Origin of the sequence: Stenotrophomonas sp. TWI587 (assembly GCF_039674145.1) — a bacterium.
Taxonomy (GTDB): domain Bacteria; phylum Pseudomonadota; class Gammaproteobacteria; order Xanthomonadales; family Xanthomonadaceae; genus Stenotrophomonas; species Stenotrophomonas maltophilia_AY.
Genome location: NZ_JBDJMW010000006.1, coordinates 55,795 through 111,759 on the forward strand (window position 1 = coordinate 55,795; position 55,965 = coordinate 111,759).

54 protein-coding genes and 1 riboswitch (2 of these 55 cut by a window edge) are annotated in these 55,965 nt (G+C 67.4%); of the genes, 25 read left to right on the forward strand and 29 right to left on the reverse strand.

The features are described 5' to 3' along the window. The 7 genes from ABE464_RS11540 to ABE464_RS11570 all read left to right on the forward strand — a co-directional run. A protein-coding gene (locus ABE464_RS11540) for a histone deacetylase family protein (protein ID WP_346472064.1) crosses the window boundary here: on the forward strand, nt 1-349 show its 3' portion. 563 nt of this gene lie to the left of the window's left edge; the window shows 349 of its 912 coding nt (coding positions 564-912); its start codon lies beyond the left edge, outside the window; its stop codon occupies nt 347-349. 116 nt (nt 350-465) lie between these two features. Beyond that, nucleotides 466-2,919, forward strand: coding sequence for an LPS-assembly protein LptD (gene lptD / locus ABE464_RS11545; protein WP_346472065.1), 2,454 nt, complete (start codon nt 466-468; stop codon nt 2,917-2,919). Next, a complete protein-coding gene (locus tag ABE464_RS11550) occupies nt 2,916-4,265 on the forward strand; it encodes a peptidylprolyl isomerase (RefSeq protein ID WP_346472066.1) in 1,350 nt (449 codons plus the stop codon). Before lptD ends, ABE464_RS11550 begins: the two co-directional genes overlap by 4 nt. A gap of 3 nt (nt 4,266-4,268) precedes the next feature. After that, nucleotides 4,269-5,249, forward strand: a complete 981-nt coding sequence (gene pdxA / locus ABE464_RS11555) for a 4-hydroxythreonine-4-phosphate dehydrogenase PdxA (RefSeq protein ID WP_346472067.1) — start codon at nt 4,269-4,271, stop codon at nt 5,247-5,249. Continuing rightward, nucleotides 5,246-6,076, forward strand: a complete 831-nt coding sequence (gene rsmA, locus ABE464_RS11560; RefSeq protein WP_152154483.1) for a 16S rRNA (adenine(1518)-N(6)/adenine(1519)-N(6))-dimethyltransferase RsmA — start codon at nt 5,246-5,248, stop codon at nt 6,074-6,076. The genes pdxA and rsmA overlap by 4 nt, the downstream gene beginning before the upstream one ends. A gap of 123 nt (nt 6,077-6,199) precedes the next feature. After that, on the forward strand, nt 6,200-6,583 hold the full coding sequence (apaG, locus tag ABE464_RS11565; protein WP_121042792.1) for a Co2+/Mg2+ efflux protein ApaG: 384 nt from the start codon (nt 6,200-6,202) through the stop codon (nt 6,581-6,583). Between the two features lie 13 nt (nt 6,584-6,596). Further along, nucleotides 6,597-7,625, forward strand: a complete 1,029-nt coding sequence (locus ABE464_RS11570; RefSeq protein ID WP_346472068.1) for a symmetrical bis(5'-nucleosyl)-tetraphosphatase — start codon at nt 6,597-6,599, stop codon at nt 7,623-7,625. A gap of 43 nt (nt 7,626-7,668) precedes the next feature. On the opposite strand, the gene ABE464_RS11575 is transcribed toward ABE464_RS11570, so the two are convergent. From ABE464_RS11575 to ABE464_RS11610, 8 genes are all read right to left on the reverse strand, one after another. Continuing rightward, on the reverse strand, nt 7,669-8,160 hold the full coding sequence (locus ABE464_RS11575; protein ID WP_346472069.1) for a dihydrofolate reductase: 492 nt from the start codon (nt 8,158-8,160) through the stop codon (nt 7,669-7,671). Between the two features lie 11 nt (nt 8,161-8,171). Beyond that, nucleotides 8,172-8,966 carry a thymidylate synthase gene (locus ABE464_RS11580; RefSeq protein ID WP_346472070.1) on the reverse strand — a complete coding sequence of 265 codons (795 nt, stop codon included), beginning with the start codon at nt 8,964-8,966 and terminating at the stop codon, nt 8,172-8,174. Beyond that, a complete protein-coding gene (gene lgt, locus ABE464_RS11585) occupies nt 8,963-9,853 on the reverse strand; it encodes a prolipoprotein diacylglyceryl transferase (RefSeq protein WP_346472071.1) in 891 nt (296 codons plus the stop codon). The genes ABE464_RS11580 and lgt overlap by 4 nt, the downstream gene beginning before the upstream one ends. 84 nt (nt 9,854-9,937) lie before the next feature. Further along, nucleotides 9,938-10,426 carry a TPM domain-containing protein gene (locus ABE464_RS11590; protein ID WP_346472072.1) on the reverse strand — a complete coding sequence of 163 codons (489 nt, stop codon included), beginning with the start codon at nt 10,424-10,426 and terminating at the stop codon, nt 9,938-9,940. After that, nucleotides 10,426-11,310, reverse strand: a complete 885-nt coding sequence (locus ABE464_RS11595) for a TPM domain-containing protein (RefSeq protein WP_346472073.1) — start codon at nt 11,308-11,310, stop codon at nt 10,426-10,428. Before ABE464_RS11595 ends, ABE464_RS11590 begins: the two co-directional genes overlap by 1 nt. Nucleotides 11,311-11,320: 10 nt before the next feature. Then, complete coding sequence (locus tag ABE464_RS11600; protein WP_346472074.1) at nt 11,321-11,962, reverse strand: LemA family protein; 642 nt, start codon at nt 11,960-11,962, stop codon at nt 11,321-11,323. A 111-nt stretch (nt 11,963-12,073) separates the two neighbouring features. Beyond that, nucleotides 12,074-12,823 carry a TerC family protein gene (locus tag ABE464_RS11605; protein WP_123728386.1) on the reverse strand — a complete coding sequence of 250 codons (750 nt, stop codon included), beginning with the start codon at nt 12,821-12,823 and terminating at the stop codon, nt 12,074-12,076. Between the two features lie 54 nt (nt 12,824-12,877). Beyond that, entirely contained in the window at nt 12,878-13,258 is a 381-nt protein-coding gene (locus tag ABE464_RS11610; RefSeq protein WP_019182439.1) for a diacylglycerol kinase, read from the reverse strand. A gap of 232 nt (nt 13,259-13,490) precedes the next feature. Between ABE464_RS11610 and ABE464_RS11615 the strand changes: the two genes are divergently transcribed. Next, nucleotides 13,491-14,198, forward strand: a complete 708-nt coding sequence (locus ABE464_RS11615; RefSeq protein ID WP_346472075.1) for an SGNH/GDSL hydrolase family protein — start codon at nt 13,491-13,493, stop codon at nt 14,196-14,198. Nucleotides 14,199-14,229: 31 nt separating this feature from the next. Here the strand turns inward: ABE464_RS11615 and ABE464_RS11620 are convergent, their stop codons facing one another. The 3 genes from ABE464_RS11620 to ABE464_RS11630 form a co-directional block, all read right to left on the reverse strand. Continuing rightward, complete coding sequence (locus ABE464_RS11620) at nt 14,230-15,501, reverse strand: HAMP domain-containing sensor histidine kinase (RefSeq protein ID WP_346472076.1); 1,272 nt, start codon at nt 15,499-15,501, stop codon at nt 14,230-14,232. A 166-nt stretch (nt 15,502-15,667) separates the two neighbouring features. Next, nucleotides 15,668-16,381: a response regulator transcription factor gene (locus tag ABE464_RS11625; RefSeq protein WP_019182442.1), complete on the reverse strand. Its 714-nt coding sequence runs from the start codon at nt 16,379-16,381 to the stop codon at nt 15,668-15,670. Nucleotides 16,382-16,458: 77 nt separating this feature from the next. Then, entirely contained in the window at nt 16,459-17,109 is a 651-nt protein-coding gene (locus ABE464_RS11630; RefSeq protein WP_346472077.1) for an arylesterase, read from the reverse strand. Nucleotides 17,110-17,229: 120 nt separating this feature from the next. On the opposite strand from ABE464_RS11630, the gene ABE464_RS11635 reads away from it, so the two are divergent. Continuing rightward, nucleotides 17,230-17,832 (forward strand): ATP-binding cassette domain-containing protein, encoded by a 603-nt coding sequence (locus tag ABE464_RS11635; RefSeq protein WP_346472078.1) that lies wholly within the window; start codon nt 17,230-17,232, stop codon nt 17,830-17,832. Further along, complete coding sequence (locus ABE464_RS11640; RefSeq protein ID WP_346472079.1) at nt 17,829-20,315, forward strand: FtsX-like permease family protein; 2,487 nt, start codon at nt 17,829-17,831, stop codon at nt 20,313-20,315. The genes ABE464_RS11635 and ABE464_RS11640 overlap by 4 nt, the downstream gene beginning before the upstream one ends. Before the next feature lie 227 nt (nt 20,316-20,542). Here the strand turns inward: ABE464_RS11640 and ABE464_RS11645 are convergent, their stop codons facing one another. The 4 genes from ABE464_RS11645 to ABE464_RS11660 all read right to left on the reverse strand — a co-directional run bounded on the left by ABE464_RS11645 (nt 20,543) and on the right by ABE464_RS11660 (nt 23,517). Then, complete coding sequence (locus ABE464_RS11645) at nt 20,543-21,484, reverse strand: DUF6607 family protein (RefSeq protein ID WP_346472080.1); 942 nt, start codon at nt 21,482-21,484, stop codon at nt 20,543-20,545. Continuing rightward, nucleotides 21,481-22,074 carry a Hemin transport protein gene (locus tag ABE464_RS11650; RefSeq protein WP_346472081.1) on the reverse strand — a complete coding sequence of 198 codons (594 nt, stop codon included), beginning with the start codon at nt 22,072-22,074 and terminating at the stop codon, nt 21,481-21,483. The genes ABE464_RS11645 and ABE464_RS11650 overlap by 4 nt, the downstream gene beginning before the upstream one ends. 108 nt (nt 22,075-22,182) lie before the next feature. Next, nucleotides 22,183-22,380 carry a hemin uptake protein HemP gene (locus tag ABE464_RS11655; protein ID WP_019182448.1) on the reverse strand — a complete coding sequence of 66 codons (198 nt, stop codon included), beginning with the start codon at nt 22,378-22,380 and terminating at the stop codon, nt 22,183-22,185. Nucleotides 22,381-22,548: 168 nt separating this feature from the next. Further along, entirely contained in the window at nt 22,549-23,517 is a 969-nt protein-coding gene (locus ABE464_RS11660; RefSeq protein ID WP_346472082.1) for an aldo/keto reductase, read from the reverse strand. Nucleotides 23,518-23,758: 241 nt separating this feature from the next. Here ABE464_RS11660 and ABE464_RS11665 point away from each other — a divergent pair, with 241 nt between their 5' ends. After that, nucleotides 23,759-25,057, forward strand: coding sequence for a nucleoside transporter C-terminal domain-containing protein (locus ABE464_RS11665; RefSeq protein WP_346472083.1), 1,299 nt, complete (start codon nt 23,759-23,761; stop codon nt 25,055-25,057). 26 nt (nt 25,058-25,083) lie between these two features. Continuing rightward, entirely contained in the window at nt 25,084-26,049 is a 966-nt protein-coding gene (locus tag ABE464_RS11670) for a ribokinase (RefSeq protein ID WP_346472084.1), read from the forward strand. 452 nt (nt 26,050-26,501) lie between these two features. On the opposite strand, the gene ABE464_RS11675 is transcribed toward ABE464_RS11670, so the two are convergent. Continuing rightward, nucleotides 26,502-27,101 (reverse strand): hypothetical protein, encoded by a 600-nt coding sequence (locus ABE464_RS11675; RefSeq protein WP_346472085.1) that lies wholly within the window; start codon nt 27,099-27,101, stop codon nt 26,502-26,504. Nucleotides 27,102-27,234: 133 nt separating this feature from the next. Between ABE464_RS11675 and ABE464_RS11680 the strand changes: the two genes are divergently transcribed. From ABE464_RS11680 to ABE464_RS11705, 6 genes are all read left to right on the forward strand, one after another. After that, a complete protein-coding gene (locus ABE464_RS11680; protein WP_346472086.1) occupies nt 27,235-28,092 on the forward strand; it encodes a hypothetical protein in 858 nt (285 codons plus the stop codon). 51 nt (nt 28,093-28,143) lie between these two features. Then, complete coding sequence (locus ABE464_RS11685) at nt 28,144-28,719, forward strand: hypothetical protein (protein ID WP_346472087.1); 576 nt, start codon at nt 28,144-28,146, stop codon at nt 28,717-28,719. Continuing rightward, complete coding sequence (locus ABE464_RS11690; protein ID WP_346472088.1) at nt 28,716-30,053, forward strand: YcaO-like family protein; 1,338 nt, start codon at nt 28,716-28,718, stop codon at nt 30,051-30,053. Before ABE464_RS11685 ends, ABE464_RS11690 begins: the two co-directional genes overlap by 4 nt. 14 nt (nt 30,054-30,067) lie before the next feature. Next, entirely contained in the window at nt 30,068-30,814 is a 747-nt protein-coding gene (locus tag ABE464_RS11695) for a SagB/ThcOx family dehydrogenase (protein ID WP_346472089.1), read from the forward strand. Nucleotides 30,815-31,003: 189 nt separating this feature from the next. Beyond that, entirely contained in the window at nt 31,004-31,996 is a 993-nt protein-coding gene (gene dusB, locus ABE464_RS11700) for a tRNA dihydrouridine synthase DusB (RefSeq protein ID WP_346472090.1), read from the forward strand. A 9-nt stretch (nt 31,997-32,005) separates the two neighbouring features. Beyond that, complete coding sequence (locus ABE464_RS11705; protein ID WP_346472091.1) at nt 32,006-32,833, forward strand: methyltransferase domain-containing protein; 828 nt, start codon at nt 32,006-32,008, stop codon at nt 32,831-32,833. 13 nt (nt 32,834-32,846) lie between these two features. On the opposite strand, the gene ABE464_RS11710 is transcribed toward ABE464_RS11705, so the two are convergent. Genes ABE464_RS11710 through ABE464_RS11720 form a run of 3 tightly spaced genes read right to left on the reverse strand, consistent with a single transcriptional unit; the run spans nt 32,847 to nt 35,250 of the window. Next, nucleotides 32,847-33,287, reverse strand: a complete 441-nt coding sequence (locus ABE464_RS11710) for a hypothetical protein (protein WP_346472092.1) — start codon at nt 33,285-33,287, stop codon at nt 32,847-32,849. Continuing rightward, nucleotides 33,284-34,360 (reverse strand): metal-dependent hydrolase, encoded by a 1,077-nt coding sequence (locus tag ABE464_RS11715; RefSeq protein WP_346472093.1) that lies wholly within the window; start codon nt 34,358-34,360, stop codon nt 33,284-33,286. The genes ABE464_RS11710 and ABE464_RS11715 overlap by 4 nt, the downstream gene beginning before the upstream one ends. Nucleotides 34,361-34,407: 47 nt before the next feature. Next, nucleotides 34,408-35,250 carry a UDP-2,3-diacylglucosamine diphosphatase gene (locus ABE464_RS11720; RefSeq protein ID WP_346472094.1) on the reverse strand — a complete coding sequence of 281 codons (843 nt, stop codon included), beginning with the start codon at nt 35,248-35,250 and terminating at the stop codon, nt 34,408-34,410. Between the two features lie 359 nt (nt 35,251-35,609). Here ABE464_RS11720 and metK point away from each other — a divergent pair, with 359 nt between their 5' ends. Further along, complete coding sequence (metK, locus tag ABE464_RS11725; protein ID WP_019182462.1) at nt 35,610-36,821, forward strand: methionine adenosyltransferase; 1,212 nt, start codon at nt 35,610-35,612, stop codon at nt 36,819-36,821. Nucleotides 36,822-36,895: 74 nt separating this feature from the next. Further along, entirely contained in the window at nt 36,896-37,414 is a 519-nt protein-coding gene (locus tag ABE464_RS11730; protein WP_070471768.1) for an acyl-CoA thioesterase, read from the forward strand. An 86-nt stretch (nt 37,415-37,500) separates the two neighbouring features. On the opposite strand, the gene ppc is transcribed toward ABE464_RS11730, so the two are convergent. Continuing rightward, the gene (gene ppc, locus ABE464_RS11735; protein ID WP_346472095.1) at nt 37,501-40,212 is read right to left on the reverse strand and encodes a phosphoenolpyruvate carboxylase; all 2,712 of its coding nucleotides are present in this window, start codon (nt 40,210-40,212) and stop codon (nt 37,501-37,503) included. 157 nt (nt 40,213-40,369) lie between these two features. Then, the gene (locus ABE464_RS11740; protein WP_346472096.1) at nt 40,370-42,910 is read right to left on the reverse strand and encodes a prolyl oligopeptidase family serine peptidase; all 2,541 of its coding nucleotides are present in this window, start codon (nt 42,908-42,910) and stop codon (nt 40,370-40,372) included. 126 nt (nt 42,911-43,036) lie between these two features. Beyond that, nucleotides 43,037-43,126, forward strand: a riboswitch (S-adenosyl-L-homocysteine riboswitch). Between the two features lie 35 nt (nt 43,127-43,161). Between ABE464_RS11740 and ahcY the strand changes: the two genes are divergently transcribed. Next, nucleotides 43,162-44,607: an adenosylhomocysteinase gene (gene ahcY / locus ABE464_RS11745; protein ID WP_346472097.1), complete on the forward strand. Its 1,446-nt coding sequence runs from the start codon at nt 43,162-43,164 to the stop codon at nt 44,605-44,607. Nucleotides 44,608-44,680: 73 nt separating this feature from the next. On the opposite strand, the gene ABE464_RS11750 is transcribed toward ahcY, so the two are convergent. Beyond that, nucleotides 44,681-45,508: a hypothetical protein gene (locus ABE464_RS11750; protein WP_070471736.1), complete on the reverse strand. Its 828-nt coding sequence runs from the start codon at nt 45,506-45,508 to the stop codon at nt 44,681-44,683. Nucleotides 45,509-45,600: 92 nt separating this feature from the next. Between ABE464_RS11750 and ybaK the strand changes: the two genes are divergently transcribed. Both ybaK and ABE464_RS11760 read left to right on the forward strand, forming a co-directional pair. Beyond that, nucleotides 45,601-46,074: a Cys-tRNA(Pro) deacylase gene (gene ybaK, locus ABE464_RS11755; protein ID WP_346472098.1), complete on the forward strand. Its 474-nt coding sequence runs from the start codon at nt 45,601-45,603 to the stop codon at nt 46,072-46,074. Beyond that, entirely contained in the window at nt 46,074-46,589 is a 516-nt protein-coding gene (locus tag ABE464_RS11760; RefSeq protein ID WP_346472099.1) for a hypothetical protein, read from the forward strand. The genes ybaK and ABE464_RS11760 overlap by 1 nt, the downstream gene beginning before the upstream one ends. 19 nt (nt 46,590-46,608) lie before the next feature. Here the strand turns inward: ABE464_RS11760 and ABE464_RS11765 are convergent, their stop codons facing one another. The 5 genes from ABE464_RS11765 to ABE464_RS11785 form a co-directional block, all read right to left on the reverse strand. Continuing rightward, entirely contained in the window at nt 46,609-47,166 is a 558-nt protein-coding gene (locus ABE464_RS11765) for a DUF3228 family protein (RefSeq protein ID WP_346472100.1), read from the reverse strand. Between the two features lie 54 nt (nt 47,167-47,220). Next, a complete protein-coding gene (locus ABE464_RS11770; RefSeq protein WP_346472101.1) occupies nt 47,221-47,970 on the reverse strand; it encodes a response regulator in 750 nt (249 codons plus the stop codon). Beyond that, nucleotides 47,967-49,037, reverse strand: coding sequence for a histidine kinase (locus ABE464_RS11775; protein WP_346472102.1), 1,071 nt, complete (start codon nt 49,035-49,037; stop codon nt 47,967-47,969). Before ABE464_RS11775 ends, ABE464_RS11770 begins: the two co-directional genes overlap by 4 nt. Nucleotides 49,038-49,057: 20 nt before the next feature. Continuing rightward, nucleotides 49,058-49,978: an alpha/beta hydrolase gene (locus ABE464_RS11780; protein ID WP_346472103.1), complete on the reverse strand. Its 921-nt coding sequence runs from the start codon at nt 49,976-49,978 to the stop codon at nt 49,058-49,060. 121 nt (nt 49,979-50,099) lie between these two features. Continuing rightward, a complete protein-coding gene (locus ABE464_RS11785) occupies nt 50,100-50,990 on the reverse strand; it encodes a TIGR01777 family oxidoreductase (RefSeq protein ID WP_346472104.1) in 891 nt (296 codons plus the stop codon). Nucleotides 50,991-51,114: 124 nt separating this feature from the next. On the opposite strand from ABE464_RS11785, the gene metF reads away from it, so the two are divergent. Together metF and ABE464_RS11795 are read left to right on the forward strand one after the other, a co-directional pair. Further along, nucleotides 51,115-51,942 carry a methylenetetrahydrofolate reductase [NAD(P)H] gene (gene metF, locus ABE464_RS11790; protein WP_346472105.1) on the forward strand — a complete coding sequence of 276 codons (828 nt, stop codon included), beginning with the start codon at nt 51,115-51,117 and terminating at the stop codon, nt 51,940-51,942. A gap of 50 nt (nt 51,943-51,992) precedes the next feature. Further along, nucleotides 51,993-52,559 carry a hypothetical protein gene (locus ABE464_RS11795; RefSeq protein WP_346472106.1) on the forward strand — a complete coding sequence of 189 codons (567 nt, stop codon included), beginning with the start codon at nt 51,993-51,995 and terminating at the stop codon, nt 52,557-52,559. Here ABE464_RS11795 and ABE464_RS11800 read toward each other — a convergent pair. Next, nucleotides 52,549-53,508: a Nudix family hydrolase gene (locus ABE464_RS11800; protein WP_346472107.1), complete on the reverse strand. Its 960-nt coding sequence runs from the start codon at nt 53,506-53,508 to the stop codon at nt 52,549-52,551. The two genes, ABE464_RS11795 and ABE464_RS11800, sit on opposite strands and share 11 nt — an antisense overlap. A 502-nt stretch (nt 53,509-54,010) precedes the next feature. Then, nucleotides 54,011-55,965, reverse strand: the 3' portion of a protein-coding gene (gene secA, locus ABE464_RS11805; protein ID WP_346472108.1) for a preprotein translocase subunit SecA. 778 nt of this gene lie beyond the right edge of the window; the window shows 1,955 of its 2,733 coding nt (coding positions 779-2,733); its start codon lies off the right edge, out of view; the stop codon is at nt 54,011-54,013.

The following is a 55,965-nucleotide window of genomic DNA, read 5'->3' on the forward strand; positions in this document are numbered from 1 at the left end:
GAATTCGGGCCTGCGCCGCGACCGCGGGGCCGGCAACCTGATGAACATCCTGCTGCCGCCGGGCAGTGGCGGCTTCCGCTTCCGCAACACCTGGGCCGACGAGATGCTGCCGGCCATCGACGATTTCCGGCCCCAGCTGCTGCTGATCTCGGCCGGTTTCGACGCGCACATGCGCGACCCGCAGGCCGACCTCATGCTGGAAACCGAGGATTTCGCCTGGATCACCGCCGAGCTGCGCGGCCTGGCCCGGCGCCACGGCGCCGGCCGGATCGTCTCCATGCTCGAGGGCGGATACGACCTGCAGGCCTTGGCCGAGTGCAGTGTGGCCCACGTCGGGCAGCTGCGCTGAGGCCGCCCGGTCCGGGTGGCGAATGAACCCGGCCCCCTGCATCGGCGCGACCTTCATTGCCCCTATGCAAGGGATGGGGCAAGCTACGATCCGTTTTCGCCCGAATCCGATACCGCGTGCGCCGAGCCCTCCGCCTGCTGCCCCTCCCCCTCAGTATCGCCATCTGCCTGCCGGCCCTGGCCGACGACAAGCCGGTGAACTGGGGCCTGTGCCCGGTTACCGACGTGCTGCCCGTGTTCGACGATGCGCCCAAGGCCGACAAAGCCGCGGCCGCCACGCGTGACCAGCAGCCGACCGATATCGAGGGTGACCAACTCACCGGTACCTCCGTGGTGCCCAACTACCAGGGCAACGTCGCGCTCAAGCGCGGCGACCAGTTCCTGGGGACCGACAACCTGAGCTTTGATACCGAGAGCGGCAATTACGTCGCCGAGGGCAATGTCCGCTACCAGGACTCCTCGATCCGGATGAAGGCCCGTCGCGCCGAGGGCAACCAGGAAAGCGACACCCACAAGATCAGCGACATCCAGTACCAGCTGGTGTCCCGCCGCGGCAATGGCGGGGCCGAGTCGATCGACCTGCAGGGTGCAGTCGGCCAGATGCATCGCTCCACCTACACCACCTGCGACCCCTCGCAGCCGGTGTGGAAGCTCTCGGCGCCGCAGATCGAGGTCGATAACGACGCCGGTTTCGGTACCGCGCGCAACGCGGTGCTGCGCATCGGCAAGGTGCCGGTGCTGTGGGCGCCGTACTTCAAGTTCCCGATCGATGATCGCCGCCAGACCGGCCTGCTCTACCCGCAGATCGGCCTGTCCGGCCGCAACGGCTTCGACTACACCCAGCCGATCTATCTGAACCTGGCGCCGAACTTCGACGACACCCTGATGCCGCGCTACATGAGCAAGCGCGGTTTCATGCTCGACAACGAGTTCCGCTATCTCTACGACGGTGGCCGCGGCGAGCTGCTCACCGCCTACCTGCCCAACGACAAGCTGCGCGACAAGGATCGCGGCCGCGTGGAGTTTGGCGGGTACCACAACATCAATGCCAACTGGCAGGCCCGTGCCAGCCTGGCCTGGGTCAGCGACGAGCGCTATCTGGAGGATTTCTCCAACAAGCTGCTCGGCGTGACCACCTCCAACCTGCAGAGCCAGATCGGCATCTACGGCACCGGCGAGAACTGGACGGGCGGCCTGATGGCCGACTACTGGCAGCTCACCGATTACACGCTGACCGAAACGTCCCTGCCGTATGCCCGCCAGCCGCGCCTGTTCGTCAACTGGGACAAGCCGCTGCTGCCCTGGCTGGAAACCGGCGTGTATGCCGAGGCGGTGAACTTCACCCATCTGGATGTGCACGAGAAGTTCGGCGTGGAACAGGAATACGAGCGCACCGGCGTGTCACGCGCCGTGGATGGCGGCTCACGCCTGGACGTCAAGCCGTATGTCTCGATGCCATTCAGCGGCGCGGCTTGGTATGTCACCCCGACCTTGGCCTACCGCTACACCGGCTATGACCTGGAGCGCGGGCTGGCCGATGACATCCGTCGGCAGAACCTGGTCGCAGCCGGCATCGATCCGGCGACGGCGACACCGGAGCAGCTGCGTGGCAACACCTCGCCGAGCCGCAGCCTGCCGATCGGCACGATCGACGCGGGCCTGTTCTTCGACCGCGAGACGACCATCGGCGACACCCGCTTCCTGCATACGCTGGAACCGCGCCTGTTCTACCTGCGTACGCCGTACCGCGACCAGAGCGAGCTGCCGGTCTTCGATACGCGCGACTTCACCTTCAGCTGGGGCCAGCTGTTCCGCGACTCGCGCTATTCCGGCGCCGATCGGCAGAACGACGCCAACCAGCTGACCATGGCGCTGAGCACCCGCTTCATCGACCAGGACACCGGCAAAGAGCGCTTCTCCGGCAGCATCGGTCAGATCCTGTATTTCGATGATTCGCGGGTCACGCTCAACCGCGGCGAGACGCCGGTCGAGCAGGGCAAGTCGGCGTGGATCGCCGATACGAACTACATGATCAACGACCGCTGGACCTTGGGTGCCACCTATCAGTGGGATCCCAAGTACAAGCGTGAGGACCTGGCCAGCGTACGCGCGCGCTACCTGATGTCCAACGACGGCATCGTCAACCTGACCTACCGCAGCCGCTTGAATCCGCAGGCGTCGGCCACCGCCGCCCGTCGCGACCGCACCCTGCTGGAACAGGCCGACCTGTCCTTCCTCTATCCGCTCAACGAGCGCTGGAGCCTGGTCGGCCGCTACTACTACTCCATCCAGGACCGCGCGCCGCTGGAAATCATCGGCGGCGTGCAGTGGGACAGCTGCTGCCTGGCCGTTCGCGCCATCGCCCGCCGCTACGTGCGCAACCGCGAAGGCGAGCTCAACAACTCCTTCCAGATCGAGTTCGTGCTCAAGGGCCTGAGCTCCATCGGCCAGAACACGGACCGCACCTTGCGCCGTGCTATTCTCGGCTACTACCGAGACGACCTCTATCTGGTGCCGCCCAGCAACACCGGTGCGGCCCGCGATGACTACGATCCGAATCTGATCCCATGACCAAGACCCTTCCCGTACTCCTTGCCTCCCTGCTGGCGGTCTCCTCCGCGACGGCCCCGTTGCAGGTAATGGCACAGCAGAGCCAGCGTCTGGACCGCATCGCGGCGATCGTCGATGAGGACGTCGTGCTGCAGAGCGAACTGGACCGTGCCGTCCAGAACATCAAAGCGCAGTACGCCGGTCGCGAAAACCAGCTGCCGCCCGATGACGTGCTCAACCGCCAGGTGCTCGAGCGTCTGGTGCTGGTCAAGCTGCAGGTCGCCCGCGCCGAGAGCAGCGGTATCAAGGTCAGCGATCAGGAACTGAACCAGGCGATCAACGCCATCGCCCAGCAGAACGGCTCCACCCTGGATGCCCTGCGCCAGCGGTTGGCCAGCGACGGCCTGGATTTCAACGATTTCCGCAACTCGGTCCGGGACGAGATCACCGTCCAGCGCCTGCGCCAGAGCTTCGCGCAGAGCCGCATCTCGGTCAGCGAAGGCGAAGTGGACGGCGCGCTCAAGCAGCAGGCCACGGTCGGCACCCAGTACCACCTGGCGCACATCCTGATCGGCCTGCCTGAAGGGGCCACCGCCGAGCAGATCACCACCGGCCAGAAGAAGGCCGATGGCGTGAAGGCGCTGCTGGACAAGGGTGAGATCGACTTCAACGCCGCCGCGGTCCGTTATTCGGACAGCCCCAACGCGCTGGAAGGTGGCGATCTGGGCTGGCGTTCGCTGGATGAAATCCCGAATGCGTTCGCGCAGATGATGAAAGACATGAAGACCGGCGACGTGGTCGGTCCGCTGCGTGGCCCGAGCGGCTTCCAGCTGCTGAAGCTGGTCGAGGTGCGTGACGCCAATGCCACCGCCGGCGGTGGTCAGAGCATCACCGAGTACCACGCCCGCCACATCCTGGTCCGCATCACCGACCAGCAGGACAATGCCGCGGCCAAGGCCAAGATCGATACCCTGCGCGCCCGCATCGCCGGCGGCGCCGAGTTCGATGCGGTAGCCAAGGAATCCTCGGAAGACAACAACAGCAAGGGCCAGGGCGGCGATCTGGGCTGGTTCCCGGTCGATGCGTTCGGTCCGGACTTCGGCAAGCAGGTTGAAGGCGTCGCCGACGGTGGCGTCAGCCAGCCGTTCCGCACCGATGCCGGCTGGCACATCGTCCAGCGCGTCGCCACGCGCCAGACCGATGCCACCACTGACAACCAGCGCGCCCAGATCCGTGAAACGATCGGCCGCCGCAAGCTGGAGGAAGAGTACAACCGCTTCCTGCAGGAACTGCGTGGCGAAGCCTACGTGGACATGCGCGGCAACACGCCTGGTGGCGCCGCAGCCCCCACCCCGCCCCAGTCCTGATCGATGCTCCCGCAGCTCGCTCTGGTCCCGGGCGAGCCGGCGGGGGTCGGCCCGGAGCTCTGCCTCCGCCTGATCCAGCAGCCGCGCACGGACTGCCGGCTGCTGGCCTTCGCCGACCCGGATACCCTGCACGCCGCCGCCGCGGCGCTGTCGCTGCCTCTGCAGCTCCTGCCTGAAGACGCCATCGCCCGCCAGCCGGGCGATCTGCCGTTGCGGGCGGTGCCCAATGCGGTGCCCTCGCGCTTCGGCACGCCGGACCCGGCCAACGCCGGGGCGGTGATCGGCGCACTGCGCCAGGCAGGTCAGGCCTGCCTGTCGGGTGAGCTGGCCGGCGTGGTCACCGGCCCGGTACACAAAGCGGTCATCAACGAGGGCGGGATCGCCTACAGCGGCACCACCGAACTGCTGGCCGACCAGGCCCGCACCCCGGTGGTGATGATGCTGGCCAACGAGATTGTGCGGGTGGCGCTGGCGACCACCCACCTGCCGCTGCGGGCGGTCGCCGATGCGATCACCGCCGATGGCCTGGCGCTGACCCTGCAGATCGTCCACAACGCCCTGCAGCGGGATTTCGGTCTGGCCTCGCCGCGCATCGCCGTGCTCGGGCTCAACCCCCATGCCGGCGAAGATGGCCATCTGGGCCGGGAAGAACTCGATCTGATCATTCCGCTGCTGGAGCGCCTGCGCGCCCAGGGCATGGATCTGGTCGGACCGCTGCCGGCCGATACGGCCTTCCTGCCGGGCAAGCTGGCCGGGTTCGACACCGTCCTTGCCATGTATCACGACCAGGGCCTGCCGGTGCTGAAGTACAGCGGCTTCGAACAGGCCGTCAACATCACCCTGGGCCTGCCCTACCCGCGCGTCGCGGTCGACCATGGCACCGCCCTGGATCTGGCCAGCCGTGGCGTGGCCGACCCGTCCAGCCTCCTCGCTGCCACCGCGCTGTGTGCCCGGCTGGCGCGCCAACGTACACTGGTGCCATGACTTCTTCGTATTCCTCCTCCGGCGCGCCCGGTTTCTCCGGCCCCGCCAAGAAGCAGCTCGGCCAGCACTTCCTCGCCGACCGCAGCTACATCGACAAGATCGTCCTGGCGGTCAGCCCGAAAGACGGCGACCGCCTGGTCGAGATCGGCCCGGGCCAGGGCGCGATCACCCTGCCGCTGCTGCGCCGCCACCCGAAGCTGACCGTGATCGAGTTCGATCGGGATCTGGTCGGCCCGCTGGCCGCCGCCGCCGAACCGCTGGGCGAGATGACCATCATCCACCGCGACGTGCTGCAGGTGGACTTCACCGAGCTGGCCGCCGGCAGCCCCATCCGTCTGGTCGGCAACCTGCCCTACAACATCTCCTCGCCGATCCTGTTCCATGCGCTGGACCACGCCGCGGTGATCACCGACATGCACTTCATGCTGCAGAAGGAAGTGGTCGACCGCATGGCCGCCGATCCGGGCAGCAAGGTCTATGGTCGGCTGAGCGTGATGCTGCAGGCATTCTGCAAGGTCACCTCGCTGTTCGTGGTGCCGCCAGGTGCGTTCCGTCCGCCGCCGAAGGTCGATTCAGCGGTCGTGCGGCTGGTGCCGCGGGATCCGGCCACGGTCGGCATCCTGGACCGCAAGCGCTTTGCCCATGTGGTCAAGGCCGCCTTCGGGCAGCGTCGCAAGACCCTGCGCAACGCGCTGCAGAACGTGTGCACACCCGAACAGTTCGAGGCGGCCGGCGTGCGCAGCGATGCCCGCGCCGAGCAGCTGGACGTGGCCCAGTTCATCGCACTGGCCAACGTCCCGTACGAGGCGGACGCGCCGCAAGGATGAGCGCGTCACCTCGCGGCCCTCTCCGGCCGCGCGCACGTAGAACCGCCTGACATCCATGACGGGGGCGCTGCCAGCTTGGGCAGCACTCATCTCACCGTGCACAACATTCACTAAACTGCCTGCATGAACGACGCTGCAAACTACGCGATCTCCGTCGAGGTCGCCCCCCGCTTCCTCGATGACCAGTCCACCCCGGAGGACGGCCGCTACGCGTTCGCCTATACGATCCGCATCCTCAACCGCGGCCGCGTCGCGGCACGGCTGGTGGCCCGCCACTGGCGGATCACCGATGCCAATGGCCGCATCGAGCATGTCGACGGCGATGGGGTGATCGGCGAGCAGCCACGCCTGCGCCCCGGTGAAGACTTCCGTTACACCTCCGGTGTCATGCTGGAGACCGAGCACGGCACGATGCAGGGGCACTACGACATGGTGGCCGACGACGGCACCGAGTTCGCCGCCCCCATCGCGCCGTTCGTCCTGACCGTTCCGCGCACACTGCACTGATGGAGGCGCACGCATGAGTGTCTGGGCCATCGGCGACCTGCAGGGCTGCTACGACGTCACCCAGCGGTTGCTGGAAAAAATCAAGTTCGACCCCGCGGTCGACACGCTGTGGTTCTGCGGCGACCTGGTCAACCGGGGCGGGCAGTCGCTGGAAACCCTGCGCCTGGTCCATTCGCTGCGCGAGAGCAGCGTGATCGTGCTGGGCAACCATGACCTGTCCCTGCTCGCTGTCGGTGCCCGCACCGAGGAGGAGCAGCGCAAGGTCAACCCGGACCTGCTGCGCATCGTGCAGGCCGAGGACCGCGACGAGCTGCTGGAATGGCTGCGGATGCAGAAACTGGCCCATGTGGACCGCGAGCTGGGCTGGATGATGATCCACGCCGGGCTGGCCCCGAAGTGGACCACCCAGCTGGCCGAGAAGCATGCGCGCGAGGTCGAGCAGCAGCTGCACGGCAGCGGCTACCGCAAGCTGTTCCGCAACATGTACGGCGACAAGCCCAGCTGGTCTCCCGGACTGGCCGGCTACGACCGCTCCCGCGCGATCATCAACCTGTTCACCCGCATGCGTTACTGCACGCCGCGGGGCCGGATCGGGATCGAAGACAAGGGCACGCCGGGTACGCAGGAACAGGGCTTGTACCCCTGGTTCGAAGTGCCGGGCCGTGCCGAGCGCGATCTGAAGATCGTCTGCGGGCACTGGTCCGCCCTCGGGCTGACCATCACCCAGGGCGTGCACGCGATCGATACCGGCGCGGTGTGGGGTGGCAAGCTCACCGCGCTGCAGCTGGATACCGAGGAACTGCGCGTGGTGCAGGTGCCGGGCCGCGATGTGCCCAAGCCGGTCTCCGCGCCGCGCCCGCCGGCACGGCGGCCGGCCGCCGCCGAGGGTGCCCAGCCAAACGGGCGTCCTCCGCGCCAGGGGCAAGGTCAGGGACGCGACCGTGGCCGTGGCGGCCAGGGCCGTCAGGGCGGGGGTGCGAAGCCCGCGCAGAACGCCCATCCGCAGCCGCAGAACACCGACGTCACCAGCGACGCAGAATGATCCGCAGGCCGGTCAGCACGACCGGCCTGCGTGCACCGCCGGCTCAGGCGCGGCGGTAATCCACGAAATCGAACGCGAACGCGTGCCGCTCGTCGGCCGCGTGGTGTTCGCGCGCCACCTCTACCCACAGCGCCGGATCGACCGGCGGGAAATGGGTATCGGCCGGCACGGTGGTCTGCACCCGGGTCAGGTGCAGATCGGTAGCCTCGGCCATGGCCAGGCGATAGATCTCGCCGCCACCGATCACGCACAGCTCTTCCGCATCAGCCTGCGCCGCTGCCTGCAGCGCCTGCTCGATCGAGGCCACCGCCTGCATGCCCTCGAAGGGCACCTGGCCACTGCGGGTCAGCACCAGATTCAACCGGCCGGGCAAGGCACGGCCGAGCGACTGCGCGGTCTTGCGCCCCATCAGGATCGGCTTGCCGACGGTCAGCGCCTTGAAGCGCTTGAGATCGTCGGGCAGCTTCCATGGCAGGTCGTTGTCACGGCCGATGCCGTGGTCAGTGTCCAGCGCGGCGATCAGGGAGAGCTTCATGCGCGTGCTGCTCACACCGCCACCGGGGCCTTGATCGCCGGGTGCGGGTCGTAGCCATCGATGCGGATGTCATCGAACCGGAAACCGAACAGATCGGTCACCTCGGGGTTCAACCACAGTGTCGGCAGCGCGCGCGGCTCACGGGCGAGCTGTTCGCGCGCCTGTTCGAAATGGTTCGAGTACAGGTGCGCATCGCCCAGGGTGTGTACGAAATCGCCGACGCCCAGCCCGGTCGCCTGCGCCACCATATGGGTCAGCAGCGCGTAGCTGGCGATGTTGAACGGCACGCCGAGGAAGATGTCGCCGCTGCGCTGGTAGAGCTGGCAGCTGAGCTTGCCGTCCACCACATAGAACTGGAACAGGTTGTGGCACGGCATCAACGCCATCTGCGACAGCTCGCCCACGTTCCAGGCGCTGACCACGAGGCGGCGCGAATCCGGATTGCGCTTGATCTCGTCCACCAGCCACTGCATCTGGTCGATCGCCCCGCCATCGGCGGTGGCCCAGCTGCGCCACTGCTTGCCGTAGATCGGGCCGAGGTCGCCGTTGGCATCGGCCCACTCGTCCCAGATCCGTACCTGGTTGTCCTTCAGATACCCGATGTTGGTGTCGCCCTTCAGGAACCACAGCAGCTCATGGATGATCGAGCGCAGGTGCAGTTTCTTGGTGGTCACCAGCGGGAAGCCGTCGGCCAGGTTGAAACGCATCTGCCAGCCGAACACGCTGCGTGTGCCGGTGCCGGTGCGATCGGACTTTTCCGCGCCGTGCTCCAGCACATGCTCGAGCAACGCCAGGTAGGCCTTCATGCCTTGGCACCTTCAGAGGCGGCCGGCAGCACCGGCTGCAGGACCGGCGCGCGGCGCGACAGCGCCAGCAGCACCAGACCAAAGGCCACCAGCGGCAGGCTCAGCAGCTGGCCACGGGTGAACCAGTCGAAGGCGAGGTAGACGCCGTTGTCGGGCATGCGCACGAACTCCACCGCGAAGCGGAAGATGCCGTACATCAGCGCGAACAGGCCGGCGATCACATAGCGATGGCGTGGCTTGGCCGACACCGCCCACAGCACCACGAACATCACCAGACCTTCCAGCAGCGCTTCATACAGCTGCGAGGGATGGCGGGCGTACTGGTTCAACGCGCCGGTGGCGAACTCGGCCCTGAGCGTGGCCACGTCCAGCCCGTTCAACGGTGCCGGCAGGCCGCTCGGGAACACCACGCCCCAGGTGCCATCGGTGTACTTGCCCCACAGCTCGGCGCCGATGAAGTTGCCGATGCGCCCGAAGCCCAGTCCCAGCGGGACCAGCGGGGCGACGAAATCCAGGGTGTCGAACAGGTGCAGACGGTGCTTGCGCGACCACCACCATGCGGCGAACAGGACGCCAAGCAGGCCGCCATGGAAGCTCATTCCGCCGTCCCACACCTTGAACAGCAGCAGCGGGTTGTGCAGGAATTCAGAGGTGGCATAGAACAGCATGTAGCCCACACGGCCACCGACGACCACGCCGAGCATCGCGTAGAACAGCAGGTCGGAGAAGCCATTGGCATCCACCCCCGGCAGGCGCCCGGCCGCGATCCGCTTGCGCCCCAGCCACCAGGCGGCGGTGAAGCCGAGCAGGTACATGATGCCGTACCAGTGCACCTTGATCGGCCCAAGCGAGATGGCGATGGGGTCGATATCGTGGAAATAGATCATGAAGGGCGCCTTGCAGGGATGCCGATATTCTAGCGCCGCGCGGGAGCGGCCTCACGGCGGCCCCGATCGCGCGATTGCCGGGCTTCAGCCCAGCATCTGCGGCGTGTCCGGCAGGCCGTCATCGTGTGACCCCGGAACCGGCGGATAGTGCCCGGCCAGCAGGTCCGAGACCTCCTCGATCGCCAGCAGAACGGCATCCTGCAGAGCGCCCTCACGCAGCCGCTGCTGCATGTGCGCGCAGATTCCCTGCCACTGCGCCTCGCCGATGTGCCCGCGCAGGCCGCGGTCGGCGACCAGCTCGATGGCGTGGTCGGCCAGCAGCAGGTAGATCAGCACGCCGTTGTTGTGTTCGGTATCCCAGGTGCGCAGCTGGGCGAAGGCCTGCTCTGCACGCTGGCGGGGACTCACGCCCTGCCACAACGCGAGCAGTGGCAGGTCCGCCTCGACCGCGAACATCACCTGCCCGCCATGCCGGCGCTCACCGGCGGTGATCGCCTCGGTGATGGCCTGCAACCGCGCCGGCGGGAAGGCGCGCGCCATCGACGGCGAGAAAAGGTGTCGCCACCAACGCATCACCAGCCTCCCGAGGCGCCACCGCCCCCTGATCGTCCACCGCCACCGCCCCAGCCGCCTCCACCGCCGCCGAAGCCACCGCCTCCGCCAAAGCCACCGCCGCCCCATCCGCCCCCGCCCCACCCGCTGTTGCGGGCGAACCGGCCGACCTTGCCCGAAGACAGGCCGACGAACAGGCCGATCAGCCCGGCCAGACCGCTGGCCAGCCACAGCGAGGTGAACAGGAAGGCGACCGCCGCCGCGCCACCGCCGCCCAGCAGCGCACGCACCGGCCGCGGCAACCAGCCGAGGATGGCGCGCAGGAAACTGCCGACGAAGAAGCCGATCACCAGGGCGAACGTCCAGCCGTCGCCATCGGGGTTGCGGGTGGCGCGGTGGGTGCTGACCGGGGCGGGCAACGCTTCGCCGTCGATCAGCTTGACCAGCGCGGCGCTGGCGTCGGTGAGGCCACCGGCGTAGTCATTGGTGCGGAACCGCGGGGCCAGGTATTCCTGGATCACCCGATTGGCGATCGCATCCGGGATCGCGCCTTCCAGGCCGTAGCCCGGCTCGATGCGAACCCGCCGATCGTCCTTGGCCACCACCAGCAGCACGCCGTCATCCACGCCCTTGCGGCCGATGGACCACTGCTCGAACACGCGCTGGGTGTATTGCTCGATGGTTTCCGGCGCGGTGGTCGGCACCATCAGGATCTGCAGTTGGCTGCCCTTGCGCTGCTGCAACGCCAAGGCCTGCGCCTCCAGCGCCTGGATCTGCGCCGCATCCAGGGTGCTGGTGGTATCCACCACCGGCGAGGACATCGCCGGGATCGCCGCCTGGGTCTGCGCCCAGACAGGCAACGCCAGCGCCAGGCAGAGCAGCAACAGGCAGCGCAGCAGGCGCATGGTCACCGGCTCAGTTCGCCGGCTGCGGCTGCGGCTGCGGCGGCGCCTGCGGTGCAGGTGCCGGTTGCTGCGAACCGAACTTGACCGCCGGCGGCTGCGAGATCTGCGCTTCGTTTTCCACGGTGAAGTTCGGCTTGGTCGCATAGCCGAACAGCTTGGCGGTGATCACCTGCGGGAACTGGCGGATGTAGGTGTTGTAGTCCTGCACCATCTGGATATAGCGGCCGCGCGCCACGGTGATGCGGTTCTCGGTGCCTTCCAGCTGCGCCTGCAGATCGCGGAAGCCCTGGTCGGACTTCAGGTTCGGGTAGTTCTCGGTGACCACCAGCAGGCGTGACAGCGCACCGCTCAGCTCGCCCTGGGCCTGCTGGAACTGCTTGAGGGAGTCGGCATCGTCGGCGTTGACGTTGACCTGCCCCACGCGTGCACGGGCGTTGGTGACATCGGTCAGGACCTGGCGTTCCTGGTTGGCATAGCCTTCCACGGTCTGCACCAGGTTGGGGATCAGATCGGCGCGGCGCTTGTACTGGTTGAGCACCTCGGCCCAACCGGCCTTGACCTGCTCATCCTTCTGCTGGATGGCGTTGTAGCCACAACCGGACAACAGGGAGGCCAGCACGGCCAGGCACAACAAACGGGAGAACGATCGCATGGCCGGCTCCGGATCTCGATGAACGGGATCCGGAGCATGCCACGTCTGCAGTAAAGCCGGCGTAACCAGCCACGCCCCCTGAGTCAGGGGGCTGCCGCTTCCCCCACCTTCTTACCAGTTGCCGGCACCCGGCACGTGGTGGGCCACGGCGCGGCGGCGCATCAGCAGGTTCAACCATTCCACCAGCACCGAGAAGCCCATCGCGGCGTAGATATAGGGCTTGGGCACATGCACGTCCAGGCCATCGAGGATCAGCACCGCGCCGATCAGCAGGATGAAGGCCAGGGCCAGCATCTTCACGGTCGGGTTGGCGTCGATGAAGCGGCCCAGCGGGTTGGCGGCCAGCAGCATGACCGCGACCGAGAGCAGGATCGCGGCGACCATCACCGGCACATGCTCGGCGATGCCGACGGCGGTGATCACCGAGTCCAGCGAGAACACGATGTCGATGATGGCGATCTGCGCGATGACCATGCCGAACACCGCCGAGGCCTTGGTGGTGGTCGGATCTTCGTCCTCACCGCCGGTGATCAGCTCGCGGATTTCCATGCCGCCCTTGATGATCAGGAACAGGCCACCGACGATCAGCACCAGGTCGCGGATCGAGATGCCCATTCCGGCCACCGTGAACAGGTTGGCCTGCATGTGTGCCAGGTAGGCCAGCGAGACCAGCAGCAGGATGCGGGTGATGCAGGCCACGGCGATGCCGAGCTTGCGCGCGAACGGGCGGCGCGCTTCGGGCAGCTTGCTCACCGCGATCGAGATGAACACCAGGTTGTCGATGCCCAGCACGATTTCCAGTGCGCTCAGCGTCAGAAGGGTCAACCAGACATTGGGGTCGGACAACAGCTCAAGAAACATGGACTTCCATCCTTACAGGGGGGATGACGCGGGTGACGCGTCAGAAGTGGTATGTCAGAAGATCTGCGGCAGCAGGATCAGGACCCAGCACACCAGTACGTTCATCATCAGCACGAACACCGCGGCCGAGCCCATGTCCTTGGCACGACCAGCCAGCTCGTGGAACTCCGCGCCGTAGCGTTCGATCACCGCCTCGATCGCCGAGTTGGCCAGTTCCATGGCCAGCACCAGCAGCACCGAACCGATCATCAGCGCACGCTCTACCGGGGTCTGGCCAAGCCAGAGTGCCAGCGGGGCGAGCACGATCAGCAGGTAGACCTCCAGCCGGAACGAGGACTCATGCAGCCAGGCTGCACGCAGCCCCTGCCACGACCAGACCGCCGCCTTGAAGATGCGCTTGGGGCCGCGCGGCAGGTGCCCGATTTCATCCGCCATGGGCAATCACCCCGGTCGGCAACGCGGGCCGGAACGGCAGGAACAGCACACGGCAGACAGTCATGGGCATCGCTGAATGGGGCAGGCAATCGCGCATTTTGCCATAAGCCGGCCGGGGCATTGTCGAAGGCGGCCAACGCCCGCCTGTGGTAAAGCGCGGTCCGGCGGCAACTCCTATGATGACTGCCTACCCGTCCGGGTGCCTTCGGGTACCCCACCACAGGAGTCGTCCATGCTGCACCGCCGTGCCCGCCCTCTTCTGCTCGCCCTTGCCCTGGGCGCCGCCCTGCCTGCCCTGGCGCGCACCCCGACCCCCGCCGCGCCGCAGGTACCCGACCAGGTCTCCAACGTGGCCTGGGCCGGCGACATGGCGCAGTTCGCGGACCAGGACGCGGCCAACCCGCCGCCGCGCGGCGGCATCGAGTTCATCGGCAGCTCCTCGATCCGCATGTGGGAAAGCCTTGCGGCCGATTTCCCGGGCCAGCCGGTGTTCAACCGCGGCTTCGGCGGCTCGGAAGTGCGCGACAGCACCTGGTATGCCGACCGCATCGTGATCCCGTATGCGCCGTGCAAGGTGTTCTTCTACGCTGGCGACAACGACCTCAACAGCGGCCGCAGCCCGGTCCAGGTGCGCGATGACGTGGTGGCCTTCGTGCAGCGCGTTCACCGCGACCTGCCCAAGACCACGGTGGAGATCATCTCGATCAAGCCCAGCCCGTCGCGCGCGAACCTGCTGCCGGCGGTGGTGGAAGCCAACGGGTTGATCAAGGCCGCGCTGACCAAGCTGCCCAACACCGGCTACACCGACGTCTACACGCCGATGCTCGACGCCGACGGAAAGCCGCGCGCCGCGCTGTTCCTCGAGGACATGCTGCACATGAAACCCGAGGGCTACGCGATCTGGCGCACGGCGCTGGCGCCCAAGGTGCAGTGCGACTGAGCCGTGCGGGGAGGCGCGACGCCTCCCTGACTCAGCGGTACTGAATCGTGGCCTGGGTGCCCTGCCCGGGCTCGCTGGTCAGGCCGATCTTCCAGCCGAAGCGGTCGCACAGCCGACGCACGATCGACAGCCCCAGCCCGGTCCCCTGCGGGCGGCTGGGCTCGGCGCGGTAGAACGGCTCGAAGGCGCGGCTCAGCGCTTCGGCGGACATGCCGATACCGGTATCGCGCACGACCACCTGGGCTTCCCCGACGTCCACGTCGATCCGGCCCTCGTCGGTATAGCTGCACGCGTTGCGCAGCAGATTGCTGATCACCACCTGCAGCACCCGCGGCGGTGCGTGCAGCATCACCGGGCCGCTGCTGTGCAGATGGATCTCCACCGGTCGGCCGGCGATCAGCTCGCGGGCGTTGTCCACCTCATGGCGGACGATCTCGTTGACGTCGAACAGCTCGATCTGCGGCTCGACATCGGCCTCGCGGGCGAGGATCAGGAAGGCATCGATCACCGCTTCCATGTCGCGTCCGGCGCGCTGGATGCGCTGCAGGCCACGGCGCAGGCGCGGGGTCATGTCCTCGTCGCCCAGTGCCATGTCGCTGGCCACGCGGATGACGGTCAGCGGTGTGCGCAGCTCGTGGCTGGCATCGCGGGTGAAGTTGCGCTCGCGCGCGACATGCGCGGTGACCTTGGTGGCCAGCGAGTGCAGCGCGGCGGCGAGCTGGCGGGTTTCGCCCTGCATGTCGGCCGGCAGCTTGGTCGGGGCCAGATCGGCCGCTTCCGGATGCCCGGGGTCCCAGCGCGAGACGCGCCGGGCCAGCCAGTTGACCGGCGATACCAGGCGTTTTGACGCGCGGTAGGTGATCCACGAGGCGCCATAGACCGCCAGCAGGGTCAGCAGCACCGGCACGATGCCGAACCAGAACGCCAGCATCTCCGCGCGCGAGCGCAGGAACACCAGGTACAGGCGACCTTCCGGGCGCGCATCGACCAGCACCAGCTGATCGTCGTCCTTGAGTTCATGGAAACCGGGGGTGAGCGTGCGCAGATTGGCCGGCAGGCTCAGCGGGGATTGGCCGGTTTCGAGCAGGTAACCGCGGATGTTCCGGGTATTGGGCGGGGGCTGCACCGGCGAGGCCTCGTGCAGTTGCCAGTAGTAACCAGCCTCTTCCTGCAGCGCGCTGCTGACCAGGCTGTGCTTGATCACCAACGACACCAGCCAGGCACCCAGCAGAATGCCCAGACTGGCCAGCACGGCTTGCAGAATGAAGACGATACGGATCTTGCGCGGCAGACCGTGCGGCATTACGGGATCCAGGGCGGTTCGCGGCGATTATAGGTAAGCGTGTCGTGATTCCATCGTGCAAATCATGACAACGGCCCGGCAAATGCCGGGCCGTCATGCGCCAGAGGTACCCGGAGGATCGGCGCTCACGCCACCCGCAGGCGGCCGAGCGCCGACCGACCGCCCATCAGCTCATCGGCTGGGCGATATCGGCAATGCGATAACCGGCACTCTGCACGGTGTGCAGCAGCGGGCGGTCGAACGGCTTGTCGATGATCTTGCGCAGGTTGTACAGATGGCTGCGCAGGGTGTCCGAGTCTGGCAGGCCATTGCCCCAGATCTCGCGTTCGATTTCCTGGCGGGTCACCACACGCGGCGATTCGCGCATGAGGATCGTCAGCAGGCGCAGGCCGATCGGCGAGAGCTGCAGTTCGGTCCCGGCACGGGTGGCGCGCATGCTGACCGGATCGAGCACCAGGTCGGCGACCTTGAGCACTTCCGACCCCACCTGGCGACGCTCGCGGCGGATCAGCGCACGCAGGCGGGCTTCCAGCTCCTGGATGGCGAACGGCTTGGTCAGGTAGTCATCGGCGCCGAACCCCAGGCCGGTGAGCTTGTCGTCCAGCGTGTCGCGCGCGGTCAGCATCAGCACCGGCGTCGATTTGCGGGCGTCGTTGCGCAGGCGGCGACAGACTTCGATGCCGTCCAGACGCGGCAGCATCAGGTCCAGCACGACCACGTCGTAGCTGTTCTCGGCCGCCAGACGATAACCGTCCAGCCCATCCTGGGCGTAATCGACTTCAAAGCCGCGCCCTTCCAGGTACTCGCCGATCATCTCGGAAATATTACGGTTGTCTTCGACCACCAGCACCAGGCCGGAGGTTTCCTTTGTCTGACGCATGGGATTCCCTCTTTCTTCAGCTTTGTGAAACATGCCGCATCGCCAGTGGACGTGGTGTGAAGTTCCTCACACACCGATCAAAGCAAGGGTTTGAGCAGCGGCCAGACGTTATCCAGTACCTGCGGCTGCGCAGCTGCGGTGGGGTGCAGCCCGTCGGCCTGCATCAGGTTGGGCTTCAAGGCCACGCCTTCGAGCAGGAACGGCAGCAGCGGCACGTCGTACTGTCTGGCCAGCTCCGCGTAGGTCTGGCGCAGGCGCTGGCGGTAGGCCGGGCCGTAGTTGGGCGGCACGTCGATGCCCAGCAGCAGCACCTTGGCGCCGGCCTTCTGGCTGGCCACGATCATCTTTTCCAGATTGCCGCGCAGCTGCGCCGGGGTCAGCCCCCGCAGCGCATCGTTGCCGCCCAGCTCGATCACCACCACGGACGGACGGTGCTTCTCCAGCAGACCAGGCAGGCGGGTCAGCGCGCCGGCGGTGGTCTCGCCGCTGATGCTGGCATTGATGATCGCCGGCGGCGGCGTGATCTGTTGTTTGACCCGCTGCTGAAGCAGGTTTACCCAGCCCGACGCGGCCGGGATATTGTGGGCGGCACTGAGGCTGTCGCCGACCACCAGCACCGCCGCACGGGTGTCCGGACCTTTGGCACAGGCCAGCATCGGCATCAGCAGCAACCATGCCAGCAGCCAGCCCATCGAGGCCGCGCGGCCCCTTCCGTTTGCTTGGTTCATTGGAGAATCCTCATCGACAGCCTGTCCCCCCGCAGCGCGCCCGTCGCCATCGCCGCCCACAACGTGGGCAAATCCGCACGTGGCCCGGAGGGTGAAGTCCACATACTGGACAACATTGACATGACCGTCCATGAAGGCGAGAGCGTGGCGATCGTCGGCGCTTCAGGTTCGGGCAAGACCACCCTGCTCGGTCTGCTGGCCGGGCTGGACCTGCCCAGCCACGGCAGCATCGCCCTGGCCGGTGCCGATCTCAACACACTCGATGAGGAAGCCCGCGCCCAACTGCGTGCGCGCGAAGTCGGATTCGTCTTCCAGAGTTTCCACCTGCTGCCGGCGCTGACGGCTGAAGAAAACATCGCGCTGCCGCTGGAACTGGCCGGCCGCGAGGATGCAGCGCGGGTGCGCGAAGTGCTGGAACAGGTCGGGCTGGGCCATCGTGCGCGTCACTACCCGCGCCAGCTTTCCGGTGGCGAGCAGCAGCGGGTGGCGCTGGCGCGTGCGTTCGTGGCGCGGCCGCGCATCCTGTTTGCCGATGAACCGACCGGCAGCCTGGACCAGGCGACCGGGCAGCAGATCAGCGACCTGCTGTTCGCGCTCAACGCCACCAGCGATACGACCCTGGTGCTGGTCACCCATGACCTGCGCCTGGCGCAGCGCTGCGAGCGGATCTACCAGCTCGACGGTGGGCGCCTGGCCGACACCGTTGCCGGCGCAGGCGCATGAACGTCGTGCGCCACGCGGCGCGTGCGCTGCGCCGCGAGTTCCTGGCCGGCGATCTGCTGACCGTGTTTGCCGCGCTCGTGCTTGGCGTGGCGGTGATGACCGCGGTCGGCACCCTGGTCAACCGGGTGACCCTGGCACTGACCGGCAGCGCGGCGGAGATGCTCGGCGGTGATCTGGGCCTGAGCGGGCGCGAGGATATCGCGCAGACCTTCGCCGATGCCGCGCGCGAGCGCGGCCTGGCCAACACGCGCATGGTCAGCTTCCCCAGCGTGCTGTTCCATGGCGATGACAGCCAGATGGCCAATATCAAGGCGGTTGCCGATGGCTATCCGCTGCGTGGCGAACTGCGGGTCAGCCGCACGCTGCATGACAGCGCCAGCGAGACCGCAGGAACACCACCGCCAGGCGAAGCGTATGCCGATCCGCGGCTGATGCAGGCGCTTGGCCTGCAGGTGGGCGATGCACTGGAATTCGGCGCGGGCACGTTGACCGTGACGCGCGTGTTGCAGGCCGAGCCGGATACCTCCGGTGAGCTGATGCAGTTGTCGCCGCCGCTGCTGGTGAACCGCATCGATGTGGATCGCGCCGGCCTGCTCGGGCCGGGCAGCCGGGCTTCCTATCGGATGATGTTCGCCGGTGAGCCGGCGCAGATCGCCGCCTTCCGCGAGTGGCTGACGCCGCAGGCCAAGGGCTATCGCATCGTGGGGATCGACGATACCCAGCGCGGCGTGCGCGGCGCGTTCGATCTGGCCGGACGTTTCCTGTCGTTGGCCGCGCTGCTGGCGGTGTTGCTGGCCGGTGTCGCCACCGCGTTGGCCGCCAACCGCTTCGCGATGCGACACATCGATCAGGTCGCGATCCTGCGCTGTCTGGGCGCGCGCCAGCGCGACATCCTCACCGCGATGGCGCTGCAGCTGGTGATGCTGGCGGTGCCGGCCTGCCTGGTCGGCATCGGCCTGGGCATGGCCGCGCAGGCCGGGCTGGTGCAGGCGCTGGGGGGATTGATTCCGAACCGCCTGCCGCTGCCGCAGGCAACACCCGCATTGAGTGGGGCCGGTATCGGCCTTGTGCTGCTGCTCGGCTTTGGCCTGCCGCCGCTGCTGCGCCTGCGCAGCGTGCCACCGATGCGTGTGCTCAACCGCAGCTTCGCGGCGCTACCGCCAAGTTCGATGCTGGTCTATGCGGCCGCGCTGGCCGCGACCGTGGCGTTGACCATGCAGGCCACCGGCGATGTGAAGCTGGCCGCGTGGGTGCTGGGTGGGCTGGCGGCATTGGCGGCACTGGCCGGTGCGGTTGGTGCGCTGCTGCTGACGATGCTGCGCGGCCTGCAGCCGCGGCTGCGCGGGCGCTGGAAGCTGGGCCTGGCCTCGTTGACGCGCCGGCGCGGGCTGGCGGTGATGCAGCTGGTCGGCCTGTCGCTGTCGCTGTGTGCGCTGTTGCTGCTGTCGGTGATCGGCCCCGGGCTGTTGGCACAGTGGCGCGATCGCCTGCCGAGCGACACACCGAACTACTTCCTGATGAACATTCAGCCCGAGCAGCGCGATGCGGTGCTGGCCACGCTGGGTGGGCTGGGGGTGGCATCGCCGGGCATCGAGCCGTTCAGCACCGGCCGCCTGCTGGCGGTCAACGATCGGCCGCCGCAGCGTCAGGCGCGCGAGGACAACAGCAACGAGGACGACGACGCCAATCGGCCGGTCAATTTCTCGTGGCGGCATGATTTCCCGCCGGCCAACACGCTGCTCAGCGGCACGTTCTGGAAGGCGGGCAGCACCGCCGCTGAAGCCTCGATCGAGCAGGGCTGGGCCGAGCGCTACGGGATGAAACTCGGTGACACCGTGACGCTGCAGATGGGCGACCAGGAGCGCCGTTTCACCATCACCAGCATCCGCAAGGCGGATTGGGATTCGTTCCGGGTCAACTTCTTCCTGCTGCTCAATGAGGGTGCGGTCGCCGATGCGCCGTACAACCTGATCACCGCGTTCCATCTGCCGCGCGCGCAGGCGCCCGCGCTGGCCGGGTTGACGCGGGAGTATCCGAACATCTCGTTGTTGGATATCGACGGCATCCTGGAGCGGGTGCGCGAAGTAGTGGATCGGGTGAGCCAGGCGGTGCAGCTGGTGATGGGCTTCAGTCTGCTGGCGGGGCTGCTGGTGTTGCTGGCGGCGTTGCAGGCGACGGCCGGTGAGCGACGCTATGACAGTGCGGTGCTGCGTACGCTGGGGGCGACGCGCCGTCAGTTGCGCGGTGCGGTACTGGTGGAGTTCGGGGCGCTGGGCGTGTTGTCGGCGTTGTTGGCGGTGGGTGCGGCGGCGCTGTTGGGTACGGTGGTGGCGCGGCAGGTGTTCGAGTTGACGCTGAGTCCGCCGTGGGGGCCGTTGTTGGTCGGCGGTGGGTTGGGCGTGCTGTTGAGCATGCTGGCCGGTTGGTGGGGGACGCGGCGGATTCTGCATACGCCGCCGGCGTTGGCGCTTCGGGAGGCGTGAGTTTGGGGCGCCGTTGCATTGAAAGCGAAAGAGAAAGCGACGGCGTTTTGGCGTTCACGGGCTGAAGGCTGGCGGGTAGCCCTGCCCAGGACGCGCCGTAAACCCATCCTTGGGGGCTCGTGGGCGCCATCCTTGGCGCCCTGACGGTCCTGGGCAGGGCTACCCGCCATCCTTCTCGATGGATGGCTTTGGGCGGAGGGGCGAGCGCCACACCGGTTGCGTCGGTGTCAGCGCGCGCTTTCTGGCGGTGCTTTTTCCACCCACTGCTGGAAGACGGCGTTGATCTCGGCATCCGCCACGGTCTTGCCGTCCTGGATGTCCTGGGCCTGGGTAAACAGCGGGATGATCATGGCCATCCCGTCGAGGTTGGTTTTCAGGTGCACGCCCGGTGCGGTGCCGAGGAAGGCGTTCCAGCGCTGCCGTACCTTGGCCCAGTAGTCGGCGGTGGCGCTCCAGTAGGCGTAGGCGGGGGTAAAGTCCACCTCGATGGTTTTGGTGTAATCGTTGAAGCCGAATTCGCGCGCGATCGGTGTCTGCGTGCCGTCGGGGCGCCGCTGGATCTTGGTGTTGAACTGCTCGTGGGTCCAGCCGTTGGGTGTGAGCGTGTGCCGGTTGATCACGGCCAACGCGTTGTAGTCGCTGCGGCGGGTGTATTCGCGGCGCGGTAGCGGTCGCCAGCTGAGGTCGCTGGTCCACTCGGCGATGCCGTTGTCGTAGGTCCAGCGGCCGGTGCCGCAGTAGCGCGGTGCGTCGCTGACTTCGTAGACGCATTGGGTCCAGGCACCGGTGGTGAGCGCCGTGGGAATCGGGCGCACGTGCCAGGTCTGGTCGGCGCTGAACTCGAACCGGGTCGGTGCCTCGTAGACCCAGTCCTGGCGCCAGTGCTTGGTGACGTGGCCGCTCTTCGGTTCGACCAGCAGGTGCTGCAGCGTCACCCGCGTTGGCGTGTCCTCAACCACAATCACCACTTCGTTGCCGCCGGTGCGCACGGCCGGGGCACGTTCGTAGCCGGGGGTGAGCAGGACGGTTTCGTCGAAGGCGAAGTCGACGGTGTATTCGCCCTGCATGGCCAGGATGCTGGCGTGGTCGCGCGCGGGGTCGGCGGTCGTGGCATGCGCGCTGGCCGCAAGGGCAAGCAGCAGCCCTGCGAGGGCGAGGCAGTGCGTCATTGCAGCTGGATCACCGGCATGCCGTCGGCCGTCCACGGTCCGCTGCGGCGGGCCGCGCTGGCGCAGCAGCAGTCGTCGACCCAGAGCTCGCCTTCGGCGCCTTCAACGTTGCCGATCCGGCGCGCGGTGGTGGCGCCCAGCGCCGACAACGAGGCCAGGCTGGCGGCGAGTTCGCGACCTTCGCCCACCTGCAGTCGCAGGGCGCACATGCGCCAGGCATCGTTGCCCAGGCGCACGGCGAGGCGTCGCCACAGGCGTTCGGCCACGCCGGCATCGTTGACCGGTTCAGGCCGCGCGGGGAAGGCGGAGACGAGGCGGTCCCACGCGAGGAAATCGCTGTCGGGCAGCAGGTACAGGCGCCAGCAGCAGCGGCCGCGGGCGTCGACGAAGCACAGGCTTTCGCGGATGCCTTCGCTGTCCATGCCCTGGCATGCGTGTGCGGACACGGCGTGTTTCCAGCCACCGAGTTCACTGCTGTCCGGCCGGTACAGGCACAGCACAGTGCCCAGCGAGGCCAGTTGCGCGGCCGATGGCAGACCGGCGATGGGGTGGCGGCCCGGTGGGCGGCCAACGGAGAGGGCGCGGCTCATGGCGTTCTACCTGCAATCGGCGGTTGCGGGGGAGACCCTCGACCCACGCCGTGGACCGAAGCCGACGGCGGAGTGTCGAGGGGGAGAGAGCTGGGGGAGGCAGTGCCGTTACTTGGTCAGGATCAGCTTGTCGTTGCTGGTATGACGCAGGCGATAGAAGCGGTCGCCGTGCTGGATCAGGATTTCGCGGCGTCCCTTGAGCAGGGCTTCGCTGTCGATCACTTCTTCCGGCGGGACCACGCGGACCGGACGGTCGCGGAGGGTCAGCGTTTCGGGGCGCAGCAGTACAGCAGCTTGAGTGTTCATCGTCTGGACTCGTTGCGAGGGGCGATTCAAATGATAATGATTCTCAGTTGACAATCAACAACCATTCTCACTTTGATAGATGGCATTAATGATCGAATCCCCACTTTCGATAGTCTCCATCAATCAAATAGCGCGCTCGCGCCCGGCGATAGGTGGTGCAGAGCCGGATCAGGCAAACACCGCATCCACCTGCTGCCAGACGCTCTCATCGAGCTGCTCGAACAGCGCCAGCGCACCCAGGTTCTCCTCCAGCTGGCTGACCCGGCTGGCGCCGAGGATCACGCTGGAGACATTCGGGTTGCGCAGGCACCAGGCGATCGCCAGCTGTGCCGGGGAAACGCCCAGCTGCGCGGCCAGTGCGGTGTAGCGGCGTACCCGCTCCATGCGATCACCGCCGTCCTCCAGCACCTGCGCCTTCAGCCAGCCCAGCTGTTCCTGGCCCAGCCGGGACTGCGGATCCACCCCGGCGTTGTACTTGCCGGTCAGCAGGCCCGAGGCCAGCGGCGACCAGATGGTGGTACCCAGCCCGGCTTCAGCGTAGAGCGGGGCGTACTCGCGTTCCACCCGCTCGCGGTGCAGCAGGTTGTACTGCGGCTGCTCCATCGAGGGCGCGTGCAGGTTGCGTGCGCGGGCAATGTCCACCGCCTCCTGGATCTGCACCGCCGACCACTCCGAGGTGCCCCAGTACAGCACCTTGCCCTGGCGGATCAGGGTGTCCATGGCCTGCACGGTCTCGGCGATCGGGGTGTCCGGATCCGGGCGATGGCAATAGTAAAGGTCCAGATACTCCACCCGCAGGCGCTTGAGCGCGGCGTGGCAGGCGTCGGTAACGTGCTTGCGCGACAGGCCGTGCTGGGTCGGGCGCGGCTCGTCCACCGCACCGAAGAACACCTTGCTGGAGACGCAGAAGCCATCGCGCGGCAGGCGCAGGTCGGCGATCACATCGCCCATCACCTGCTCGGCGCGACCGCGGGCATAGCCCTCGGCGTTGTCGAAGAAGTTGACCCCGGCATCCCAGGCGGTGGCGATCAGCTTGCGGGCCTCATCGCGGCCGATCTGGTCGCCGAAGGTGACCCAGGCTCCGAAGGACAGGGCCGAGAGCTTCAGGCCGGTGGAGCCAAGACGGCGATAGAGCATGTGGTTCTCCTGCTGCGGGCCCGCGACCGGGCCGGATCGATGCCGGTAAGTGTAGAGGGTGGCGCGCACCGGGCGGACAGCGCGATCTCACGGCGCGTGACACGCCGCACGGAAACCGGGCCATGCCTTGCCGATACAGGCCCGATCACGACCGATCGGCTCGCGGACGCCGCTTTTCCTTGCCCCGCCCTTGCCGCTGCTCTAGGCTTCCCGTTTTTCGCGGCGCCCCAAGGGAAGTCTCATGGTCGAAGGTTTGGGCAGGATTGGCTTCGGCCTGTTCGGGTTGGCAGTGCTGATCGGCATTGCCTGGTTGTTCTCGAACAACAAGCGGGCTGTCGACTGGCGCCTGGTCGTCACCGGTATCGCACTGCAGATCGCCTTCGCGGCGGTGGTGCTGCTGGTACCGGGTGGCCGCGATGTGTTCGACGCGCTCGGCAAGGGCTTCGTCAAGGTCCTGGAGTTCGTCAACGCCGGCTCCGGCTTCATCTTCGGCAGCCTGATGGACACCAGCCAGTTCGGTTTCATCTTCGCCTTCCAGGTGCTGCCGACCATCATCTTCTTCTCGGCGCTGATGGGGGTCATGTACCACCTCAACGTGATGCAGATGATCGTGCGCGGCATGGCCTGGGCGATCACCAAGATCATGCGCGTGTCCGGTGCGGAAACCACCAGCGTCTGCGCGAGCGTCTTCATCGGCCAGACCGAAGCGCCGCTGACGGTGCGTCCGTACATCGCCAAGATGACCCAGTCCGAACTGATCACCATGATGATCGGCGGCATGGCGCACATCGCCGGCGGCGTGCTGGCCGCGTACGTGGGCATGCTCGGCGCCGGCGATCCGGTCGAGCAGGCCTTCTACGCCAAGCATCTGCTGGCCGCGAGCATCATGGCCGCCCCGGCGACCCTGGTGGTGGCCAAGCTGCTGGTGCCCGAGACCGGCACCCCGCTGACCCGCGGCACGGTCAAGATGGAAGTGGAGAAGACCTCCAGCAACATCATCGACGCTGCCGCCGCCGGTGCGGGCGATGGCTTGAAGCTGGCGCTGAACATCGGTGCGATGCTGCTGGCCTTCATCGCCCTGATCGCCCTGATCAACGCCCCGCTGACCTGGCTGGGTGACGTCACCGGCCTGGCCTCGCTCATCGGCCGCCCGACCGACCTGTCCACCCTGTTCGGCTTCCTGCTCGCCCCGATCGCCTGGGTGATCGGTACCCCGTGGGCCGATGCCACCACCGTGGGCTCGCTGATCGGCCAGAAGGTCGTGATCAACGAGTTCGTGGCGTATTCGGAACTGGCCAAGATCATCCGAGGCGAGGTGCCGGGCACGGTGCTTTCCGCCGAAGGCCGCCTGGTCGCCACCTACGCGCTGTGCGGTTTTGCCAACTTCAGCTCCATCGCGATCCAGATCGGTGGTATTGGTGGTCTGGCGCCGGAGCGTCGCCACGATCTGGCCAAGTTCGGCCTGCGCGCGGTGCTGGGCGGTACCATTGCCACCTTCATGACGGCGACCATTGCCGGCGTGCTGACGCATTTCAGCTGATATCCGTTCTTTGAGAAACAGTCTTTATGAGTAGCAGTGTCGTCGTAATCGGTTCCTTCAATGTGGATCATGTCTGGCGTTGTGAGTCGCTCCCGGCCCCGGGTGCGACCATTGCCGGCCGCTACAGCACCGGTCCCGGCGGCAAGGGCTTCAACCAGGCCGTGGCCGCCCGCCGTGCCGGCGCGCCGACCACGTTCCTGTGCGCGCTGGGCGATGACGCCGGCGGTGCGATGGCCCGCGGCCTGGCCGAGCAGGACGGTTTCGCGCTGACCGCCGAGGCCAGCAGCGAGCCGACCGGCACCGGCGGCATCTATGTCGACAGCCGCGGCCGCAACACCATCGTGATCGGCCCGGGCGCCAACGCCGCGTTGAGCCTGGGTTTCGTTGACCAGCAGCGCGCGCTGCTGGCCGGTGCCAAGGTGGTGCTGGCGCAGCTGGAATCGCCGGTGGAAACGATCGAGGCGGCCCTGGCCATCGCGCGCGAGGCCGGTGCCACCACCGTGCTCAACGTCGCGCCTGCCGATGCGCCCTCCAGCATCGGCCTGCTCAAGCTGGCCGATGTGCTGACCCCGAACGAGACCGAGTTCGCCGCCCTGCTCGGCCGTCATGTCGGCGAGCGCGTGGATGCCAACGATGTCGCCGCGCTGGATGGCGCCAGCCTGCATGCGCTGTGCCGCAAGCTGGTCGGCAACGGCACCGTGGTGGTGACGCTGGGCTCGGTCGGTGTGTTCGTGTCGCACGCCGATGAGAATCTGCGTGGCGATGCCCAGCCGTATTACCGCGTGGGCGCCGAGCAGGTGCAGGTGCTGGACACCACCGGTGCGGGTGATGCGTTCAATGGTGCGCTGGTGGCGTCGATCGCGCAGGACCCGGAGGCGGCGTTTGCCCGCCACGTGCGTTTCGCCAATCAGTTCGCCGGTCGTTCGACCGAGAAGGAAGGCGCCGCCGCGGCGATGCCGCACTTCACCCCGGGTGATGCCGAGAACAAGTAAGCGTCACCGGTGTGGATACCGAGAGGCCAGCGTTCGCGTTGGCCTTTTTTTTGATTTTTCTCCCAGCGTCTCGCTGTGGATCTGGGCGCGTCTTCGCTGTGGATCTGGGCGCGTCTTCGCTGGGGTCTGCCGCGAGCGTGAGGGCCCCGTAGCGACCGGTAGGCCCCTCGGCAAATGTCGCCCGGCCGCCGCCTGGCGGCGACGGCCTCCTCCTTGATTTTGCCCAGGAGCCTACCCGCCGCTACGGGGCTCCGGCTCGCGGCGTGCAGAAGAAAAACCGGCACTTTCCATGCAGCGCCAGTGGTCTGGACACGTGGGGCGCGATGCCCTTGTGGGCGAAATCAAGGAGGAGGGGGCGGCCCCAGGGCGCTCCCGGGGGACATTCGCCGGCAAGGGCATCGCGCCCCAGCGCCCGACCACCGCCCCACACCTGGACTTGCCGTCCCTGCGGTTCAGCCGCTTGGCCGGCGTGGCAACAGCACGCAGTGCGTGATCCACAGCGCCAGCGCGCCGACCAACAGCCCGGTCAGTACGTCCAGCAGATCGTGCTGCCAGGTGGTGAGCGTCGAAATCAGGATAAGGCCACAGGCGCCGTGCCACAGCCAACGCAACGCTGCCTCATCCGCCGGCAACGACTGCCGCCATGCCTGCCAGACCACCACCAATACCGCGGCATGCAGTGACGGCGCCATGTTGAACGGCGCCTCGAATGCGCGCAGTTGTGCGAACAGCAGGCCCGTCGCGCCGTCCGGCTGCGGCAACACACGCACGTTGCCGGTCGGCCAGCACACGAAGGCCAGCATGCAGGTCGCCTGCACGAGGGCGATGGCCAGCGCATGGCGGCGCAGGGCGGATCGGGTCGGGCAGAGGAAGAACGTCAGCGGGTACAGCAGGTTCAACGCCAGGTACGGCCAGATCGTCCACGGCCAGAACGGGATCGCCTCGTCCCAGCGGCCGTGCAGGCTGTAGGTGTGCGCCTGGCTGGCCGCCCAGTGGTTGGTCCAGCTGTAGCCATGGATGAACATCGCGCCGAGCAACAGCATCCACAGCATCGCCTCACGCCAGGGCGGTTGAGGGATGGAAGCGCTGGCAACAGGCGGCGTAGGCACGCGCGCACCGTAGCAGAAGGTGGCGCGCCTGTTTGCCGGTATCCTTGCGTTTTCGCGGATACACGGACTGTACGCAGTGGCAGCAGCAGGCAGTCAGGAACAGCCAGGCACGCACGCGGCCGACCCGCGCTGGACACGCAATCCGGCCTGGGCGCTGTTTTCGCAGACCCATGCGCAGCGCCAGCTGCTGCTGGTATCCGGTGGCGCTGACGAACTGTACGTGGTCGATGAGGCCGATTCGCCGACGGTCATCGAGCGGATTCTCGGCCAATGGGAAAACGACACCCTGGCGATGCTGCACGACGATGCCGACTGCGGCCCGGCGGTCCGCCAGTTGATACGTCTCGGTGTCCTGGCACCGCTGGCGGCGGTGCGCAGGGTGCGACGCTATGCAATCGACTGGCTCGGCGAACCGCTGCCCGGGTTGGCCGACGCCTTCGACCGGCATGCCAGCGCGGATCTGCAGCGCGTCGATGCCGTCGCTGATGCCGACCTCCTCGTGCTGGTCAGGCACGGGCTGGGCTGGGAACAGGCCTTGGCCCGCTACCGCACGCAGATGCCGACACAACCGCATCTGTTGCTCGACCTCACCTATCACCACACGCTGGCTCTCGGCCCCTATGTGGTGCCCGGGCAGAGCGCCTGCGTGTATTGCCTGGGCAACCGGGTGCTGCGCCGCTGGGGCGAAGCACCCGTGCCGGCAATGCCGGCGGTCGCAGCGCAACCGGCACGGATCGCGGCGCTGGTCGCGCCGTTGCTGGATCAGCCGGCGCTGTTGCTGGGCTATCTTGAACGCAGCGTCTGGCTCGATCTGCATCGCCTGCATGGCGAACGCGACCGGGTGCTGCGCCTGCCGTGGTGCCCCGCCTGCCAGCGCGGCGAGGCGTCACTGCCGCCCCCGCTGTCATTGCCTTGGGGCACCGGGCACCCGTGATAATGTGCGTCACGCGCCGGGCGTTTCCGCCTCGGTCAACGGAGTGACCTCATGTATCGCCTGCCGACCCAGTTCGATGCCAGTGCCTCACGCCAGGACCTTGCCGCGGCCGGCGGCGGTTCGACGTCGACCACCTGCAGTTCCTGCGTCGTCACCCTGCTCGGCACCTCGGTGCTGTCGGCGGTGGTGCTTGGCAAGCTCGACCCCGTAACGCCTGCAGCCATCAGCGGCGACGCGCACGCCACGGTCGCCAGCGTCGACACCCGTACGGACCTGCACCCCCAGCCCCCTGCGTTGCCGCAGGCACCGATCAGCGCTGCGACGCCGGACCGTCCGGAGACACCTGTCGCTGTCGTGCCGGTGGCCGGATTGAGCCGCACCAGTCGGGTGTTGCTGGGGCTGTTCGCCTTGCCGCTGGCCGCGCTCGGCGGCGGCATTTTCGGCACCGCCAACCCGATATTCGGCCTGTTCGTCGCCGTCGGGCTGTATGTCGGGATTTACGCCCTCGTCTACGAGCGCTCGGGGCGTTCGCTCGGGCGCGGCATCGGCATCGGCATCGCCCTGCTGCTGGGCCTGTTCGCGGTCGGCGCCTTCGAGATGATGCTCTGGCTGAGCGTGATGAAATGAGCCGCGCCGCCGTGCAGGCGGCGCAGCCGGAAACGCCCACGCTGTCCTCGCACCTGCTGCAGGGCGCGGCGCGTTCGCGCTGTGGTCTGGTGCGCCCGGCGCAACCGATCGAGCCCAACCCCTGTGATGCCACCGGCCCGTTGTTCGAGGGGCGGCGCGTGCACAATGCTGCCACCCCGGCCGACCCGGCCAACCCCTGGCAAGGCGTTTCCGGAGCGGTCGCCCTGGATGCCGAGGCGGCCGCCGATGGTGCGGTCGCCGAAGCACTGGAGCGGCTGGCGGCAGCGCAGGCGGATGTCGAGGTGCGTCGCCGTGATGCGCTGACACCCGCACACCGCCTGGGCGAATCGGCCTTCGCCCTGTTCTCGCCACGCCAACGCGCCACGCCCGGCTTCCCGTGGCCGATGCCGGAGCACGATGACGATCTGTTCGCGGCGGTCTATGCGCTGGATGACAACCAGGTGGCCTGGGTGCCGCAGGAGCTGGTCGGGCTGGGGCCGCGCCGTGGCCAGGCGCGCTTGCCGTCGACGTCCAGTGGGCTGGCAGCCTGGCGGGATGGCCGTGATGGCGCTTGGCTGGCGCTGCTGCGGGCGGCCCAGGAACTGCTGGAACGCGATGCACTGGCGGTGACATGGCTCAACGGCGTGGCGGGCCGGAGGATCGCGCTGCCACCGCACTGGCACGCCCATGCAGACGCACGCGGCGGCGAACTGCAGGCCTTCGACCTGACCCAGCACTGGAACCCGCACCCGGTGATCGCGGTCGCCGGCGGCATCCCGTTTGAAGGCCGCCCCCGCCACGTGCTGGGCATCGCCTGCCGCGCCGATCCGGGCGAGGCACTGCACAAGGCGCTGCTGGAATGGCAGCAGGCGCTGACCTTTGCCGCGCATCTGTGTGGCCGCGAAAGCGCCCGGCTGCCGCGCGAACCGGCCGCGCTGCGCAGCTTCGATGAACACGCCGCGTTCTATACCCTGCGCCCGGACCTGTGGCCGCAGGTGGCGCTGCTGAGGGAGGGAGGCGAGAGCACGCTGCACCTGCCGCCGCCGGCCTCGGTTGTCCGCCCGCCAGCGGCGCGCGCGATGGCCGAGCTGGATCTGCTGCGGCGCCGGCTGGGCAGTGCGGGTGTGGCGATGTACTACCGCGAGTTGACCACCCCCGATGTGGCGGCGGCGGGGCTGAGGGTGATGCGGGTGCTGTCGCCGCAGCTCAGCGGCCTGCATGCCGACGAGCGTGCGCCGTTCCTCGGTGGCCGTTGTCAGGACGTTGCATGGCGTTATCCCGGCGTGCCGCACAGTGGCGCGTTTCCCAATCCCTTTCCGCATCCCTTGGGTTGATGCACGAGGACCGCATGCCGTCACCCCCCTCCCCTTGGGACGATGCCCCGCTGTTCCATCTCTTCTGGCACAACGGCGAGCTCAATCCTGCGCGCGCCGAGGTGATGCGCACGCGCATCGCCGAGGATGCCGCGCGTGCCTGGTCGCCACCGCGGCCGTTGCATGCGGCCGCCGGCATTGCCCTGCCGGACCCGGTACATCCCGGCGATGCCCTGGCGCAGCGCCGCAGTGGCCGCCGTTTCGGTGACGCGCGCTGGGGCGCCAAGGAACTGGGGCGCGTGCTGGCCCCGCTGCGGGCCCGGACCGGCGACACTGACACCCGACGCCTGCCGTCCGGCGGAGCCAAATACCCGATCCAGGCCTATGCGGCGCTGTACGGCATTGACGATGTGACCGCCGCAGACCCGGGCATCCATTGGTATGACCCGCTTGAACATGCGCTGGCACCGGTGGCGCCCTGCCCGCCGTGGCCGGCGCTGGCCACACTGCTTGGCGTGGATTGGCGGGAGCGGCCAGGGGCGGTGCTGTTCCTGATCGCCGAGCCGGGCGGAACGCTGGCCAAGTACGGCGAGCGCGGCGGCCGCTTCGTGTTGATCGAGGCCGGGGTCTGGCTGGGGGCGCTGGGCCAGGAAGTGGCGGCAATGAACGCCGCCGGCTGCGCGATCGGCTCGTTCGACGACGCCGCCGTGCTGGCCCTGCTCGGGCTCGACCCGCAGCGTCATCTGGCCGTGCTGGCCTATGCGTGTGGTCCCGCGCCATGAACAACCGCCGGTGTCGCAACGCCGGCTGCGCAGGGCGTAACTGCCCAGCATCCCCGGCCAGTGGGGGCGGCGGAAGCAATCGTCAAGCATATGCTCATGACTGGAGCGCATCAGACCCTTCCGGATCGGCCTGAACGGGTATCGCTGTCTGCGTGGTTGCCGGCCAGCGGCCGGCACTACAATGCGCGCATGCAGATTGGCCCCTACAACATCCAGCCCAATGTGGTGCTGGCGCCGATGGCCGGTGTCACCGACAAGCCCTTCCGCCTGCTGTGCAAGCAGCTGGGCGCAGGCCTGGCCGCCTCGGAGATGACCATCTCCGATCCACGCTTCTGGAACACCCGCAAGTCGCTCCACCGCATGGACCATGCCGGCGAACCGGACCCGATCAGCGTGCAGATCGCGGGGACCGAGCCGCTGCAGCTGGCCGAGGCGGCGCGTTACAACGTGGACCACGGCGCGCAGATCATCGACATCAACATGGGCTGCCCGGCCAAGAAGGTGTGCAACGCCTGGGCCGGTTCGGCGCTGATGCGCAATGAGGATCTGGTCGCGCGCATCCTGACCGCGGTGGTCAACGCGGTGGACGTGCCGGTCACGCTGAAGATCCGCACCGGCTGGGACTGCGACCATCGCAATGGCCCGCTGATCGCCCGCATCGCCGAAGACAGCGGCATCGCCGCGCTGGCCGTGCACGGGCGTACCCGCGACCAGCATTACACCGGCACCGCCGAGTACGCGACCATCGCCGCGATCAAGGCGGCGCTGCGCATTCCGGTGATCGCCAACGGCGACATCGATTCTCCGCAGAAGGCCGCGCAGGTGCTCAAGCAGACCGGCGTGGACGCGGTGATGATCGGTCGCGCCGCCCAGGGCCGCCCGTGGATTTTCCGCGAGGTGGCGCACTACCTGGCCACCGGCGAGCTGCTCGCGCCGCCATCAGTCGCCGAGGTGCGCGACCTGCTGCTCGGGCACCTGCATGCGCTGCATGATTTCTATGGCGAACAGCAGGGCGTGCGTATCGCGCGCAAGCATCTGGGCTGGTACGCCAAGGACCGGCCGGAAAACGCCGCCTTCCGTGCGGTGGTCAACCGCGCCGAAGACGCCGCCAGCCAGGTCGCCCTGACCACCGATTATTTCGACGCGCTCGCCGCTGGCGAGCCGTTGTCGTCCGCTGCCTGAGCCTTTGCCATGAGCCCACCGATCACTGCACCGACCTATCTCCACGGCTTCTCCGATACCGAGCAGCACCGCCTGGTCACCCAGTCGCGCTTGTTCGAATCGAGCATCTTCAGCGGTATCGACTACGGCGGCGCCAAGCGGCTGCTGGAAGTCGGCAGCGGCGTCGGTGCGCAGACGGACATCCTGCTGCGGCGCTTCCCGGAGCTGCACGTCACCGGCGTGGACCTGAGCGAGGCACAGCTGGCCACCGCCGCCACCAACCTGGCCAAGACCCCGTGGTGCCGCGAGCGCTACACGCTGCTGCAGGCCGATGCCGGCAACCTGCCGTTCGGCGCGCGCGAGTTCGACTCGGCCTTCCTGTGCTGGGTGCTGGAGCATGTGCCGTCGCCGGCACGGGTGCTCAATGAAGTGCGCCGCGTGCTGGTGCCCGGCTCACCGGTGTATGTCACTGAAGTGATGAACGCCTCGTTCCTGCTCGATCCGTACTCGCCGCACATCTGGCGCTACTGGATGGCCTTCAACGATTTCCAGTACGACCACGGAGGCGATCCGTTCGTCGGCGCCAAGCTCGGCAACCTGCTGCTGGCCGGTGGCTTCCGCGACGTGCACACCGAGATCAAGACCATCCACCTGGACAACCGCGAACCGGCCCGTCGCAAGACGATGATCGCGTTCTGGGAGCAGTTGCTGTTGTCGGCCGCCGATCCGCTGCTGGAGGCCGGCCTGGTCGACCAGGAGACGGTGGACGGTATGCGCCGCGAGTTCAGTCTGGTCCAGAACGACCCGAACGCGGTGTTCTTCTTCTCCTTCGTACAGGCCCGCGCGACGGTGTATTGATCGCGGCGCGGCGCTAGCGCGTCGCCCAGGCGATCACGGTCACCACGACCGCTGCCGCCAACAACAACCAGATGCCCAGTCCGCCCCGGTCCCCCGGGGCCACCGTGCTGCCACCGGCGCTGTTGCGGGCGCCTTCGCGAGGGCGCGCGGTGGGTGTGTTGCCTACTTCCAGGGTGCCGGTGGCCGGCCGCTGGCTGCGCTCGGTGAGCTTGTTCTGCATGCGCCGCGCGCGCTCGGGGTCGACCTTGCGCAGCTCATCCAGCAGCACCTGCTGCTGGCGCGCGCGGTCCGGCTGCGCCTTGGCCTTCTGCAGGATCTCGCGCAACGGCACGGCGGGCTGCTCGGCCGAGCGGCCGGGGGGCAACTCAAGCAGCCGTTCGCGGTACTCCGGCGGCACATCCGCCAGCCGGGTATAGCGGGTGCCGTTGATCTCCATGTCGAACCGCTGGGTCACGGTGCCTCCGCCCTCTCTGCCTTGGGTGCCATCACGTCGGGACTCGGCGGCGCCTGCCAGATGCGCTGCCACATGGCGGCGAACCGGCGCTTCAGCATCGCCCTGCCCTGCTCCCCTTCATACGCCGGGCGCAGCTGTCGCGGTGTGATCGCGGCCCAGCCTTCACCTTCGGCCCGTGCGACGGCAAAAGTGAAGGTGTAATCCGGTTCCAAGCCCATGCGCAGATCGCTGAGCCGCAGTTCGCCATCGACCACCTGGGCGCGCATGAAGCCCCGGTTGAACCAGTTCAGGCGCTGCACGGCCGGCAGCGTCGCCGCTTGACGCAGTGCCTGTACGTTGGAGGGATGGCCGTCGAAGGTCATCGGGGCGCGGTCGGCGATCAGCGAGCGTTCGCCGATCACGTAGCCGTTGGGCGTCATCGCCACCACCTGCCAGAGGAGTGTGTTGAACGGCATCGCCACCGAGAAGCGCGGGGCATCGCCCAGCCCCATCGCGGCCAGCGCGCGGTCGGCTTCGCGATCCACGGTGTGCTTGGCCAGCAACGACCAGCCCAGGTAGCCACTGCTGAGCACCAGGCCGGCCACCAGCGCCTTCTGCGCCAACGGGCGCGCCCGCGCAAACCACGCTACCAGGCAGGCGAGCAGCAGCCACACGGTGTACAGCGGGTCGATGATGAAGACGCTCGCCCACATCGTGGGATGCGGGGTGAACGGCCACCACAGCTGGGTGCCGTAAACGGTGAAAGCATCCAGCAGCGGATGGGTGATCAGCGCCAGCAGGATCGCCCAGAACCAGCGCCCCGGCGCCTGCGCCACGCGGCCGTGGCCGAACCGCTTGAACAGGCACCAGATCAGCGCGGCCACCCACGGCAGCACCAGCAGCGAATGGCTGTAGCTGCGGTGCTCGACCATCAGCGCCACGGGATCGGCAGCCGTGAAGGCCAGCACCAGCGCATCCAGGTCCGGCAGGGTGCCGAGCGCGGCACCGGCCAACAGGGCAGCACGGCGATGGCCGGCCGGGGCGATGGCGGCGGCCACTGCGCCGCCGAGTACGATCTGGGTAAAAGAGTCCATCGGCCGATGCTAGCAGCCGGGACTGGCCCTGCGCCCATGCCGTTTGCTCAGGCCGCTCTGGCCAGTGCGGCGTTGCCGGGCAGCACCACCAGGGTCTGCCCGGTGTGGTCCAGCAACCGCAGGCTGCCGTCCGGATCCTCGGCCAGCACGGTCAGGCTTTCCACCCAGTCGCCGTCGTTGGCATAGATCAACCCGTCGCGCTCCACCAGTGCGGCACGGTGGATATGCCCGCAGACGATGCCATCCAGACCGCGCCGGCGCACATCCTCAAGCCCGGCTTGGACGAACCGCTCGATGTAGCGCTCGGCCGCGCCGCTGCGCTTCTTGAGGAACTCCGACAGCGACCAGTAGCGCTGGCCGAGCCGCCGCCGCGCGGCATTGAGCAGGTGGTTGCCGGTGAGGATGCGGTAATACAGCCAGTCCCCGAACTTCTCCTGCAGCCCCCCGAAGTGGGTGACACCGTCGTAGTCATCGCCGTGCACGATCAGCAGCCGGCGCCCGTCGGCGGTGACGTGGATCGCCCGCCGGCGCACCTGCATGGCCGGCAGCATCAGCCCGCAGACCTTGCGCAGCGAGGCGTCGTGATTGCCCGGGATGTAGATGATCTCGGTGCCCGCCCGCTGAAGCGCGTGCAGGGCCTGGATCACCTCGCTGTGGGCCGGCCGCCAGGCGGCCCGGCGGTGCGCCATCCACCACAGGTCGATGATGTCGCCCACCAGATACAGGCGTTCGCAACGCAGCTGGGCCAGGAACCGGGCCAGTTCGGCGGCGTGGCAGTGACGTGAGCCCAGGTGGACGTCGGACAGGAAGACCGCCCGCCGATGGGGCGCCAGGGTGGTCACGGGCCGCGTGGCGGCCTCCCGCGCGTCGCGCTGCTCGAATGCGTGCATGGCGTGCTCCTCAGGTCCGGCGGCCGGATGCGCCGAAGCCTGCACTGTCTTGGCGACAGTCCGATGGCGATTTGACGACGGGCCGGTGACGCTCGCTGGCGCAGAGGTCTTTCCGCTCCTCATGCGCGCGTGTGCGACGCGCGGCCCTGTCTGGGGCCCTTCGCGCCGCAGGCGTCCATTTGTCACGCTGGTGGAACACTGGGGGGTGACGCTGGGCCGCAATGCCGTCACACAGGGCCCTGCGACGGGCACGCGGGCTTAACCACGGGCAACTCCCGCTGGCGCACAATGCAAGTGCGCGACTTGCCGTGTATCATTCGCGCCCATCTTTCCATCCGAATCAAAGGATATTACGCCTGATGTCCAGCTACCTGTTCACCTCCGAATCGGTCTCCGAAGGCCATCCGGACAAGATTGCCGACCAGATCTCCGATGCGGTGCTGGACGCGATCCTGACCCAGGACAAGCGTGCGCGCGTGGCCTGCGAAACCATGGTCAAGACTGGCGTGGCAATCGTCGCCGGTGAAATCACCACCAGCGCCTGGATCGACCTGGAAGCCTTGACCCGCAAGGTGATCCTGGACATCGGCTACGACAGCTCCGACGTCGGCTTCGACGGCGCGACCTGCGGCGTGCTGAACCTGATCGGCAAGCAGTCGCCGCACATCGCCCAGGGCGTGGACCGCAAGAAGCCCGAAGAAATGGGCGCTGGCGACCAGGGCCTGATGTTCGGCTATGCCACCAACGAGACCGACAGCTACATGCCGGCCGCGATCCACCTGTCGCACCGCCTGGTCGAGCAGCAGGCCAAGATCCGCAAGAAGAAGAACTCGCCGCTGTCCTGGCTGCGCCCGGATGCCAAGAGCCAGGTCACCCTGCGCTATGAAAACGGTGCCGTCTCGGCCATCGACGCGGTAGTGCTCTCGACCCAGCACGCCCCGGGCGTGAAGCAGAAGGACCTCATCGAGGCCGTCCGCGAAGAGATCATCAAGCCGGTGCTGCCGGCCAAGTGGCTGCACAAGGGCACCAAGTTCCACATCAACCCGACCGGCAAGTTCGAGATCGGCGGCCCGGTGGGCGACTGTGGCCTGACCGGCCGCAAGATCATCGTCGACACCTACGGCGGCTGGGCCCGTCACGGTGGTGGCGCGTTCTCGGGCAAGGATCCGTCCAAGGTGGACCGTTCGGCCGCTTACGCTGCCCGTTACGTTGCCAAGAACGTCGTTGCCGCCGGCCTGGCCGACCGTTGCGAAGTGCAGGTCTCCTACGCCATCGGCGTGGCCGAGCCGACCTCGATCTCGGTCACCACCTTCGGCACCGGCAAGATCAGCGATGACAAGATCGAGAAGCTGATCCGCAAGCATTTCGACCTGCGCCCGTACGGCATCATCCAGATGCTGGACCTGATCCACCCGATGTACCAGCAGACCGCGGCCTACGGCCACTTCGGCCGCAAGGCCAAGGAGTTCAGCTACACCAACGGTGCTGGCGAACAGGTCAACGCGACCGCCTTCTCCTGGGAGAAGACGGATCGCGCCGCCGCCCTGCGCGCGGATGCGAAGCTGAAGTAAGACCTCGAAAGGGCCGCGAAAGCGGCCCTTTCACTTTGTACGTAGTGCCGGCCATCGCCCGCTACAATCGGCCCATGCCCGAATTCAAATCCAACCAGCTCTCCATGACGGTGCTGATGTCGCCGGACATGGCCAACTTCTCCGGCAAGGTGCACGGCGGTGCGGTGCTGCGTCTGCTCGACCAGGTTGCCTACGCGTGCGCCAGCCGCTATGCCGGCAGCTACGTGGTCACCCTGTCGGTGGACCAGGTGATGTTCCGCCAGCCGATCGCGGTCGGCGAGCTGGTCACCTTCCTGGCCTCGGTGAACTACACCGGCACCTCCTCGATGGAGATCGGGGTGAAGGTGGTGGCCGAGGACATCCTCAAGCGCAGCGTGCGCCACGCCAACAGCTGCTTCTTCACCATGGTCGCGGTGGATGACGATGGCAAACCGACCCCGGTGCCGCCGTTGGTGCTGGAGACCGCCGACGAACGCCGCCGGCATGCCGCCGCGTTGATCCGCCGCCAGCTGCGCGAGGAGATGGAGCAGCGCCATCTGGAGCTGCTGGCATCCAATCCGCCCGCACCGGGTGATCTGGTGGAGCGGGTCTGAACCCTACCGGCTAGGTATCGACCGTTGGTCGATACCTCCCAAATGGCGCGCGCTGCCGGCCAGCGGCCGGCACTACCCGGCATGGCCTACCCGGTGTTCTGTACGCCCTGCGAAACACCGTTCACGCACGCCACCAGTGCGCGCAGCACATCGTCGTCTTCGCCCCCGCTCTCCCGCCAGCGGCGCAGCAGGTCCACCTGCAGCACGCTGATCGGATCGATGTAGGGATTGCGCAGGCGGATCGACAGCGCCAGGCGCTGGTCGTGCTGCAGCAGTGTGTCCTGGCCGGTGAGTGCCAGAATCCACTGTGAGGTGAGCTCAAGCTCGCCCTGGATCTGCGGGAAGAAGCGCCCATGCAATGCACCGGACAGCTGCGAGAACTGCTCGGCGATGGTCAGGTCGCCCTTGGACATCACCATCGCGATGTCGTCCAGGAAGGTGCTGAAGAACGGCCAGTCGCGCGCCATTTCTTTCAGGATGTCCTCGTGGCCGGCATCGATCGCTGCCTGCAGGCCACTGCCGACGCCATACCAGCCCGGAATCACGGCACGCGCCTGGCTCCACGCGAACACCCACGGAATCGCGCGCAGGTTGCTCAACGCGGCATCCTCACCCAGTCGGCGCGAGGGGCGTGAGCCCAAGGTCATGCGCTCGATCACGTCGATCGGCGTGGCCAGGCGGAAGTACTGCATGAAGTCTTTCTGGCCGACGAAGGCGCGATAGGCATCCGCACTCTTCTGCGCGATCAGGTCCATCACCGGGCGCCACTGTTCCTCGCGCGGTTCCGCTTCGCGCGGGCGCAGGCTGGAGCGCAGCACCGCACCGGTGGACTGCTCCAGCGAACGCAGCGCCAGTGCACGGATGCCGTACTTGCGATGGATCACTTCACCCTGCTCGGTCACGCGCAGACGGCCATCGATGCTGCCACGCGGCGAGGCATCCACCGCGTGCGTGGTCTTGCCACCCCCGCGGCTGATCGAGCCGCCACGGCCGTGGAAGAAGGTCAGCCGGATGTCGTTCTCGGCAGCCACATCCAGCAGTTCTACCTGGGCGCGCTGCAGGCCCCAGCGCGAGGCCGCGATACCGCCGTCCTTGCCGCTGTCCGAATAGCCGAGCATCACCATCTGCACATCACCGCGCGAGGCCAGGTGCGTGCGGTAGACCGGGTCGGCCAGCAGATCGCGCAGAGTGTCGGTACCGCGCTTGAGGTCATCCACGGTTTCGAACAACGGCGCGATGTCCAGCGGCACCGCGCCGGCGTCATCCACCAGGCCGCCGCGACGCGCCAGCGCGAGCACGGCGAGCACATCGCTGCGGTCATGCGCCATCGAGATGATGTAGCTGCCCAGCGCATCGGCACCGTGCCGGTGACGGGCATCGGCCAGCGCCGCGAACACCGCATCCAGCCGTTCACCGCCTTCTTCGATGCTCGCCGGCAGCGCCTGCTCGCCACTGGCGAACGGGGCCAGGCGCGCGGCGCGGGTGACCGCATCGGCGGCGTCCCAGGCCTCTTGGCCGTCCAGCACGCTGGCCAGTGCGCGGCCATGCACGCTCGATTCCTGGCGGACATCCAGGCGCGCCAGATGGAAGCCGAACGTGCGCACCCGCCACAGCAGGCGACGCACCGCAAAGCCGCCGGCGTGGTCGCCCTTGTTGTCGTGCAGGCTGCGAAGGATCAGCTCGATGTCATCGATGAGTTCCTGTGGCGACGCGTAGGCGCCGTCCGCATCGTCCATCGTCGCCTGCACGCGCGCGCGCATGCGGTCGTTGAGCAGGCGGTAGGGCATGTCGGCGTGACGCGGCCGCGAGGTGACCTTGGGCAGCAGCGTCCTGTACTGCTCCACACGGGCGTGCAGCGCATCGCTGACCGCCACCCGCTCGGTGGACTGGCTGAGCAGGCTGGCCAGTTGCAGCAGGTCTTTCTGGTAACGGCCGAGCACGGCCTGGCGCTGGGCATCGAGCGTGTTGCGGATGGTGCCGGCATCCACGTTCGGATTGCCATCCATGTCGCCGCCCACCCACGTGCCGAAGCGCAGCAGGCGGGGCAGCGGCAGTGCTTCGCCGTAGGTATCCAGCAACGCCTGCTGCAGCGATTCGTACAGCACCGGAATCACCCGGTACAGCACCTGCACCAGATAGAAGCCGACATGCTCGCGCTCGTCTTCCACGGTCGGGCGCACGGGCGAGGAATCGGTGGTCTGCCACGAGGCCGTCAGCGCCATGCGGAAACGGGCAGCGTCGGCGGCGGCTTCGCCCGGGGTGCGCTGACCGTCCAGATTGTCGACCAGGCTGGCGACCATCAACTGCTCTTTTTCCAGCAACGCGCGGCGGACCGCTTCGGTCGGATGCGCGGTGAACACCGGCTCGATATCGATGCGCGGCAGCCACTCGGCAAGCTCGGCCAGGGTCACGCCCTGCGCCTTGAGATTGACCAGTGCATCCTGCAGGCCATCCGGCTGCGGCGTGGCCGTACCGGCACGCTGGTAGTCACGGCGGCGGCGGATGCGGTGCACGCGCTCGGCGATGTTCACCACCTGGAAGTAGGTGCTGAAGGCACGCACCATCGCTTCGGCGCGTGCCGGCGGCAGGCCGGTCAGGGCATCGTTGAGATCGGACAGGGGGGCGTCGCTTTCGCGGCGGGCGATGGCGCGCGTTCGCACCTGTTCCACATCGTCGAAAAACTGCGTGGACACCTGCTCGGCGAGCAGGTCGCCGACCAGTGCGCCGAGTCGGCGTACATCGTCACGCAGGGGAATATCGGGAGTGGCAAAAACGATGCTGCTACGGTACTCGTTCATCTGCGACGCACTGGCCTCGGGAACGGAATCCGCTCAAGCCTAACCCACAATCGCGTCGTTGCTGCGTCGCGCAAATAGTTACATCTGGTAATGCCGGCCAACGGCCGGTACCTACCGGGTGTTGTCAGGTGCCGGCCAACGGCCGGCACCTGCAAGCTCAGCGCTTCTTCTTGACCGGTTTGCCTTCGCCTACGGTCTGCTCCAGCCAACGCTCGCTTTCGGCCAGCATGGTCATGATCGATTCGCGCGCACGGTAAGCGTGCGATTCGTTGGGCAACATCACCAGGCGCGACGTCCCGCCCAGCCCCTTCACCGCAGCGAACATGCGCTCGCTCTGGATCGGGAATGTGCCGGAATTGTTGTCGTCCACGCCGTGGATGAAGAGGATCGGGTCCTTGATCTTGTCGGCGTAGTTGAACGGCGACATCTTCTGGTAGACGTCCTGCGCCTGCCAGTAGTTGCGCTCTTCGGCCTGGAAGCCGAACGGGGTCAGCGTGCGGTTGTACGCACCGCTGCGCGCGATGCCGGCCTTGAACAGGCGGGTATGCGCGAGCAGGTTGGCGGTCATGAACGCACCGTAGGAGTGACCGCCGATCGCGATGTGCTCACGATCGGTCACGCCACGCCGCACCACTTCATTCACGGCCGCCTCGGCATTGGCGATCAGCTGCGGCAGGTAGGTGTCGTTCGGTTCCTTGTCGCCCTCGCCGATGATCGGCATCGACGGGCTGACCAGCACGGCGTAGCCCTTGGCCAGGAACGCCTGCGGACCCCAGTAGCTGATCGCGTTGAAGCGGTACGGGGAATCCGTGACCTGGCTGGCGGCTTCGGCGGTCTTGAACTCGCCCGGGTAGGCCCACATCAGCAGCGGCAGCGGCAGCGGACCGTCCTTCTTTGCGTTGTAGCCGGGGGGCAGCATCAGCGTGGCGGTCAGGTCGACGCCATCGTTGCGCTTGTAGCGGATCTGCTCTTTGCTCACCCCACGCAGCTGCGGCAGCGGGTGCTGGAAGTGGGTCAGCGCCTTCGGTGCGGCCGTGGCGTCAGCCAGCGACTGCACGTAGAAGTTGGCCGGCTCATCAGGCGACTCGCGGGTCAACAACAGCGAGGTGCCTTCCTGGTCGAGCAGCGCGACCGGCGCGGCATAGGACGGCGCCTGCGAGTGGAACAGGCGGGTGGTCTGCTTGCTGTCCAGATCGAAGCGATCCACGAACGGACGGTCGCCTTCCGGCGAGGCGCCCGCCCCGTACAGGAAGATGCTGCGACCATCGGCACTGACCTGCAGACGCGAGCGACCATTGACGTCGCGCACCAGGCCCGGGCGGCCCGGGTCGTTGTAACGGTCCTGGGAGGAACGCGCCGACAACAGCTCGGCCGCCTTCTCCGGCTGGTCCGGCGCAATCCGCCACTGCTTGACCTCGCGGTTCTTCCACCACGATTCGTTGAGCAGCGCCAGATCGCCACGGCCCCACTGGATCCCCGCATAACGGCTGCCCAGCTGCGCCAGCGTCACCGGCGGCGTGTCGAACGGGGCCGCCTGCATCAGCACCGCGTCGCGCACCTTGGCCTCGCGGTTCGGGTCGCCACCATCCTGCGCTTCGGCCCAGACCAGGGTCGCCGCTGCATCGGCGCGCCAGTCGATCCGGCGCACGCCGGTGGCCACCGCATCGTTGCCGGTCGGCAGGCCTTCCTTCAACGGCAGGTTGGCGACGGTGTGTTCAAGCTTGCCGTCCACGGCGGACAGCACTTCGATGCGACGCGCGAACGCGCTGGCCGGCACCAGATAGGAGTACGGACGCACAACGCGCTCGCTCAGCAGGTAGCGCCCATCCGGGGAGAGCGTCATATCCCAGTACACCCCACCGGTGGACAGCGGTATGGTCACGCCGTTGAGCGCGACCTTGGCCGGCTGCGCGCTGGCGTAGTAATCGAACAGGCGTGCGTCGGCCTCGTTCTTGAGCATGTCCTGGTAGGTACGGATCGTGCGGACGCCGGCGTCGGCCTCGGTCTGCTGGATCGCCGGGCCGGTCGGAATACCGCCGGCGGCCGGCGCCGCGCCCTGGCCCTTGAGCTGCTGCATCACCAGCAGGCCCCGGCTGTCGGGCTGCCAGCTGTAGCCATCGCCCATCACCGTGTTCAGATCGCCGACCAGTCGGCGCGCCGAACCGGCGTCGACATCGACGATCCACAGTTCATTGGTCCCGGTGGCGGCGTGCACCTGATTGAAGGCGATGTACTTCTGGTCCGGCGACCAGGCAAAGGTGGCGATCGACAACGGCTGCGGCAGCCCGGTGATCTGGCGCTCCTTGCCGTCGGCCACGCTCATCAGCCACAGCTTGTCGGCGAAGCTGAAACGGCTGGCCGAATGCGTGGCCGGGTTGATGCGCAGGCCGGCCAGCTTCAGTTCGGGCTGGGCGACGTCATTGATCGACGGCAGCGGCGGGGTCTGCAGCAGCGCGGCCAGGTCACGGCGCGGGGACAGGCTCAGGGTCGGAGCACGCGGCGCGTCGACCACAGCCTGCAGGGCGGGCGATGGCAGCTGGTAACCGCCCTGGTCGCCCTTGGCGGCGGCCGCGGTCTGCGCGCTGGTCTTGGCGGCGGGGGCGGCGGCCAGCGCCAACGGCGGCACCGCCAGCAGGGCCAGGCCGAGGATCAGGGTATGGCGCCACTGTGGAGCGCGTCGACCGGGAGTGCGTGTCATGTTCTGTGCCTGTGCGGATACAAACCCCCGACCTTAACAGCCGGGCGCCGATCGCCCCCCTGCCGATGGTTGGGGGCAGGCACCGATTCATGCCAATGCAACCGGCCGCGATATAATGTGTGACCCTCCACCGAGGGGCGCTGCGACCGTTCCGGATCTTGTCCGGGGGCGGCCAGGCTCGGTGGCCAGGATTGGTTCCAACGGCGCCCGGCGAACACGAGTATCGACTCGTCATTACACCGGAGCTTTGAATGAACGCTGTTGCCAAGACCTTCTCCACCGAAGGCGATTACAAGATTGCCGACATCTCCCTGGCCGATTGGGGCCGCAAGGAGCTGGACATCGCCGAGCATGAAATGCCGGGCCTGATGTCGATCCGCCGCAAGCATGCCGCCACCCTGCCGTTGAAGGGCGTGCGCGTGACCGGCTCGCTGCACATGACCATCCAGACCGCGGTGCTGATCGAGACCCTGAAGGACATCGGCGCCGATGTGCGCTGGGCCTCGTGCAACATCTTCTCCACCCAGGACCACGCCGCTGCGGCGATTGCCAAGTCCGGCACCCCGGTGTTCGCCTGGAAGGGTGAGTCGCTGGAGGAATACTGGGACTGCACCCTGGACGCACTGACCTTCACCCTGCCCGACGGCACCCTGACCGGCCCGGAGCTGGTGGTGGACGATGGCGGCGACGTGACGCTGCTGATCCACAAGGGCTATGAGCTTGAAAACGGCAGCACCTGGGTCGATGAAAAGGCCGCCTCGCACGAAGAGCAGGTCATCAAGAACCTGCTCAAGCGCGTCGCCAAGGAGCGCCCGGGTTACTGGGGCCGCGTGGTCAAGGACTGGAAGGGTGTCTCCGAAGAGACCACCACCGGTGTGCACCGCCTGTACCAGCTGGCCCAGGCCGGCACCCTGCTGATCCCGGCGATCAACGTCAACGACTCGGTCACCAAGAGCAAGTTCGACAACCTGTACGGCTGCCGCGAGTCGCTGGCCGATGGCCTCAAGCGCGCGATGGACGTGATGCTGGCCGGCAAGGTCGCCGTGGTCTGCGGCTACGGTGACGTGGGCAAGGGCTGCGCCGCGTCGCTGCGCGCTTACGGCGCGCGCGTTGTGGTCACCGAGATCGATCCGATCTGCGCCCTGCAGGCCGCGATGGAAGGCTTCGAGGTCAACACCATCGAATCCACCCTGGGCCGTGCCGACCTGTACGTCACCACCACCGGCAACAAGGACATCATCCGCATCGAGCACCTGAGCGCGATGAAGGACCAGGCCATCGTCTGCAACATCGGCCACTTCGACAACGAGATCCAGGTCGATGCGCTGGTCGGCTTCCCGGGCGTGCAGCACATCAACATCAAGCCGCAGGTGGACAAGTACGTCTTCCCGAACGGCAACGCGATCTTCCTGCTGGCCGAAGGCCGCCTGGTGAACCTGGGCTGCGCCACCGGCCACCCGAGCTTCGTGATGTCCAACTCGTTCGCCAACCAGACGCTCGCACAGATCGACCTGTGGGCGAACAAGGACAGCTACGAGAAGAAGGTGTACCTGCTGCCGAAGAAGCTGGACGAGGAAGTGGCGCGTCTGCACCTGGAAAAGATCGGCGTGAAGCTGACCACCCTGAGCCAGGAACAGGCCGATTACATCGGCGTGCCGGTGGATGGTCCGTTCAAGCCGGAGCATTACCGCTACTGATCGGCCTGCCGGTCCAGTTGCGTTGAAAACAGACGGGCGCCGAAAGGCGCCCGTTTTCGTGGCGGAAAATCCTTCAGTCCTGGCCGAAACACCTGCGGTCGTCGTTCAGGACGGCCTGGCACTGCGCGGCGAAGTCCGCTTGCCAGCGCGACAGCGCGAACCCTTCCCGTTCCTGGAAAGACACCGTTTCGCCAGCAAGCACGTAGCAGCGGTTCTGCGACAGTCGCAGCGCAGTCAGCGCGTCACCGGCCGCCCAGCAGTCATCGATGCAGGCCTGCATCAGCGCGTAATCCGGATTGGTCTTGGCGCCGCCAAAGGCGAAGCCCATCCGCTGTACCAACGCGATCACCGGGTCAGTGCTGGCCGGGGCAGCGCGCAGAATGCGCAGCACGCCGGCCTCGGGAATGCCAAACGCCCAGTTGGCAATCACGGCCGAACGTGCTGCATCGATCGCCGCATCGCGCTGCCCCTGCCGCATGTACTGGCTTGCCAGCAGCGCCCAGCCCTGCTGAAGCTCCGGGAAGGCGGTGCATGCTGCGCGCAGCAGTTCAATCGCCTGCTCGACCTGCCCCGCCAGCACCTGCGCGCGCGCCTGCTCCAACTGCCCGGTTGGCGAACCGGGATCTTCGACCTCAAGCTCGCCATACTCGCCTTCGTTCAGCTCCAGCCACTGCGAAAACACCTGCACCGAGGAATGGCGCAGTTCCATACGCCATTCGTCATGGAACATCTCGCAGACGAAGGGCGCATCTCCCTCACGCCCCAACGGCCAGTACAGCCCGAAACAATCGCCGTTGCCGAGCGCGCCTTCCGCGATCGATACAAACCCCTGAGGGGGATACGGTCCGCGCGCCACATCACTGTCGAAGGTGAGCGCGTTGAATTGGCCAGAGAGGCGCATGGGATCTTTCCAGACGGGAACGCCGCCATTATCGCAGCGACCGCAGTAGCCTCGGTCAAGTCAGCCGGTACGCACCACGCTACGATGCCGCCATGACGCCCGCCATCAACCTGCTGAAGCAATCAGGCATCGCCCACACCGTGCTGTCCTATCACCATGACGCCGCCGCCGAATCCTACGGTGGCGAGGCCGTGCAGCAGCTCGGACTGGATCCGGCCCAGGTGTTCAAGACCTTGCTGGCAACCACCGAGACACATGAGCTGCTGGTGGCGATCGTGCCGGTGAGCGGCACCCTGGACCTCAAGGCACTCGCCGCCGCGGCCGGCTGCCGGAAGTGCGGGATGGCCAACGCCGAAGCGGCGCAGCGCGCGACCGGTTACCTGGTCGGTGGGATCAGCCCACTGGGGCAGAAGAAAAAGCACCGCACCTTTCTTGATGCCAGCGCGCAGGCCTTGCCGACCGTGCATGTCAGTGCGGGTAGGCGTGGGCTGGAGGTGGTGCTGGCACCGGCCGATCTGCTGCGGCTCACCGGCGGATGCTATGCCGCCATCGGCAAGGCCCGGTGATGCGCTGGCCTTTCAACCGGGACTCAGTCGCCCCCACCGAGGGACCTGGCGCGCAGCACCTGCAGGCGCTGCTGTCATCCGAGCCTGACCGCATCTACAGCGCAGCCTGCGCCATCGCCCAGCTCCGTGATCCGGCCGAACTGGACGCGCTTTCGCCGTGGGTCGAACGGATCGAGCGCGCCACCGCGCACATCGCGCTGGGTGGCGCCCTGTTCGCCAACAACCATCACCTGCAGTTCGCCCTGCGCCGGCTGCGCTTCTGGCGGGACCGGACCGGCTGCCTGTGTGCGCTTTACCCGCACTACCCGTTCTTCGATCCGCGTCGGGAAGCCACGCGCGGGCATGTGGTCATCGATGCCGTGGGGGAAGCCGAGGACGGCTGGGGCGAGGCGCATGCCGTCACCTGCGTGGACTGCGCAACGCACTGGCTGGCCACCGACCGCGAGTATCACTACCCTTGGTGGGAGTGGAAACTGGGGATTCCAACCTTTGAGGCAACCCCAACGCATGCGTGATTTCATCGCCGCTGCACGCTCAGGGACGCCAGTTGGCGTTGCTGTCCCAGAACACCACCGCACGCTGATACGCTTCGCGATCCAGCGGCACACCCGAGCCCCCCTCTTCCACGCCCAGCGCGTTGCGCATCATGGTGATCGGCGCCATCGGCACTTCCTCCGGTTCGGCGGTGTAGATGCAGCCCACGATGCCCCAGTCCGCCTTGATGGGTGAGCCTTCCTTGGCCAACTGCTCAGCGCTGTACAGGATCACCACCAGGTAGTTCGCGCGCGGTGATTCCACGCCTTCGAACCAGCGCACCAGCACCGGCAATTCATCGCGGTTGCGCGCCTCGTAGCCGCTGCGCAGCTGATGGCGGTTGGCCTCGGTGATCGGCACGGTCAGGCAGCGCGTGGAGGTCCAGTTCTCGTACACATGCAACTTGCAGAACGGCGCGTAGCCATCGAGCACCTTGAACGGCGCATGCGTGTTGAGGTGCTGTTCGAACTGCTCGGCGCTGCAGTCCTGGATGGTGTTGCCGCGCGGCACGCGGGGGAACAGGCGGGGCCGGGCGAACGCGGTGAGGACGATGGACATGGGCACAATCAGGCGGCGGAGATCACGCACAGGGTAACGTGTGCGGCGCGTGCCCTACAGCGCCAACCGCTCACGCAGCTCCCGCGCCTGCCGCCGCGAGACCTCCACCTGGCTGCCGTCATCGAGGGTCAAGTCATAACCGTCACTCAGCGAGGGCTCGATCGCACGCACGCGGCGCAGGTTGACCAGGGTGTTGCGATTGGCCCGGAAGAACAGCGCCGGCGACAGCCGGGCTTCCAGCGTGCTCAGGCTGCGCGCCAGCACTGCGTTCTGGTCGCGGAACCACAGCCGCGCGTAGTTGCCGTCGACCACCACCTTGCGGATCTCCCCGAGCGCCACGAACCAGCAGCGCTCGCCATCGCGCAGGAACACTTGATCGTCGGCACCCAGCGGATCGCGTGGGCCGCTCGCCATTGCAGGCGCCGCGACTGCGGCAGGGGCAGACAGCCGTTCCCGCCCGCGGTCCAGCGCGGCCTGCAGCCGGTACGCGTCCACCGGCTTGACCAGGTAGTCAAGTGCATTGGTTTCAAAGGCGCGCACCGCGTATTGATCGTAGGCGGTGACGAACACCACCATCGGCACCGTCTCCAGTCCCTCGAGCACATCGAAGCCCTCGCCCGAGGGCATCTGCACATCGAGCAACACCAGATCGGGCTGCTCGCGCAGGATCGCCTCGCGTGCAGCGGGCACGTCGTCGGCTTCGCCGACGCACTCCACCCACGGAATCGCCGCCAGCAGGGTGCGCAGCTCACTGCGCGCCAGCCGCGCATCGTCCACGATCAACACGCGCAGTGAAGCGCTCATTGCTGTACCTCCAGACGGGCCAGCATGCGCTCGCCCTGTCGCTCCAGCAGGAACGTGCCCCGGCTGGATGAAGCGGGCGCCGCGTCGATGCCCAGCTGTGCGCCCAGATAGGCCAGCCCGATGCCATGGCCTTCGCTGGTGGTCTGAAGCGCGGCCGGGTTGCTCACCTCCAGCCGCAGCACGCCGCCCTCGCACTGCGCGCGCACCTGCAGCTCGCCGCCGCCGGGGTAAACCGCGATGCCATGCTTGATCGCATTCTCCACCAGCAGCTGCAACGCCATCGGCGGCAGCTGCGCGGACAGCGCAACCGGATCGATGTCCGTATGCACCCGCAGACGGTCCTCGTAGTGGATCGCTTCCACCGCCAGGTAGTCCTGCACCACGCGCCACTCCTCGGCCAGGGTGACCCATCCGCCATCGGTGTGCACCAACGCGTGGCGAAGCGTGCTGGACAGATGGGTGACCATGTCGCGTGCCCGTGCCGGATCTTCGTTGATCAGGGCACGCAGGTTGTTGAGCGCGTTGAACACGAAGTGGGGATTGAGCCGTGCACGCAGTGCCTGGTGCTCCAAGGTCGCGCGCTGCGCTTCGGCGCGCAGGTGTGCCATTTCGCTGTGCCGGGCACGCTGCAGCGCGCGGCGGCCGGTCCACAGTGCGCACCACACGCTCAGCACGATGGCGGTATTGAACCAGTAGCCGAAGACAGCGGCCGGGCGATAGTTCGCACGCTGTCCCGGCAGCTGCACCCAGTCCCAGGCCAACGCGGGCAGCAGTGCGGCGGCGGTGAGCACTTGGGCACCCGCCGCTACGATCATCACCGCGAGCAGCAGCCGCCACGTCAATCCAAGCAGATCGCGCTGCAACCAGTCATGCCGCAGCGCGTAGCCGCGGATGAATGCGCTGCCCACCCACAGGGAAAGCGTCACCATCACAGAGATCAGGACGATGCCGGACCAGTGCCCTCCGTAGGTGAACCCGAGCAGCAGGCTCACGCCAAGGTAGACCAACCACACCGCGCTGTTGCGCCACCAGAAACCGCTATCGCGTGCTGCCCGCTTCTCGCTCATCGTCTCCACGCCGCTACCGGTCAGGGCGTTGCAGGCAGATCGAGGAAGCCCCGGATCTGCGTCTGCAGCCAGCGCGGATCATCCCACATCAGGAAGTGGTAGCCGGCGCGGCTCATCTCGATCCGCACGCCGGGCAGCGCGGCGTACTGCGTGGCGAATACCTGGCGCGTGCTGGCTTCGGTGGCACCGAAGGGCTGATAGGCCGCCCACCCGCCCAGCACCAGCACCGGCGAGGTGATGCCGGCGATCGGTTGGCGTAGGTCGGTCATCGTCATGGAATACATCGCGTTGGCGGTGGTGGCGCGGTCACTGTCGCGTCCCCACTGCTGCAAGGTCGCCACATGCTCGGGGGCGTGCGCCATGTTGGCGACGGCAGCATCGGTCTGCGCCGCGTACTGCGTGGCATCGGAGGCGAGCATGCCGGCCCGCATCTGCTCGGCCATCGGCTTGAGCGTGGCCGGTGTCGCGGCCGGATTCTGCACGGCACCGAAATAGGGCAAGGCATCGACGATCACCAAGGGCCCGATCTTCTGCGGCGCCGCGATCGCCATCTGCAGCGCCAGTACACCGCCGAGGCTGTGGCCGATCACGGCCGGATGATCGAGCTTGCGGTCCGCGCTGTAGGCCAACAGGCGATCGCGCATCGCGCTGAGGAAATCATCGCTGGCAACGGCCGATGCGCCGGCAAACCCCGGTAGCTGTACGAGATGGCATTGCACCTCCGGTTGCAGCGCAGCGCAGGTGTCGCGCCAGACCTGCGCACCGCTGTTGAGGCCCGGGATCATCAGCACCGGCCGGCCGCTGCCGATCACCTCGATCTGCAGATCCTGGAAGCGCTCGGTGGTTGCGTGGGCGGGGCTGACCAAGGTGGCCCAGGCGGCCAGCGCGAGCGCGGCCAACGGGGCGATGGAGTAGATGCGGCGGGGATGGACGGTCGACATGGCAGGCTCCTGCTGGGTGAGCATGAAGACTGACGCGGGGCGTCGCCGCCGGGGCGATTACATGAGCAGCGGCCGCAGACAGACGATGAGCGGTCGGCAGCGGCGGATGAACATCCCCGCCTCAGCGATCCGGCGCACCCACGATCGCCTGCAACGCGTCAGGCAGCGATGGATACTGGAAGACAAACCCCTCGGCCAATGCGTGCGCCGGCTGCACGTTCTGCCCGGTCAGCAGCAGCCCGCTCATTTCCCCGAAGCCCAGCTTCAACGCGAACGCCGGGGTGGTCAGCCGTGCGGGACGATGCAGCACCTCGCCCAGCGTGGTGGCGAAGGTGCGGTTAGTGACCGTGCCGGGCGCAGTGCCGTTGTACGCGCCGCGCGCCTGGCCGGTGGTGAGCAGCCACAGGATCATCCCGACCAGGTCCTCGCAATGGATCCAGCTCATCCACTGCCGGCCATCGCCCATCGGGCCACCGAGCCCCATCCGGAACGGCGGCAGCATCTTCTGCAGTGCGCCGCCCTCGCGTTCGAGCACGATGCCGGTCCGCAGCACGCAGGTGCGCACGCCGAGCGCCTCGGCCTTGAGCGCCTCGGCCTCCCAGTGCCGGCACAGCATCGCGGCGAAGTCGTGCCCGGGCGAGGCGGTCTCATCCAGCGGCGCGCTGTCGCGCGGGCCGTACCAGCCGATCGCCGAGCCGGACACCAGCACCCGGGGGCGCTCGGGCAACGCGGCCATCCAAGCCAGCAGCGCCTGCGTGGTGCCCATCCGGGAATCGCGCAGCGCCTGCTTGCGTTCATCGGTCCAGCGGCCGTCCATCAAGGGCTCGCCGGCCAGGTTGACCACGGCCTGGACCGGGCCGACCTCGTCCAGCGCCGCAACGCTGCGTACCCCCGACTGCGGGTTCCGGCCGGGCCGGCGGGTCAGGACGATGGGGTCGTGGCCCTCGGCCAGCAGGCGCGTGCACAGGCGGCGCCCGATGAAGCCGGTGCCACCGGTGACGAGAATCTGCATGGCGGTTGCTCCTTGAGGTAGCCATCACTGTAAGCCCGGGGATGTGCACGGCGCATGCGGCGCACTTCACATTCATCGCGATGAAGAGATATGATTGGACCGCACCCGCCGACGCGCCCCGCCCATGACCGCCATCAGCTTCGAGTTCTATCCACCCAAGACCGACGAGCAGCGTGCCCAGCTGGACCGGACCGCGGCCAAGCTGAAGGTGTTCGCGCCGGAGTACGTGTCGTGTACGTTCGGTGCCGGCGGCTCCACGCTCAGCTACACCTCCGAGACCGTCCGTCACCTCAAGCAGCACCATGGCTTCGATGCGGCCCCGCACCTGTCCTGCGTCGGTGGCAGCCGCGAGGAGATCCGCGAACTGCTCAAGCTGTACCGCGCGATCGGCTGCCGCCGCATCGTCGCCCTGCGCGGTGACCTGCCCTCCGGCATGGGCCACCCCGGTGACCTGCGCTACGCCTCCGAACTGATCAGCTTCATCCGCGCCGAGCATGGCGATGCGTTCCGCATCGAGGTGGGCGCGTATCCGGAGACCCATCCGCAGGCCAACGACGCGCTGCTGGACCTGAAGCACTTCAAGACCAAGATCGACGCGGGCGCCGATGCGGCGATCACCCAGTACTTCTTCAACGCCGACGCCTACTTCCACTTCGTGGATGCGGTACGCAAGCTGGGCGTCACCGTACCGATCGTGCCGGGCATCATGCCGATCTCCAATTTCAGCCAGCTGCGGCGCTTCTCCGAGCAGTGCGGTGCCGAGATTCCGCGCTGGATCGGCAAGCGCATGCAGGCCTACGGTGACGATGCCGACTCGGTCCGCGCGTTCGGTGCCGAGGTGGTGGCCAGCCTGTGCGAACGCCTGGTCGCGGGCGGTGCGCCGGGCCTGCACTTCTACACCCTCAACCTGGCCAAGCCGACCACCCAGGTGCTGAAACTGCTGCGCGGCTGAGGCCGCCACGCATCGCTTGCAGATAACGCCCACGCCGCTACGCTGCTGAGATGAAACCGCTCGTGTGGCTCCTGCTGTGTACGCTGTGCCTGCCCTCGCCGCCCGCGCTGGCGCAGGCGCCGCAGCGCGTGAACCGCTGCACGACTGCCCAGGGCGACACCGTCTTCACCGACCGCCGCTGCGATGCACTGGGTGCCACCGCGCGATTGCCCCCGCGCACCGCGAGCGTCGGCAACACCGGCATCTACCGCGCCGGCTGCGCGCGCCGGCTCAGTGAACTGACCGGGCAGATCCGCGACGCGGTCAGCGCACAGGACGTCAACCGGCTGTCCTCGATCTACCTCTGGAGCAACGTCTCCAACGCGACGGCAAACCACATCATCGGCCGCCTGGAGTCGGTGGTGCAGCGCCCGCTGATCGACATCGCGCCGGTCTACCCGGACCGCGCGCCTGTGATGGAGGACCCGGCGCTTGCCGCCGCGGGCGCCGCAGAGGCCCCCTTGCGTCCCCGCCCGATCGGCCTGCGCATCGAACAAACCCTCGGCAACACCGCCACTCCGGCCCGGACCGTGTTCGGCCTGCGCCGTCAGTACGGCTGCTTCTGGATCACACTGTAGCCGGCCACAGCGAACGGATCGCCGCGATGCCCTGCGCACCGTGGCGGCGCGCCTGCTCGATATCAGCGGGCGCCATGCCGCCGAGTGCATACAGCGGCAACGACACCTGCTCGCGCAGCGCCTCGAACGCCTCCCAGCCGAGCGATGCCGCTCCGGGATGGCTGGCCGTCGCCTGCACCGGCCCCAGCACGGCGAAATCGCAGCCCAGCCGCTGCGCCGCCTGCAGTTGCGCCAGATCGTGGCAGGACGCCGCCACCAGCTGACCGGCGGCCAGCGGCCGCGCATCCAGCCCCAGCAGCTGCTCACTGCCCAGATGCACGCCGACCCCCAACCGAGCGGCCAGCTCGATATCCCGATTCACCAGCCACTGGGTGCGTGGCCCATGCTGCTGGATCACCCGCTCGGCCAGCGCCACCCGCGCCGGGCTGGACGGCGTGCGCAGCTGCACCCGGCGTACCCCGCTTTCCAGCGCCTGGGCCAACCGGCCCAGCCACGCCTGGTGGACGCTGTCCTCCTCGCCCTCCGGCTCCGGCGTGATCAGATACCGGTCCGGCTGCCGCAGCGCGGCCACCACCGGCAGATCCGCCGGCGGCATCGAATACCGGTGCAGCTTGTCCGGCGCTACCCAGGTGATGGCCTGTCCCTCACGGCCCCGCGGCGACCCCTTCCAGCTCTGGATCCGGCGTACTTCCAGGCGAAGCCGCTTGTCCGGGTAGATCTGCGGGACGTCCATGATCCACTCACCCACCTCCGCCTCGATCCCCAGCTCCTCGCGCAGCTCCCGCACCAGCGCTTCCTCGGAGGTCTCGCCGGCTTCCCGCTTGCCGCCCGGGAATTCCCACAGGCCGGCCATATCGCGGTTCTCGGTACGACGGTTGAGCAGAATGCGGCCACGGGCGTCGGTGATGACGCCGGCCACGACATGGATCGAACGAAGGGGAGATGACATACCCGGAGGATGCCCAAACCGGGCCGGGTGACGCAATGCCCCTGCGGGTATCGTCGAGGTGGAGTGCGGATTTCCTGGTGGTGTCTTCGCTCAGGTCTACCGCGAGCGTGAGGGCCCCGCAGCGACCGATAGGCCCCTCGGCAAATGTCCCCCGTCCGCCGCCTGGAGGCGACGGCCTCCTCCTTGATTTTGCCCAGGGGCCTATCGGTCGCTACGGAGCTCGCATGTGGTGGGTTCGCAAAGCGGCCCTTGATCTGCCCACCGCTATCGCAACCCACTGTCACGAGGCGACCGGGCTGCTCCGGGAAGGACCGTCACCCGCATGGATGCGGGTGTCGAGCCTACAAGGATGTATTTACGGCGCGTCCTGGACGGGGCTGCCCGGTCGCCTCACGCCATGAACATTCGAGGCGCCACGCCGTTGGCGAAGAACCACAAAAAAGCCCCGCACAAGGCGGGGCTTCTTCAGCACTTCCAATCAGCCGATCAGCCAATCAACCGATCAGCTGAGCTGACCATGGCAGTGCTTGTACTTCTTGCCGCTGCCGCACGGGCACGGATCGTTGCGGCCGACCTTGGGCTCATCGCGGCTGACCTGCGCCACGCCGTTCTGCGCCGCTTCCACCTGCGCAGCCTCTTCGTCCGCACCGTAACCGCCCGCGTCCTGATGCTGGAACTGCGACTGCAGCAGACGCGCTTCGGCCTGCTGACGTTCGGCCTGCTCCAGCGCCGCCACTTCCTCTTCGCTGCGGATACGCACGCGCGCCAGCAAGGTCACCACTTCGCGCTTCACGTTCTCCAGCATCTCCGAGAACAGCTCGAAGGCTTCCTTCTTGTATTCCTGCTTCGGCTGCTTCTGCGCATAACCACGCAGGTAGATGCCCTGGCGCAGGTAATCCATGCGCGCCAGATGCTCCTTCCAGCTCTGGTCCAGCACGGTCAGCATCACGTGCTTCTCGAGCGCGCGCATGGTCTCGTCGCCCACGCCGGCTTCCTTCGCGGCGAAGTGCTCGTCCACCTTGGCCTGCACCTTCTCGGCGATGCCCTCGGCGTCCAGCTCCTCGTGCGACTTGACCAGCTCGGTCAGCGACATGTCGATGCCGAAGTCCGAGGCCAGCGTGGCTTCCAGGCCCTGCAGGTCCCACTGCTCGTCGATCGAGTTCGGCGGCACGAAGCGCGCCACCACGTCGAAGATCACATCGCCACGGATGCCATCCACGTTGTCCTTCACCGACTCGGCGTCCAGCAGCTCATCGCGCTGGCTGTAGATCACCTTGCGCTGATCGTTGTTGACGTCGTCGAAGTCCAGCAGGTTCTTGCGGATGTCGAAGTTGTGCGCTTCGACCTTGCGCTGGGCCTTCTCGATCTGGCGGCTGACCAGACGATCCTCGATGACGTCGTCTTCCTTCATGCCCATCATGCGCATCGCCTTCTGGACCCAGTCCGAGGCGAAGATGCGCATCAGGTTGTCTTCCAGCGACAGGTAGAAACGGGACGAACCCGGATCGCCCTGGCGGCCCGAACGGCCACGCAGCTGGTTGTCGATACGGCGCGATTCGTGGCGCTCGGTACCGACGATGTGCAGGCCACCGGCCGCCTTGACCGCGTCGTGGCGCTTCTGCCACTCGGCCTTGACCTGGGCGCGCTGCTCGTCGGTGGCGTCTTCGCCCAGCTCATGCAGCTGCGCTTCCAGCGAACCACCGAGCACGATATCGGTACCACGGCCGGCCATGTTGGTGGCGATGGTCACCGCGCCCGGCATGCCGGCGTTGGCGATGATGGTCGCTTCGCGGTCATGCTGCTTGGCGTTGAGCACTTCGTGGTGCACACCGGCCTTGGTCAGGTGCTCGGACAGCATCTCCGAGGTTTCGATCGAGGTGGTACCCACCAGCACCGGCTGGCCGCGCTCGTTGCAGGCCTGGATATCGGCCAGCACCGCGTTGAACTTGCCGTTGCGGTTGAGGAACACCTGGTCCGAACCGTCCTTGCGGATGGTCGGGCGGTTGGTCGGGATCACCACCACTTCCAGGTTGTAGATGCTCTGGAATTCGTAGGCTTCCGTATCGGCCGTACCGGTCATGCCGGACAGCTTCTTGTACATGCGGAACAGGTTCTGGAAGGTGATGCTGGCCAGCGTCTGGTTCTCGCGCTGGACCGGCACGCCTTCCTTCGCTTCCACCGCCTGGTGCAGGCCATCGGACCAGCGGCGGCCGGCCAGGGTGCGGCCGGTGAATTCATCGACGATCACCACTTCGCCATCGCGCACGATGTAATCCACGTCGCGCTGGTAGATGGCATGCGCGCGCAGGGCGGCGTTGAGGTGATGCACCACGGTCAGGTTCTGCGCGGCGTACAGGCCTTCGGTCTCGGCGTTGAGGATGCCGGCTTCGACCAGCAGCGCCTCGGCATGCTCCATGCCCGCTTCGGACAGATGGACCTGCTTGCCCTTCTCGTCGA

Coding starts and splice junctions, on each gene's coding strand:
- ABE464_RS11550 (WP_346472066.1), top strand. CDS start 2,916: ATGACCAAGACCCTTCCCGTACTCCTTGCCTCCCTGCTGGCGGTCTCC.
- pdxA (WP_346472067.1), top strand. CDS start 4,269: ATGCTCCCGCAGCTCGCTCTGGTCCCGGGCGAGCCGGCGGGGGTCGGC.
- rsmA (WP_152154483.1), top strand. CDS start 5,246: ATGACTTCTTCGTATTCCTCCTCCGGCGCGCCCGGTTTCTCCGGCCCC.
- apaG (WP_121042792.1), top strand. CDS start 6,200: ATGAACGACGCTGCAAACTACGCGATCTCCGTCGAGGTCGCCCCCCGC.
- ABE464_RS11570 (WP_346472068.1), top strand. CDS start 6,597: ATGAGTGTCTGGGCCATCGGCGACCTGCAGGGCTGCTACGACGTCACC.
- ABE464_RS11575 (WP_346472069.1), bottom strand. CDS start 8,160: ATGAAGCTCTCCCTGATCGCCGCGCTGGACACTGACCACGGCATCGGC.
- ABE464_RS11580 (WP_346472070.1), bottom strand. CDS start 8,966: ATGAAGGCCTACCTGGCGTTGCTCGAGCATGTGCTGGAGCACGGCGCG.
- lgt (WP_346472071.1), bottom strand. CDS start 9,853: ATGATCTATTTCCACGATATCGACCCCATCGCCATCTCGCTTGGGCCG.
- ABE464_RS11590 (WP_346472072.1), bottom strand. CDS start 10,426: ATGCGTTGGTGGCGACACCTTTTCTCGCCGTCGATGGCGCGCGCCTTC.
- ABE464_RS11595 (WP_346472073.1), bottom strand. CDS start 11,310: ATGCGCCTGCTGCGCTGCCTGTTGCTGCTCTGCCTGGCGCTGGCGTTG.
- ABE464_RS11600 (WP_346472074.1), bottom strand. CDS start 11,962: ATGCGATCGTTCTCCCGTTTGTTGTGCCTGGCCGTGCTGGCCTCCCTG.
- ABE464_RS11605 (WP_123728386.1), bottom strand. CDS start 12,823: ATGTTTCTTGAGCTGTTGTCCGACCCCAATGTCTGGTTGACCCTTCTG.
- ABE464_RS11610 (WP_019182439.1), bottom strand. CDS start 13,258: ATGGCGGATGAAATCGGGCACCTGCCGCGCGGCCCCAAGCGCATCTTC.
- ABE464_RS11615 (WP_346472075.1), top strand. CDS start 13,491: ATGCTGCACCGCCGTGCCCGCCCTCTTCTGCTCGCCCTTGCCCTGGGC.
- ABE464_RS11620 (WP_346472076.1), bottom strand. CDS start 15,501: ATGCCGCACGGTCTGCCGCGCAAGATCCGTATCGTCTTCATTCTGCAA.
- ABE464_RS11625 (WP_019182442.1), bottom strand. CDS start 16,381: ATGCGTCAGACAAAGGAAACCTCCGGCCTGGTGCTGGTGGTCGAAGAC.
- ABE464_RS11630 (WP_346472077.1), bottom strand. CDS start 17,109: ATGAACCAAGCAAACGGAAGGGGCCGCGCGGCCTCGATGGGCTGGCTG.
- ABE464_RS11635 (WP_346472078.1), top strand. CDS start 17,230: ATGACCGTCCATGAAGGCGAGAGCGTGGCGATCGTCGGCGCTTCAGGT.
- ABE464_RS11640 (WP_346472079.1), top strand. CDS start 17,829: ATGAACGTCGTGCGCCACGCGGCGCGTGCGCTGCGCCGCGAGTTCCTG.
- ABE464_RS11645 (WP_346472080.1), bottom strand. CDS start 21,484: ATGACGCACTGCCTCGCCCTCGCAGGGCTGCTGCTTGCCCTTGCGGCC.
- ABE464_RS11650 (WP_346472081.1), bottom strand. CDS start 22,074: ATGAGCCGCGCCCTCTCCGTTGGCCGCCCACCGGGCCGCCACCCCATC.
- ABE464_RS11655 (WP_019182448.1), bottom strand. CDS start 22,380: ATGAACACTCAAGCTGCTGTACTGCTGCGCCCCGAAACGCTGACCCTC.
- ABE464_RS11660 (WP_346472082.1), bottom strand. CDS start 23,517: ATGCTCTATCGCCGTCTTGGCTCCACCGGCCTGAAGCTCTCGGCCCTG.
- ABE464_RS11665 (WP_346472083.1), top strand. CDS start 23,759: ATGGTCGAAGGTTTGGGCAGGATTGGCTTCGGCCTGTTCGGGTTGGCA.
- ABE464_RS11670 (WP_346472084.1), top strand. CDS start 25,084: ATGAGTAGCAGTGTCGTCGTAATCGGTTCCTTCAATGTGGATCATGTC.
- ABE464_RS11675 (WP_346472085.1), bottom strand. CDS start 27,101: ATGCTGTGGATGCTGTTGCTCGGCGCGATGTTCATCCATGGCTACAGC.
- ABE464_RS11685 (WP_346472087.1), top strand. CDS start 28,144: ATGTATCGCCTGCCGACCCAGTTCGATGCCAGTGCCTCACGCCAGGAC.
- ABE464_RS11690 (WP_346472088.1), top strand. CDS start 28,716: ATGAGCCGCGCCGCCGTGCAGGCGGCGCAGCCGGAAACGCCCACGCTG.
- ABE464_RS11695 (WP_346472089.1), top strand. CDS start 30,068: ATGCCGTCACCCCCCTCCCCTTGGGACGATGCCCCGCTGTTCCATCTC.
- dusB (WP_346472090.1), top strand. CDS start 31,004: ATGCAGATTGGCCCCTACAACATCCAGCCCAATGTGGTGCTGGCGCCG.
- ABE464_RS11705 (WP_346472091.1), top strand. CDS start 32,006: ATGAGCCCACCGATCACTGCACCGACCTATCTCCACGGCTTCTCCGAT.
- ABE464_RS11715 (WP_346472093.1), bottom strand. CDS start 34,360: ATGGACTCTTTTACCCAGATCGTACTCGGCGGCGCAGTGGCCGCCGCC.
- ABE464_RS11720 (WP_346472094.1), bottom strand. CDS start 35,250: ATGCACGCATTCGAGCAGCGCGACGCGCGGGAGGCCGCCACGCGGCCC.
- metK (WP_019182462.1), top strand. CDS start 35,610: ATGTCCAGCTACCTGTTCACCTCCGAATCGGTCTCCGAAGGCCATCCG.
- ABE464_RS11730 (WP_070471768.1), top strand. CDS start 36,896: ATGCCCGAATTCAAATCCAACCAGCTCTCCATGACGGTGCTGATGTCG.
- ppc (WP_346472095.1), bottom strand. CDS start 40,212: ATGAACGAGTACCGTAGCAGCATCGTTTTTGCCACTCCCGATATTCCC.
- ABE464_RS11740 (WP_346472096.1), bottom strand. CDS start 42,910: ATGACACGCACTCCCGGTCGACGCGCTCCACAGTGGCGCCATACCCTG.
- ahcY (WP_346472097.1), top strand. CDS start 43,162: ATGAACGCTGTTGCCAAGACCTTCTCCACCGAAGGCGATTACAAGATT.
- ABE464_RS11750 (WP_070471736.1), bottom strand. CDS start 45,508: ATGCGCCTCTCTGGCCAATTCAACGCGCTCACCTTCGACAGTGATGTG.
- ybaK (WP_346472098.1), top strand. CDS start 45,601: ATGACGCCCGCCATCAACCTGCTGAAGCAATCAGGCATCGCCCACACC.
- ABE464_RS11760 (WP_346472099.1), top strand. CDS start 46,074: ATGCGCTGGCCTTTCAACCGGGACTCAGTCGCCCCCACCGAGGGACCT.
- ABE464_RS11765 (WP_346472100.1), bottom strand. CDS start 47,166: ATGTCCATCGTCCTCACCGCGTTCGCCCGGCCCCGCCTGTTCCCCCGC.
- ABE464_RS11770 (WP_346472101.1), bottom strand. CDS start 47,970: ATGAGCGCTTCACTGCGCGTGTTGATCGTGGACGATGCGCGGCTGGCG.
- ABE464_RS11775 (WP_346472102.1), bottom strand. CDS start 49,037: ATGAGCGAGAAGCGGGCAGCACGCGATAGCGGTTTCTGGTGGCGCAAC.
- ABE464_RS11780 (WP_346472103.1), bottom strand. CDS start 49,978: ATGTCGACCGTCCATCCCCGCCGCATCTACTCCATCGCCCCGTTGGCC.
- ABE464_RS11785 (WP_346472104.1), bottom strand. CDS start 50,990: ATGCAGATTCTCGTCACCGGTGGCACCGGCTTCATCGGGCGCCGCCTG.
- metF (WP_346472105.1), top strand. CDS start 51,115: ATGACCGCCATCAGCTTCGAGTTCTATCCACCCAAGACCGACGAGCAG.
- ABE464_RS11795 (WP_346472106.1), top strand. CDS start 51,993: ATGAAACCGCTCGTGTGGCTCCTGCTGTGTACGCTGTGCCTGCCCTCG.
- ABE464_RS11800 (WP_346472107.1), bottom strand. CDS start 53,508: ATGTCATCTCCCCTTCGTTCGATCCATGTCGTGGCCGGCGTCATCACC.